Here is a 57,671-nt window from a genome sequence, read left to right on the forward strand (position 1 = left end):
ACGGGCCGGCGGGCGATGGGCGATCAGTGGCTCCGGCCGGTCAGGGCGGAGCGCATGAAATCGGTGCTCTCGGTTGCCGACAGGCCGCGGGCGTAAAGGAAGCCTTGCCCCTGCTGGCAGCCGAGCGCGCGCAGGGTGTCGGCCAGTTCCATGGTCTCGATGCCCTCCGCCACCGTTTCCTTGCCCAGGTTCCGGGCGAGGGCGAGGATGACGTTGACGATCTTGTAGTTGTCCCGCACCGCCAGCATGTCGGTGATGAAGGACCGGTCGATCTTCAGCACGTCGATGGGGAAGCGCTGGAGATAGCTGAGGGACGAGTAGCCGGTGCCGAAGTCGTCCAGCGCCAGGCGGATGTTCAGCGCCTTAAGTTGGCGCAGCACCTGGTTGGCCAGGTCCGGGTTCTCGACGAGGGCGCTCTCGGTGATCTCCAGCTTCAGCCGGTCGCCGGGCAGGCCGGAGCGGGCGAGGGCATCCGTTACCACCTTGGCCAGGTTGTCCCGGGCGAACTGGATGCCCGAGACGTTGACGCCCATGGTCAGGTGGTCGGCGGCCGGGCCGAACTGGGCGCGCCATTCGCTGAGCTGGCGGCAGGCCTCGGCAAGGGCCCAGCGGCCAACGGGAATGATGAGCCCGGTCTCCTCCGCCAGCGGGATGAACTCCGCCGGGGAGACATAGCCGCGCTCGCGGTGGTTCCAGCGGGCCAGCGCCTCGAAGCCCATGAGCGCCCCGGTCTGGAGGTCGATGAGCGGCTGGTAGTGCAGCTCCAGCTCCTCCCGGTCCACCGCCTTGCGGAGGTCGTTCTCCAACTGGAACAGGTTGCGGGCGCGGCGGTGCAGGCCGTCGTGGTACACCTCCGTGTGCGCGCCGCCGCGCGACTTGGCCTGATGCATGGCGAAGTCCGCATCGCGCAGCAGGGTGTCCGCGTCGCAGCCCGAGGCCCGGGTGGTGGCAATGCCGATGCTGATGCTGGTGAACAGCTCCTGATTGGAGACCACGAACATCGTGCTCATTTCGCTCTGGATGCGCGCGGCCACCGCCAGCGCCTCGGAGAGATTGTCGATCTCCCGCATCAGGATGGCGAACTCGTCGCTGGCAAGGCGCGCCACCAGATTGCCCGGCGGCGTGCAGGACATCAGCCGCCGCCCGATGGCGATCAGCAGTTCATCGCCCGACACATGGCCCATGCTCTCGTTGATGAGCTTGAAGCGGTCCACGTTGATGATGAGGAGGGCGGTCTCCTTGCCCGGCGCCTGCCGGATGGCGGTGACGGCACGCTCCACCTCGTCGGCAAAGAGCACGCGGTTGGGCAGGCCGGTGAGGCTGTCGTGAGTCTCCAGATGCTGGCGCTGGCGGTCGGCCGCCTTCTCGCGGGTGCGGTCGGTGAAGGAGGCCACCACCTGCGTGATCCGTCCGTCCTGCGCGGCGATGGGATGAAACTCGATGACGAAATGGCGGTCGTGCGGGGCTTCCCGGTACTGCCAGTCCAGCGTCATGACCTCGCCGGACTCGAAACAGGCGCGCAGCTGCTGCGCCACCAGCGAACCATCGCCGCCCCGGCCCAGAATCGTCTCCGCCTCCAGCCCGAGCACCGCATGGCGGCGCAGGTCGAACATGCGCTCGTAGGTGGCGTTGGTGAGATGGCAGATGATCTGCCCGTCCGCGTTGCGCTGGTAAAGCTGGATGCCAACCGGCAGGGCGTCGAGAAGGGGCTGAACTTCCGTAAAGCACGCACTCAGGGCCTGAGCTGCCGACTCGAACGGTTTACCATTTGCTGGCGTCAACGCTGGTTTAATTGCCGACACGCTGCCTCAGCCCATAACCATTGCACCCAGAGAGAGGGCCACTTTCGCCAAGCGGCAATCTGGCCATTTTCTCTCTCAAGCATGACTATGGCAGAGAGTCCCTTAACAGGGCGTAAAATAAGAAAAAACTTTCGAGGGCCAGGGAAGGCGCGCGATTGCGCCCCAGTCCGCCCGCGCCGCCAGGCGGCCGGCAGGGGAGCCCGCCCGCGCCGCCAGGCGGCCGGCACGGGAGCCCGCCCGCGCCGCCGCAATTGTCCCGCCGGCGCGAACGTGCTTTATCCCCCCGGCCGGAACCGTGGCACGGACCGGCGGCGTCGGGGCCGTGAATTGAGGGGAAGGAGCGGCGGCATGACCGGGACGGCAGGGGAGCATCTTGCCTGGCTGGAGGAGGGGCAGCGCCACCTCTGGCTGCCCTATACCCAGATGAAAACCGCACCCCGGCCGCTGCCGGTGGTCTCCGCCGAAGGCGTGCGCCTGCGCCTCGGCGACGGCCGCGCGGTGGTGGACGGCGTCGCCTCCTGGTGGACCGCCGCGCACGGCTACCGCCACCCCCATATCGAACAGGCGGTGAAGCGCCAGCTCGAGACGCTGCCTCACGTGATGCTGGGCGGGCTGGTGCACGAACAGGCGGCCCGGCTCGCCGCCCGGCTGGCGCGGCTGCTGCCCGGCGACCTCGACCACGTGTTCTTCAGCGAATCGGGCTCGGTGTCGGTGGAGATCGCCCTCAAGATGGCGGTGCAGTACTGGCTGAACCGGGGCGAGCGGCGCACCCGGTTTCTCAGCTTTGCCAAGGGCTACCATGGCGACACCTTCATGACGATGAGCGTGTGCGACCCGGACGAGGGGATGCACGCCCTGTTCCGTGGCGTGGTGCCGGAGCAGGTGATCGCCGACCTGCCGGTGGATGCGGACTCGGAAGCGCGGCTGGCGGCGCTGCTGGCGGCGCACGGCCACGAGATCGCGGCGGTGATCGTGGAGCCGCTGGTGCAGGGCGCGGGCGGCATGAAGTTCCATGACGCCGAAACGCTGCGCCGGCTGCGGACGATGTGCGACCGCCACGGCGCGCTGCTCATCTTCGACGAGATCTTCGTGGGCTTCGCCCGCACCGGCCTCGACCTGTTCGCCTGCGCGGCGGCAGACGTGGTGCCGGATATCCTCACCCTCTCCAAGGCCCTGACCGGCGGTACCCTGCCGCTGGCGGCAACGGTGGCCTCCCGCAAGGTGTTCGAGGCCTTCTGGGACGACGACCCCGCCCGGGCGCTGATGCACGGTCCCACCTACATGGGCAACGCGCTCGCCTGCGCCGCGGCCAACGCCTCGCTCGACCTGTTCGAGAGCGAGGACCGGATCGGCCAGGCGCGGGCCATCGGCGCGCAACTGGCGGCCGACCTGGAGCCCGCCCGCGCCCTGCCGGGCGTCGTCGACGTGCGGGTGCTGGGCGGCATCGGCGTCATCGAACTGACCCGCCTTGGCGACCCCGCCTGGCTGAAACAGCGGTTCCTCGACCTGGGGGTGTGGCTGCGCCCGTTCGGCAACATTCTCTACACCACGCCGCCCCTGACCATCGGCGCGGACGACCTGCGCCAGCTGACCAAGGCGCTGGTCACGGTGGCGGGCGAGTGGTCGGCCCGATTCGGAAAAGGCGAATGATATGAACAGCCTGAACGTAATGGCTGAGACGAAGCTCAAGGCGCTGGAGAAGCTGCATCTGCGCCGCCGCCTGCGCCCCAGCGACCGCCTGCCGGAAGCGGTGGTGGTGCGGGACGGCCGCCGCCTGCTCTCCTTCAGCTGCAACGACTACCTCAACCTCAGCCTCGACCCCCGCGTGATCGAGGCGGCGGTGGAGGCCACCCGGCGCTACGGCGCGGGGGCGGGCGCGTCGCGGCTCGTGACCGGTGACCATCCGCTGTTCGCCGAACTCGAAGCGCGCCTCGCCCGGCTCAAGGGGACGGAGGACTGCATCGTCTTCGGCTCGGGCTACCTCGCCAACGCGGGCATCCTCCCGGCGCTGATGGGCGCGGACGACCTGATCCTCACCGACGCGCTGAGCCACGCCTGCCTGCTCTCCGGCGCGCGCCTCGCCGGCGCCAGAACACTCACCTTCCGCCACAACGACATGGCGCACCTGGCCGAACTGCTGGAGACGCACCGGGCCAGCCACCCCCACTGCCTGGTGGTGACGGACGGCGTCTTCTCCATGGACGGAGACCTGCCGCCGCTGCCCGAAATGGCGGCCCTGTGCGCCCGCCACGACGCCTGGCTGTTCACCGACGACGCCCACGGCATCGGCGTGGTGGGCGGCGGGCGCGGCTCCAGTTTCGCCTTCGGGGACAAGGTGGACGTGCCGCTCCAGATGGGCACCCTCTCCAAGGCCATCGGCGGCTACGGCGGCTACCTGTGCGCCTCCAAACCGGTGGTGGACCTGATGCGCACCCGGGCCCGCACCTTCGTGTTCTCGACCGGCCTGCCGCCCGCCAGCGTGGCAGCGGCCATCGCCGCGCTCGACATCATCGAAAGCGAGCCCGGATACTGCCAGCGCCCGCTGGACCTGGCGCGCCTGTTCGCCTGGCAGATGCAACTGCCCGCACCGCAAAGCCCCATCGTGCCGGTGATCGTGGGCGACGCAAGCCGGGCCCTCGCCCTCAGCGCCGCACTGGAAGCGGAAGGCTTCCTCGTTGCCGCCATCCGCCCGCCCACCGTGCCGCGCGGCACGGCACGGCTGCGCTTCACCTTCACCGCCCGGCACCGGGAGGAGGACGTGGAACGGCTGGCGGAAACGCTGAAGCGGTTGATGGAAGGGTAATTTTTTCAAATGGTTAGGGGGTTTTGTTGCAGGAGGGGCTTGCCCCTCTTGGCAACCTCCCGATTTTTTTCGGGCCACGCCTGTCATCACGCGCGCGTCCCGATAAAAAAGTAAGGGAGGTGCAGGAGGGTCCGAGACCCTCCTGCAAAACCAATAACGTCCCTATAACTATCCAGACTCAAAACGGACGAGGATCCCCATGAGCCGCCTGTTCGTCACTGCGACCGGCACCGACATTGGCAAGACGCACGTCACGGCGCTGATGCTGCGTCAGTTGCGGTTGCGGGGGCTCAATCCGCTGGGGCTCAAGCCGGTGCTGAGCGGCTATGACGCGGCGGCGCTGGCGGAGTCGGACCCGGCCCGGCTGCTGGCGGCCATGGGCGAGGCGGTAACGCCCGAGGCCGTTGCCACCATCAGCCCGTGGCGGTTTGCGGCGCCGCTCTCGCCGGACATGGCGGCGCGGCAGGAGGGGCGGGTGCTGCCCTATGGCGAGATGGTGGCCTTCTGCGAGGAGACCGCCGCCCGCCACGAGGGGCCGGTGCTGGTGGAGGGTGTGGGCGGCGTCATGGTGCCGTTGGATGACACCCACACGGTGCTCGACTGGATGGCGGATCTGGGGTTTCCCGCCGTGCTGGTGGCGGGCACCTATCTGGGCACTCTCAGCCACACGCTGACGGCGCTGCAGGCGCTGGCGGCGCGGGGTGTGCGGGTGCGGGCAGTGGTGCTCAGCGAGAGCGCGGGCGCGGGCGTGCCGACGGCGGAGACGGTGGCGACGCTGCGGCGTTTCACCGGGGTTCCCATCCGGGTGGTGCCGCGCGCCGACGCGGGGGGCGAGGGGGGCGATGGGGAGACGGGCGTTGCCAATGTGCCCGATCTGACCGATCTTCTGGCCGAAGAGTTGCCGCCGGACTGGACAGAGGCGGCAAGATGCCGCTAAAGCCGCCTGCAAGGATTTTGTGAAGTGCCGAGGATGCAATGGGCCTGTTAGCGCGGACTTTCACCTGGTGGAACAACCAGACCTGGGGGACGTGGCTGTTCACGAAGCGCCGGGGCGAACTGGTGGGCCAGGACGACCAGGGCAACCAGTATTATCGCGAGCGGGACGGCCGCCGGCGCTGGGTGATCTACAATGGCGACGTGGAAGCGAGCCGCGTGCCGCCCGAGTGGCATGCCTGGCTGCACTACACCGTGGACGCCCCGCCGACCGAGAAGCCGCCGGTGGTGAAGCCCTGGGAGAAGCCGAAGGAGCCGAATCTCACCGGCACCCCCGCCGCCTATGCGCCTCCGGGTGCGTTGCAGGCCGGCGGCGTGCGTCCGCCCGCCACGGGCGACTACGAAGCCTGGCGGCCTGAATAAACCTGGTCCGGCCCCACGGGGGGCCTGCCTGAACGGGAGCCGAGCCGAATGCAGCTCAAGGAAAGCCTGGTAGAAGCCCTGATCGGCGCGGTGGTGCTGGCCGTCGCCGCCCTGTTTCTGGTTTATGCCTACAGCAACACGGCCATCGGCCGGGCCAGCAGCGGCTATCCGCTGGTGGCGCGCTTCCCGAGCGCGGTGGGCGTCAACGTGGGCACGGACGTGCGGATCTCCGGCATCAAGGTGGGCACCGTGACCCGGCAGGAGCTGGACCCGCAGACCTTCCAGGCCAGGGTGACCTTCACCGTGAAGGACGACGTGAAGCTGCCGGTGGACACCATCGCCAAGATCGCCTCCGAAGGCATTCTGGGCGGCAGCTACATCGAGCTGTCCCCGGGCGGCGACATGGACACGCTGCAGCCGGGCGACGAGATCGAGCAGACGCAGGGCTCGGTGGACCTGATGGGCCTGATCGGCCGCGCGATCTACAGCGCGGGCAGCGGCGGCAACGCGTCGGACGAGTCCGAACCGTCGCCGTCCCCGTCCGCGGAGTAAGGCCCGGTGGCCACCCGGCCCGCCGCTGCCGCCGTCGCGACGGCGTTGTTCGGGCTCGGACTCGCGCTGGCCGCCAGCGGCGCGCTGGCCCAGAGCGGGGCCCAGTCCCAGGGCAGAGCACAGGCCCAGAATTCGGAGACGGCGCAGACGCCGCCTCCCGCCTCCGACCAGCTGCCGACACCGGTGGCCGAGCGGGTGGCAACTCTGGTGGTTCTCGACAAGTTCACCGGCACGACCCAGACCTTCGAGGTCAATCCCGGCGCGGTGATCCGCCATGGGCGGCTGACGATCCATGTGCGCAGCTGCGAGGCGAGCCCGCCGTGGGAGCGCCCCGAGGCGGCGGCCTTCCTGCAGGTGGATGAGCAGACCCTCCAGGGCACGGTGAAGCGGGTCTATTCAGGCTGGATGTTCGCCCGCGCGCCTGCGCTCCATCCGTTCGACCACCCGGCCTACAACGTGCTGTTCAGAAGCTGCAAGATGAGCTTCCCCGAGAGGGGCGACGAGACGGTGGTGCTGACGCCCTCCGCGCCCGCTGCGCCTGCTGCCTCCTCCGGGCCGGAGGGCGGGGCGGAATAGCGCCCGGACGCGGTCTCACCGGCCGCGTGCGCCTCGGCAAGGCTGTCGATAGCGAAGAAATCCCCTTCCGCCTCCAGCGCGGCGCGCAGGCGGTGGCGGTATTCGATGCGGCTGATCTCGATGGTGCCGAACCGGGCCAGATGGGCGGTGAGGAACTGGGTGTCGAGCAGACGGAAGCCGCCCACCTTCAGCCGCGCCACCAGATGCACCAGCGCCACCTTGGAGGCGTCCGTCATGCGGCTGAACATGCTCTCCCCGAAGAAGGCCGCCCCCAGCGAGACGCCATAGAGGCCGCCCGCCAGCCGGCCCTCGCGCCAGCATTCGATGGAATGGGCAAAGCCCTTGTGATGGAGGGCGGTGTAGGCTTCCAGGATGCTGTCGTTGATCCAGGTCTGCTCCCGGCCCGGTCGGGGCTCGGCGCAGGCCAGCATCACGTCGCGGAAGCAGCGGTTGGCGGTGACGGTGAACCGGTCCTGCCGCACCACCTTGGCCAGCGAGCGGGGTACGTGGAGGCCGTCCAGCGGCAGGATGCCCCGCCGCCGCGGCTCGACCCAGAACACCTCGTCGCTGTCCCGCTGCTCGGCCATGGGGAACACCCCCGCCGCATAGGCGCGGATGAGGAGGGCAGGCGTCAGCGTCATGTTCGGAGGCGCGTGCATAGGGCCCAATATAGCACAGGGGGTGCGGATTTCCGCCAGTTCTCCGTTTTTCCGGCCCCAACGGAAAGGGCCGCCGCTCGGGAAGAGCGACGGCCCTGATTTTCCGCAGCGCAGGCAGCCTTACGGCTGCTCGGACAGCCACTTCTCCAGCCACTTGATCGAGTAGTCCCCGTTCAGGAAGTCCGGGTTCTCGATCAGCGCCTGGTGGAGCGGGATCGTGGTCTTGGGACCGATGATCACATACTCCTCGAGCGCCCGCTTCAGACGCATCAGCGCGTCATTGCGGTTCTGGCCGTAGACGATGAGCTTGGCGATCATCGAATCGTAGTACGGCGGGATGCGGTAGCCGTCGTAGAGGGCGCTGTCGACGCGCACATGCAGGCCGCCCGGCGCGTGGTAGTCCGTCACCTCCCCCGGTGCGGGGGTGAAGGTGCGCGGGTCCTCGGCGTTGATGCGGCACTCGATGGCGTGGCCCTCGAGGCGCACGTCCTTCTGGGTGACGGAGAGCGGCAGGCCCGCCGCCACGCGGATCTGCTCCCGCACCAGATCCAGGCCCGAGATCATCTCGGTGACCGGGTGCTCCACCTGAAGACGGGTGTTCATTTCGATGAAATAGAACTTCTCGTCCTCATAGAGGAATTCCATCGTGCCCGCGCCCACATAGCCCATCTTCTCGATGGCCGAGCGGACGATCTCGCCCATTTCCGCCCGCTGGCGGGCGCTGAGCGCGGGCGAGGGGGCCTCCTCCAGCACCTTCTGGTGACGGCGCTGGAGCGAGCAGTCACGCTCGCCCAGGTGAATGGCGTTGCCGTGGGTGTCGCCCAGCACCTGGAACTCGATGTGACGCGGGTTGGAGAGGTACTTCTCCATGTACACCGTGTCGTCACCGAACGCGGCCTTGGCCTCCGCCTTGGCCTGGCTCATCAGGCTTTCCAGCTCGTCCTCGGACTGCACCACCTTCATGCCGCGTCCGCCGCCGCCCGAGGCGGCCTTGATGAGCACGGGGTAGCCGATCTGGGCGGCGATCTCCCGGGCTTCCTCGAAGCTCGACAGCGGCCCCGGCGAGCCCGGCACCAGCGGCAGGCCCAGCTCGGCGGCGGTCTTCTTCGCCATCACCTTGTCGCCCATGAGCTGGATGTGCTCGGGCGACGGGCCGATCCAGGTCAGGCCATGCTCCAGCACGATCTCGGCGAACTTGGCGTTCTCGGAGAGGAAGCCGTAGCCGGGGTGAATGGCGTCGGCGTGGGTGATCTCCGCCGCCGCGATGATCGCCGGAATGTTCAGGTAGGACTGGGCCGGAGAGGGCGGCCCGATGCACACCGCCTCGTCGGCCAGCCGCACGTGCATCGCGTCGGCATCGGCCGTGGAGTGCACCGCGACGGTCTTGATGCCCATTTCCCGGCATGCGCGATGAATGCGGAGGGCGATTTCGCCGCGATTGGCGATGAGTACTTTTTCAAACATGCCTCAAACCTTTCGGGATGGCGGCTTTCCTTCAGGAATCAGCGCAACCGGACGCCGGAGAGCGGGACGCGCTGGCAGAAAGACCAGCCCGCAGGAGCAAAACGGGCCTGCCGCAACCGCGGCCCGCCCGCGTGGGAGCGGGGCGCACGGCCGGACGGCAGGTCCGGGTCACTCTCGGTTCAGTTGTGCTCATTCAATGATCAGCAGCGGCTCGCCGAATTCGACCGGCTGCTCGTTGCTGACCATAATCCGGGTCACGGTGCCGGCGCGCGGCGCGGTGATCGGGTTCATCACCTTCATCGCCTCGATGATGAGCAGGGTCTGGCCCTCCTTCACCTGCGCGCCAACCGTCACGAACGGCGGCTTGCCGGGCTCGGGCGCCATGTAGGCGGTGCCGACCATCGGCGAGGTCACAACGCCCGGGTGCTTGGAGAGGTCCGCCTCGGCGGGCGCAGCCGCAGCAGCCGGCGCCGCAGCCGCAGCGGGCGCCGCCGCAGGCGCCGACACCTGAACCGGCGCAGGCGCGGTCACGACCGCATTCTGGGCGGGGAACTGACGGGCCACGCGCACGCGGCGTTCGCCATCAACCACCTCGATCTCGGTGAGATCGGTTTCCTTCAAGAGTTCCGCGAGCTCGCGAACCAAACCTTTATCAACCTGCATAATCGTTGCAGCTCCCTTTCCGGGCATCCTATTCCCCTGAATTTGTCGCGGACTGAATCAGAATTGCGCGGCCGCTTCAAGCGCCAAGATGTATCCGAGTGGTCCGAATCCCTGGATAACGCCCTTCGCCACCGGTGAGACAAACGACCGGTGACGGAACGGCTCGCGTGCGTGTGGGTTCGACAAATGCACCTCAATGACCGGCAAGGCAATGGCCTTGATGGCGTCGTACAGCGCAACGGAGGTATGCGTGTAGGCACCCGGGTTGAAGATCACACCCGTGCAGGTCTCCCGAGCCTCGTGCAGCCAGTCGATGAGCTGGCCCTCATGGTTCGATTGCCGGAAAATCACCGAAAGGCCCAGTTCTGCGGCACGCTTCTCCACCATCGCCTGGATGTCGGCCAGCGTCGCCGAGCCGTAGACGCCGGGTTCGCGGGTGCCGAGCAGGTTGAGATTGGGACCGTTCAGAACAAGCACCCGCCGGGTGTGGCTCTCGACCATGCAGTCTTGTCTTTCCACTGTTGCCGTCAACCCTCTATAGAGAAGAAGAGCGGGCCCGGCGAGGGCTTCTCTCACGTTGCTCCACAGAGGCGCACTCGCCCCGCGGCCGCGCGGCAAAGTCCGGCACTGGCCGGGCTTCGTTCCGCCGGTCGGCCGCGAAGCGAAGCGGCTCTTATAATGGCCATGTCTTCCTCAGGTAAAGCAGTCGAGTCCAAACAATGATCCAGATCCTGCTGAACGGCGAAACGAAACGGCTGGAGGGCGAGCCCACCGTTGCCGACCTTCTGGGAACGCTGGGGCTGGAGCCCGGCAAGGTCGCGGTGGAACGGAATCTGGAAATCGTGCCCAAATCAGCCTACGACGCCACCCGGCTTGCCGACGGCGACAGGCTGGAAATCGTTCACTTCGTAGGCGGAGGAGACCACAGCGTGACTGCAACCCCTGAGAAAGCCCCCGAGACGGCTGACGATACCTGGACCGTGGCGGGCCGGACCTTCCGCTCCCGCCTCATCGTCGGCACCGGCAAATACAGGGACTTCGAGGAAACCGCCCGGGCCGTCGAGGCCGCCGGCGCGGAAATGGTCACCGTCGCCGTGCGGCGCGTGAACGTCTCCGACCGCAACCAGCCCATGCTCACCGACTTCCTCGACCCGAAGAAGTACACCTACCTGCCCAACACCGCCGGCTGCTACACCGCCGAGGACGCCATCCGCACCCTGCGCCTCGCCCGCGAGGCCGGCGGCTGGAACCTGGTGAAGCTGGAAGTGCTGGGCGAGCAGAAAACCCTCTACCCGGACATGGTGGAAACCCTGCGCGCCACCGAAGTGCTGGCCAGGGACGGCTTCGACGTGATGGTCTACTGCTCGGACGACCCCATCATGGCCAAACGCCTCGCCGACGCCGGCGCCTGCGCCATCATGCCGCTCGGCGCCCCCATCGGCTCCGGCCTCGGCCTCCAGAACCCGGTGATGATCCGCCTGATGATCGAAGGCTCCAAACTGCCGGTGCTCGTCGACGCAGGCGTCGGCACCGCCTCCGACGCCGCCGTCGCCATGGAACTGGGCTGCGACGCCGTGCTCATGAACACCGCCATCGCCGAAGCCAAAAACCCCGTCGCCATGGCCCGCGCCATGAAACTGGCGGTCGAGGCCGGACGCCTCGCCTACCTCGCCGGCCGGATGCCGAAGAAACGCTACGCCGATCCGTCCTCGCCGCTGGCCGGGCTGATCTGACGCCGGGTTTGAGGTTTTGGTTTCAAGATATTGAATTTTATCAGGGTTACGCAGCGTTTGCGGAGGTAAACAAACGAAAAATGCAGGAGGGGCTTACCCCTCCTGCACCTCCCATTCGTTTCAAACGGCCGTGGTTCCGGTGCCCGCTGGAGCCACGGCGTTTTTGTTATGGGGCAAGCTGGACAGGGCCTGAGTCACAGGGGGCATTCCTGGGCCGCGCCTGATGTGACCCGAATACGCTCCTTGAAATCTTTCAGCGGATGAGAGGGATCGGGGGGATTGGGCCGCGCCTGATCCGGGCCGCGCCTGATCCGGGCCGCGCGTGCTCCTTAAAATCATTCAGCGGATGAGAGGGATCGGGAGGATTGGGCCGCGCCTGATCCGGGCCGAGCGTGCTCCTTAAAATCATTCAACATGGCGATGAGGGGGCCGGGCGGGGGATGCCCTGGCTGGTGGTCTCCCCACGGACGCAGGCTTGGTCCCGCTCTTCCCGAGCGATCCTGGCTGTGAGGGGAGGCCGAACGGTATCCGCTCCTCCCATGACCCTGCGCTGTTTCGGCGGGGCTCGGGCCTTTTAGTGTCACTTATGACACTTTGTCGAAGGGGGCGGCCTGTCGTGGGAGGGGCAGGGTGCGAGGGGGCAGGGGAGGCGCTCTTTTCGGGAGATCGGGGAGCGCGGGGCTTTTGCTGCCAGGCGCCGGGGCGCCAGGGGGTGTCCGCCGGTGGGTGTCAACAGGTGTGTCAGCGGTGAGGGTCAGGTTCTGGTGTCAGCCGGTGGGGGGTACGCGGGGAAGTCTGCGAGAGAGCGTCGGGCAGTGGTATCAGCCGATAGGGAGGCAAGGGGTGATGTCAGCAGGTGAGGGTCACGGGTGGGCGTCTGCCAGCGAGCGCCGGACGGTAGTGTCAGCCAAAAGGGGGCAAGCGGTGGGGCGCAGGCGGTAATGTCAGCCAGCGGTGTCGGCTGGTGGTGTTCAGGGGGTGTGTCAGGGGGCGGCGTCTGGCCGTGGTGTCTGTTGGCGGTGCCAGGGGGTGATGTCCGGCAGGCGGCGGCGTTTTCTGGCTTCGGGCAACTAGCGCAAACGCACCTTAAAATCATTCAACGGATAAAGAGGGGCCGCCGGGATGGTGGCCGTGGTCGGGGTGATGCGCTGACGCGCTGGGCCCTGCCAACGCTGACTTCGCCCGATTGGTCCCGCGCCTCTCCGAACCACCGAGAGCTTACCCAACCTTTCCGGGGAGAGCCGAACTGTCCCGGTTTTCGGCTAGTTCTGTGCTGTCTCGGCGGGGCTCGGTCCTTTCAGTGTCACTTATGACACTTTGCCAGAAGGGGGGCGGTTGGTGTGTCTCCGAGGGTGGATGGGGAGAAGGGGGTGCGAACGGGGCTGAGGGGCGGCGCGTGTGGGGGCCTTAGAATGTCTGCCGTGGGGTGGGCGACGGGTTCGGTGTCTGAAGGGTGCGGAGATCCAATGGGTTTTCCGGGGGATGACAGGGTTTTCCGGGGCCGGGTGGTTCAGGTTCGTTTGGCGCGGCGAACCTGGCGTCTGACGGGAAATCACCTGGCAGGGGGACCAATCAAAGGCACGGTGTGGCGTTGCGGGCTGGCAACGACTTCGCTTGCGGATGGGCGAGCGGTTTCTGAAGGGCGCGGCCGGATCAACGTGCAGGCTGAAAGGGCCGGGCGGTGATGAATCGCTTCACGGAAGGCATGTGACGTTTCGGAAGGGCGCGGCCGGATCAATGAACGAACTGGACGTGCCGGACAGCGGTAAATCGGCTTGCGGAGGGTGCGTGACCCTGTTGAAGGGCGCGGCCCGGTAATTCAAGGGAGGTGCAGGAGGGTTAAGACCCTCCTGCATCTTTTGTTTGTTAGCCTCCGCAAACGGGAGGGTCCGCGACCCTTCTGCATCTTTTGTTCGTTTGCCTTCGCAAACGGGAGGGACAAGTCCCTCCTGCATCACTCAACAAATGAAATACCTCACTCCCCGGTCTGGGTGCCGGTGCGGGAGGAGCGGGTTTTGGCGATGGCGTCCCGGAGGTCGTCGATGCTGACGGCGCCGGAGATGATCTGGTCGCCGATGATGTAGGTGGGGGTACCGGAGAGGCCGAGGGTGCCGCCGAGCTGGAGGTTCTTGTTCAGCTCCTGTTCGAGGCTGGGGTCGTTCATGTCGGTGGCGAGGCGTTTCTCGTTGACGCCGGCCTTGCGGGCGGCGGCCACCAGTTTTTCCTGGGTGACGCGGCCTTCGACGCTGAAGATGGCGTCGTGCATCTCGAGGTAGCGGCCCTGGCGGGCGGCGGCGAGGGCCATGAGGGCGGCGCGGCGGGACAGGGGCTCGCTGCCCTGCTGGTCGAGGATGGGCAGGTCGCGGTAGACCACCTTGAGGTTGGGGTCGCTGGCGATGAGTTCCTTCATGACCGCGTGGGAGCGGCGGCAGTAGGGGCAGCGGAAGTCGAAGAACTCGACGAGCGTCACGTCACCCTTGGGGTTGCCTGCCACCGCGCCGGGGAAGGGGGTTTCGATCTGGTCGCGGTAGCTGTTCAGCACCTTGACCACCTCGCGGCGCTGCAGCTCGGTGACCGCTTCCGGGATGATTTCCGGGTGGTCGAGGATGTACTGGCGGACCAGCGCCTCGATCTGCTTCTCCTGCGCGGGCGTGAAGTCGGTCTTGACCCGTCCGCCGGATTCGGCGCGGGGCGCGGGGGTGAGGGCGAACAGCCCGGCGCCCGCCGCGACGAGCAGGACGAGGGAGACACCAATTCGCTTCATGCTGATCACCAGTTCGAACAAATGTTGCTGAATGCGGGCGCGGGTGCGAGCGTTTAGCCCCGACGGCGGCCCTTGCCCCGCCCGTTTCTGGCCGCTTCTTGCGCGATGAGCAAGATGTCTTGCGCCCGTAACCATTCCGGCGTGTTCTTCGGCAGACCGGAGACGGCGCGGTGGGCGTGGTAGGCCACCTCGGCCGGGTTGGCATTGTATTGCAGGCTCAGCCGCTCGGCGGAGGCGAGGGCGGCGCGGGCCTCGTCGCCCAGCTGGGTGTAGGCCATGCCCAGCTGGAACCAGGCGAAGGGATTTTCCGGGTCCTGGGTGACGACACGGCGCAGGATGGTGACCGCCTCGCGCGCGAGATCCGGGTTTTCCATGGCGACGAGGGCGTGGCCGAGCGAGGTGGCGATCAGCGGCTCGTTGGGCTGGATCTGGACCGAGCGGCGCAGGGGGACGATGGCTTCCTCCACCTTGCCGGATTCCAGCAGGATCTGGCCCTTCATTTCGAGGAAATAGGGATCGTCCGGCTTCTGGGCGAGCAGGGCGTCCACTTCCGCCTCCGCCTCCTCGCGGTGGGCCAGCTTGTGCCAGGCGTAGGCCCGGGCCAGCCGGGCGGGCATGGAGGTGTCCGTCTCCGGGTAGAGCTGGAAGGTGCGGGGCGGCTCGTTGATGTAGCCCGCCAGCTTGGCCTTGATGCGCAGGAAGCGGGTCTGGTCCTCGGCCTTGGGCGGCTTGGCGTAGTGGGGCGAGGCGGACACCCGCTCCTGAAGCTTCTCGATACGGTCGCCGGTGAGCGGGTGGGTGCGGATGTAGGCATCCTGCGTGTAGCCGTAGCGGAACTCCATTTCCTGGAGCTTGCGGAAGAAGCTGATGAGCCCCTCGCCGGAAATGCCGGACTTCTCAAGGAACTCCGCGCCCGCCTGGTCGGTGACGGCTTCCACCGAGCGGGAGTAGGCGAGGTAGTTGCCCTGCGCCAGCGACTGGCCCGCCATCATCGCCGCCATGCCCGCGTCGCCGCCGCCCGCCGCCATGGCCGCCACGCCCACCAGCAGGCTGAGGATGCTGATGTTGCCCGCCTTGGCGGCGGCATCGTCGTGGCGGATCAGGTGGCCGCCGGCGATATGGCCGGTTTCGTGGGCGATGACGCCGATCAGCTCGTTCACGTTGTCCGCCTGGAGGATCAGGCCGGTGTTGATGAAGATGTTCTGTCCGCCCGCCACGAAGGCGTTAATCGAGGGATCGCCCACCAGGTAGAAGCTGATGGCCCGGGGATCGAGCCCGGCGGCCTCGAAGATGGGGCGGCTGATATCGTGGAGGAAGCGCTCGGTTTCCGCGTCGCGCAGCAGGGACTGCGCCCGCGCCGGGCTGGCCAGAACCAGAAACGCCACCATTCCCAACGCCACGAGGCGCCAAAGCCGGGTCCAGACAAGAGACAGGTTCATCATGGCCGCAAGAGTGGCAATCCGCCGGGAGCGCGTCAATCGAGCAGACGGTCAGGCGCATCTTGGCCGCGCCGGAAACAAAGGGGCAGGGCGCAAAACGGAACGGCCCCGCGCCTCGGTGTGGAGACGCGGGGCCGGAGCTACAGGCCGCCGGGGGTCAGCGCCGCCCGGGCGGGCTTGCCTTAGCTGCCGCTGAAGGTGCGCTGCCACCAGCCGCGGCGGGCCGGGCGGGGCTGCGCCGGTTCCGCGGGCGCGGCGGCCTCGGTCGCCTCATTGGCGGCCGGTGCGCCTTCATTGGCGGCGGCGGGAGCCGGTGCGGGAGCCTCTGCCGCTATGGCAGGCTCCGGGGACGGCTCGGACCCGGACTCGTCACCGGACGGAGCGGCCTCCGGCGCGGCGGGAGCGGCAGGCGCTGCCGCCTTGGCGGTCTTGCGCGTGCGGGTGCGGGTGGCCCGTGCCGGCTTTTCCTCGGCGCTTGCCTCCGCTTCGGGCGCCTTGGCCTCGGCGGTCTTGGCCTTGGTGGTGCGGCGGCGCTTCGGCTTGGGCGCCTCCTCGGCCGGGGCTTCCGCAGCCGGGGCTTCCGCAGCCGGGGTTTCAGCAACCGGGGCCTCGGCAACCGGAGCCGGTTCAGCCGCCGCAACCGGAGCTTCAGCCGGGGTTTCGGCCGGGGTTTCGGCCGGAGCCTCGGTCTCGGCCGCCTTGGCCTTGGTGGTCCGGCGGGTGCGGCGCTTGGGCTTGGGCGCTTCCGCCGGGGCCTCGGCCTCGGCCGGAGCCTCGGCTTCAACCGGCGCGGCGGTCTCGCCCGCGGTGTCGGCGACGGCCTCGGAGACCGCTTCGGTCACGGCCTCGGACACGGCAGCGGCTTCGCCGACGGCCGGAGCCTCGGCGCCTTCGCCAGCCACGGCCTGCGGACGCTCGCCCCGGTCACCGCGACGGCGGCGACGGCGGCGGCGACGGCGTTCGCCCTCGCCATTGGTCTCGCCGCCCGCTTCGGCGGCAGCGGCCTCGCCGCCCTCGGCGGTGAGGGCCTCGCCATTGGTCTCGCCGTTCTCGGCCGCGCCTTGTGCCTCGGCCCCGTTCTCGCCGTTCTCGCCATGGCGGCGGCGACGGCGGCGACGGCGGCGACGGCGGCCCTGACGGTCCTCGTCACCCTCGGCCTGGGTCTCGCGGGCCTCGCGGGCCTCGCGGGTCTGACCGCCCGCCTTGGCGGTGGTCTCCTCGACGGTATCCTCGGCCTCTTCCTCGTCGGCGACGTTGTCCTCTTCCTCCGGCTCCTCGGCGGGGACGGGCTGGGCCGTCAGCTCCACCGGCGCGATGGCCGGCGGCGGGCCGGAGCGCTCGATCTCATAGTTCGGCACGATGAGGTCGGCCTTGGGCTCCACCTCGATGGTGATGCCGTAGCGGCTCTCGATCTCGGTGAGTTCGGCGCGCTTGCGGTTGAGGATGTAGATGGCGATTTCCGACGGCACGTACAGCAGCAGGTGCGACGCGCGGGCCTTGATCGCCTCCTCCTCCAGCGCGCGCAGCACATGGAGCGACGAGGACTGGACCGTCCGCAGGAAGCCCGCGCCGTTGCAGTGCGGGCAGACGTGGGTGGATGCCTCCAGCACGCCGGTGCGCAGGCGCTGGCGCGACATCTCCAGCAGGCCGAAGTTGGAGATGCGGCCCACCTGGATGCGGGCGCGGTCGTTCTTCAGCGCCTCCTTCAGGCGACGCTCGACATTTCGGATGTTGTTCTTGTCCTCCATGTCGATGAAGTCGATGACGACGAGGCCTGCCATGTCGCGCAGGCGCAGCTGGCGGGCGATCTCCTCGGCGGCCTCCAGGTTGGTCTTGTAGGCCGTCTCCTCGATGTTGTGCTCCTTCGTCGCCCGGCCGGAGTTGATGTCGATGGACACCAGCGCCTCGGTCGGGTTGATGACGATGTAGCCGCCGGAGCGCAGCTGCACGACCGGCCGGTACATGGCCTCAAGCTGCGCCTCCACCTGGTAGCGGTGGAAGAGGGGCACGCGGTCGCGGTAGAGATGCACCTTCTTGGCGTGGCTCGGCATGAGCAGGCGCATGTAGTCCTTGGCGGCGCGGTAGCCCGCTTCGCCTTCCACCCACACCTCGTCCACGTCGCGCGAGTAGATGTCGCGGATGGCGCGCTTGATGAGGCTGCTGTCCTCGTAGATCAGCGCCGGGGCCACCGACTTGAGCGTCTGCTCGCGGATCTCGTCCCACAGGCGGGTGAGATAGTCGAAGTCGCGCTTGATCTCGGTCTTGGTGCGCTTGAGGCCCGCCGTGCGGATGATGCAGCCCATGCCCTTCGGCAGCTTCAGCTCCGACATGATGGACTTGAGGCGGCGACGGTCGGCCTGGCTGGAGATCTTGCGCGAGATGCCCCCGCCGTGGGTGGTGTTGGGCATCAGCACCGAGTAGCGGCCCGCCAGCGACAGGTAGGTGGTGAGCGCCGCGCCCTTGCCGCCGCGCTCTTCCTTCACGACCTGGACCAGAAGGATCTGGCGGCGCTTGATCACTTCCTGGATCTTGTAACGGCGGCGCAGGGCCGTGCGCCGGCGGCGCATGGCTTCCTCGGCCTCGTCCTCGTGATCGTCGTCGCCGCTGTCGTTGACCTCGGAAACCTCGCCGCCCTCGCGGGCCACGACCTCGCCGGTCTCGTCGGCGGCTTCGTCGTCGCCGCCGTCGCGGGAGGTCTGGTCCGCGTCGTCCATGCGGGACGCGGCGGCTTCCTCCGCAAGCAGGGCCTCCCGGTCCTCATGCGGGATCTGGTAGTAATCGGGGTGAATTTCGCTGAAGGCCAGAAAACCGTGACGATTGCCGCCGTATTCCACGAAAGCGGCCTGAAGCGACGGTTCTACCCGGGTTACCTTGGCGAGATAGATATTGCCTTTGAGCTGCTTCTTCGTTGCTGCTTCAAAATCAAATTCTTCAATACGTGTGCCGCGCACCACCGCAACCCGGGTCTCCTCCGGGTGGCGGGCGTCGATTAACATGCGAGTTGACATTCAAATTTCTCCATGCGCGCAGCCGGGCGGGCGCGCAAAGGCGCCTGGCGCGAACGGCTGCGTGTGTCTGAGACCACTGCCGGCCGTCGTGACGGCTCGGCACAAATCGTTCCAGGGGCCGGATGTTCAACGGCCTTGCGTTCGGGAGCGCGGCGCAAGGGAGGCGGTATTTCATCCTCTCCTCAGCTCTTTCGCCCGAAACTCGGCCCATCGATTGCTATCCTTGTCGTCAAAGCGTCTCGTCAGCCTGGCGATACGCGCGGCCCAAACACGAAAAAGGGGCCGGGTGCAGGAAGGACGACGCTGACCGCGTTGAACACCGAAACTGTAACATCTGGACAGCTAACACCAATTCAGGCAATCCACAACCCAACTCCGCGCATGGATGCGCTCAAGATATGCGGTTTGTCGCCTGGGCGCTTGTTCAGCGCGGCCCGGCCGATTAATGTGCGGAGCAAATCCAGACACGCGATGAATAATTTCGGCAGCGACATTCCTTTATTCGGCGGCGGCGAGCGGGCGTGAGAGCAGGACAGGATGCAATGATCGGCCTCCGGGCGAACGAGAGGCGCGCGACCCGGCGGGCCGCCCGCTGGCCGCGGGCTGCTCTCTGGCGGCAGACCGTAATCCGGGCGGCCTGGGCGCTGCTGGCGGCGATGGTCCTTCTGGTGCTGGCCGGAGGCGGTACGCAGGCCGAGGCCGCGCGGGTGACGGGCCTGTCCTCCACCATGCAAGGGGCGGACGCGATCGTGACGGTGGACCTCGACGGGCCGTTCGAGGCGCCGCGCCTGTTCTATCTGGACGGGCCCCAGCGCGTCGTCATCGACTTTCCGGGCGTTCTCGTGCCCTCGGCACAGCGGGCGGCGGGCAGTGGGCCGGTCCAGGCCGTGCGCCTCGCCCAGAACAGCCCGCAGCTGGCCCGCCTCGTCATCGATCTCGGCGCCAACGCCGTTGCCGCGCTTGATCCGTCGGTCGAGCCGGGCCGCAACGCCCTGCGCGTGCGGGTGACGGGCACCGACCGCAACGCATTCCTCGCCGCGCTGCGCCGGGGTGCGACCCGCCTCGCGGTGGCGTCCGCCGCCGCACCCGCTTCGACGCAGGTTGCCGCATCCCAGCCCGCCAGCGCGGCTGCAACCGCTCCGGCGCCCGCACCGGCCCCGGTCCAGACCGCTGCTGTTGCGCCCGCGCCCGCTCCGGCGCCGGCGCCGGCCGCGCCCGTGTCTCCGGCGGCGCTGCCGGTGGTGGTGATCGACGCGGGCCACGGCGGGCAGGACCCGGGCGCGCCCAGCGTCATCAAGGGCAAGTGGGAAAAGGAAGTGACGCTCGCCATCGCCAAGGCGATCAAGGCGGAGCTGGACCGCTCGGGCAAGGTCAAGGCGGTGCTCACCCGCTCCACCGACATCTTCATCCCGCTGGGCCGCCGCGTGGAAATCGCCCGCGAGGCCGGGGCCAACCTGTTCATCTCGATCCACGCCGACTCCATCGCCCGGCCGGACGTGCACGGCGCGACCGTCTACACCCTCTCCGAGACCGCGTCGGACAAGGAAGCCGAGCGGCTGGCCGCCAAGGAAAACAAGGCGGACATCATCGCCGGCATCAATCTGGGCGCGGAAAGCCCGGATGTGACCAACATCCTGATCGATCTGGTGCAGCGCGAGACCATGAACCTCTCCGCCGAATTCGCCGGGATCGTGGTGCGCGAGGTGGGCAAGCACCGCTACTTCCGCTCCAACAACCACCGCTTCGCCGGCTTCCGGGTGCTGAAGGCGCCGGACGTGCCCTCGGTGCTGCTGGAGACCGGCTACATGTCCAACGAGGCGGACTCCCGCTACCTGTTCTCGCAGGCGGGCCAGGCCGCCATTGCCAAGGGCGTGCGCGCCGCCGTCGAGGCCTACTTCCAGCGCTACATGGTGCAGACGGCCGTGGCGGCGGGTGCGTCCTGATCGCGGTGCCGTGCCGGGCCCCAGCACCTTGATCCGCGCCCGCGCGTTTTCAGCTCACGGCGCTGGCGGGCCGTGGCGCGCCGGTTGCGTCGGCCCGCAAACCGCCGTAAACGCTCTCGCCGCGAGCAAGCCTTTTGGGAGGTCGCAGTTTCCCGGACGCAGGGCGGCCAGCCCTGACCGAAAGCTGCCGTTAGCGCAAGGAGCCCACCGTGGCTGAACCGGGCCAGAACGATCACGAAAGCCGGAACGGCGACAGCAACCGCGAGGCCGGCACCCGCAAGGGGTGGAGCGAGGGCCTCCGTCGCATGGGGGAGCGCCTCGGCGGCGTTGCGCACCTGTCGCGGCGGCGCAAGTGGCTGCTGGGCGGCGCGGCTCTCGTCGGGCTGGGCGTGGTGGCCGCCGGGGGAGGCTATGTCAGCCTCTCGCAGGACCTGCCCTCGGTCGAGGCGCTGCGCGCCTACGAGCCGGACCTGCCGACCACCGTGGTGGCGGGGGATGGCTCCATCCTCGCCGTGTTCCAGCGCGAGCGGCGCGTCTACACCGCGTATGACGAAATCCCCGAGCTGGTGCGCCACGCCTTCATCTCGGCGGAAGACAAGACCTTCTACTCCCACAAGGGGCTGGACTATCCGGGCATCGTCCGGGCCGTGCTCACCAACATCCGCAACATCGGCAAGAACAAGCGGCTGGTTGGCGCGTCCACCATCACCCAGCAGCTGGCCCAGGCCATGCTGCTCGGCCGCGAGGTGAGCTACACCCGCAAGCTGCGCGAGGCCATCCTCGCCAAGCGGCTGGAGGAGGCGATGCCCAAGCAGCGCATCCTCGAGCTTTACCTGAACCAGATCTTCCTCGGCCGGAACTCCTACGGCGTGGGCGCGGCCTCGCTCGCCTACTTCAACAAGCCGCTGGAGGCGCTGACGGTGGAGGAGGCGGCGTTCCTTGCCTCCCTGCCCAAGGGGCCGAGCCTCTACGGCCGCCCCAAGTATCGCGCCATGGCGCTGGAGCGGCGCAACTACGTGCTCGGCCAGATGCTGGAGAACGGCTACATCACCCGGGCGCAGTACGACGCGGCGGTGTCCAAGGACATCGTGCTGGCGCAGGTGCGCTCCCGCCCCACGTCCCGGCTGGGCGAGTATTTCGTCGAAGAGGTGCGCCGCACGCTCATCGACGTCTACGGCGAGGACAAGGTCTACGGCGGCGGCCTCTGGGTCTACACCACCATCGACCCCGACATGCAGCGCGCCGCCGAGAAGGCCATGCGCGACGGCTTCGTGCGCTACGAGCGCGGCAAGGCCTGGCGCGGGCCGGTCGAGACCATCGCGCTGGGGGAGGGGTGGCAGAAGCGTCTCTCCGCCCTCAACGTGCCGGTGGGCTATGACGACTGGCGCGCGGCCGTGGTGCTGGAGAAGCAGGGCGGCACCGCCACCCTCGGCTTCGAGGACGGCTCGACCGGCCGCCTGCCCGCCGCCAACGCCACCCGCCGCCGCGACGGGCGGCCCGCCTTCGACCTGCTGAAGCCGGGCGACGTGATCCCCGTCTCCCGGGTGAAGGACACGAAGGACACCTACACGCTCCAGCAGATCCCGCTGGTCTCGGGCGGGTTCGTTGCCGTGGACACGCTGACGGGCCGCGTGCTCGCGCTGGTGGGCGGGTTCGACGCCCGCCGCAGCCAGTTCAACCGGGCGACCCAGGCCAAGCGCCAGCCGGGCTCCGCGTTCAAGCCGTTCGTCTACGCCGCGGCGCTGGACAACGGCTTCACCCCGGCCTCGGTGGTGCTGGACGAGGATTTCTGCGTCAATCAGGGCGGCCGGCTCGGCGTCAAGTGCTTCCGCAACTTCTCCGGGCGCGGCACCGGCCCGCAGACGCTGCGCACCGGCCTCGAGCAGTCCCGCAACCTGATGACGGTGCGGCTTGCCAACAGCGTCGGCATGCCCAAGGTGGCGGACATGGCCGTGCGCCTCGGCATTACCGACCAGATGAGCCCCATGCTCGCCATGGCGCTGGGCGCGGGCGAGACCACGGTGATGCGGCTGGTGACCGCCTATGGCATTCTCGCCAACGGCGGCAAGCAGATGCAGCCCATCCTCATCGACCGGGTGCAGGACCGCCACGGCAAGACCATCTACCGCAGCGACACCCGCAAATGCCCCAGCTGCGCCGCCAACGACTGGCAGGGCGAGGGCATGCCGCAGGTGGCGGACACGCGCAAGCAGGTGATCGACCCGCGCACCGCCTATCAGGTGGTGCACATGCTGGAGGGCGTGATCGAGCGGGGCACCGCCCGCCGCCTGCGCGTGCTGGAGCGGCCGCTCGCGGGCAAGACCGGCACCACCAACAACTCGCAGGACGTGTGGTTTGTCGGCATGACGCCGGATCTGGCGGCGGGCCTCTACGTGGGCTACGACACCCCGAGCAGCCTCGGCGGCTGGGCGCAGGGCGGCACGGTCGCCGCGCCGATCTGGCTGGACTTCGCCCGGGAGGCGCTGAAGGACGCGCCCAAGCCGCAGTTCACCGCCCCGCCGGGCCTGCGCTTCGTCCGGGTCAACCGCAAGACCGGCCAGCTCGCCAACTACGACGGGCCGGACGTGATCTGGGAGGCCTTCAAGCCGGGCCTGGAGCCGCGCCGCTTCGTCGCGCTCGGCGAGCCGCAGGTGGTCAAGTCCGACACCGACTTCGTCGAGACCATGGGCGGGATTTACTGAGGCCGGAATGGCGGAACCGGGGCGGGGGTCTCCCCCGCCGCGCCGGGAATGTCTATATGGAAGCCCGTATTCAGACATTGACATTGCAAGCCGGGTCTGGCTTTTCCAACGGCTCTGCCCCGGCAGGGGTGTTTCCTGTCATTTACGGAAAGCAAGGAAGACATGCGCGCGGAAGCGGAAGCCCATGTGGCACAAATCAAGCAGGCGCTCGACCTGCTGAGGAGGTTTCTTTGACTGGGATCGGGCGCTAAGGCGGCTCGATGAGCTGAACGCGGCGGCGGAAGATCCGGCGCTGTGGAACGATCCCAAGAAGGCTCAGGCGCTGATGCGGGAGCGTCAGCGGCTCGACGTGGCCATCAACGCCACCCGCAGCATCGAGCGGGAGCTGGAGGACACCGTTGGCCTGATCGAGCTGGCGGAAGCCGAGGGCGATGAGGGCATGGTGGACGATGCCGTCGCCGCGCTGGCGGATCTGGCGAAGCGCGCCGAGCGCGACAAGGTGGCGGCGCTGCTCTCGGGCGAGGCGGACGCCTCCGACTGCTACCTCGAAATCAACGCGGGCGCGGGCGGCACCGAGTCCAACGACTGGGCCGAGATGCTCCAGCGCATGTACACGCGCTGGGCGGAGCGTCGCGGCTTCAAGGTGGAGCTGATCGACCGGCACCCGGGCGAGCAGGCGGGCATCAAGTCCTGCACCCTGCTCATCAAGGGCGAAAACGCCTACGGCTGGGCCAAGACGGAAAGCGGCGTGCACCGCCTGGTGCGCATCTCGCCGTATGACGCCAACGCCCGCCGGCACACCAGCTTCACCAGCGTGTGGGTGTATCCGGCCATCGACGACGACATCGAGATCGAGATCAACGAGAAGGATCTCAAGATCGATACCTACCGGTCGTCGGGCGCGGGCGGTCAGCACGTCAACACCACGGACTCGGCGGTGCGCATCACGCACATCCCGACCGGCATCGTGGTGGCGTGCCAGAACGAGCGCTCCCAGCACAAGAACCGCGCCACCGCCATGAAGATGCTGAAGGCGCGGCTCTACGAGGCCGAACTCCAGAAGCGCGAGGCCGAGGCGGCCGCCACCAACGCGGCCAAGACGGACATCGGCTGGGGCCACCAGATCCGCTCCTACGTCCTGCAACCGTACCAGATGGTGAAGGATCTGCGGACGGGCGTGGTCAACACCCAGCCGCAGCTGGTGCTGGACGGCGACCTGGACGAATACATGGCCGCCGCGCTGTCGCAGCGCGTCACCGGCGAGAAGGTGGCGGTCGAGGATATCGACTGAGCCTTCGGCGCCGCCTGTCCTCCCGGGCGGGAGGGGCCCCGGACGGGCCCTCCCGCGCCGGGGGTGGCGGCGGGCGGAGGGGCGCGTTAAGGATCCCTTACCCCTTGATGTGGCAAGGATGAGTCCATGCGCCGGAGAGACAGGTTCAACGGAGTCCCCATGCACCGCTCCCGCCCGCTGTGGCTGGCAGGCGCGGCGCTGATGCTTGCGCTCGCCGTGCAGGCGGGGGCAGGGGCGGCCCCGGCCCAGGCCGCCGGGAAGCGGCGCGGCGAGCTGACGCTCGACGCGGGCACCTCGCTCAGCCTCGGCAAACGCCTCGAGGCGCGGGGGGACAATGAAGGGGCGCTCGGCCTATACCAGAAGGCGCTGACCGAAAACCCGAACGATCTGGAAGCGCTGCGGGCGCTGGTGGGCCTGGCCGTGCGCACCGGACGGGCAGGGCTCGTCCCCGACGAGGCGGCGCGGCTGGCGGCGCGGCAGCCGGACGACATGGCGGCGCAGGTGTGGCTGGCCGCCAGCCTCAACGAGCGGCGGCAGCCGCAGGAGGCGCTGGCAGTGCTGGCCCGGGCCGAGACGGCAACGGCCAATCCGGTGCCCGGCCTGCTGTGGACCCAGCGCGGCATCGCCCATGATCTTCTCGGCGCCCATCTGGAGGCCCAGCGTGCCTTCAGCCAGGCCGTCACCCTCGCGCCGGGCGAGCGGGCGCTGCCCATGCGGGTGGCGCTGTCGCTGGCGTTGCAGGAGGACTATCCGGCGGCGCTGCGCATCCTCCAGACGCAGGTGAACGACCCGGTGATGGAGCAGCCGGTGCGCGAGACGCTGGCGATCATCTACGCCCTCTCCGGGCAGACCGACACCGCGCTCGAGATTGCCCGCACCGCCGTGCCCGGCGTGCTCGCCGAGACGCAGCGGGCCTATTTCGCCGCCCTGCCGGGCCTGCCGCCCGCCGCCAAGGCCTTTGCCGCCCACTTCCGCCGCATTCCGCAGGACGCGCTGGGCGCCCGCGCCGTGCCGGTCCCCGATACCGAGCGCCAGGCCGAGCGTCAGCCGGAACACCGGCCGGGCCCGGAGGCAGGCATCGACGTGTTCGAGGTGGCGCCGACCAGCGTTGCGGACCCGGCAGCGGAGCCCCAACCGGCGCCGGTGCCGGTGCCGCCTGCCGAGGGGGCGGGCGCGCTGCCGGAGCCCAAGCTGGTGCGGGTGGCGGAGAGCATGGTCCCGGCGCAGAGGGTGTCAGCGCAAGGAACCCCGGAACAGGCGGCCCCGGAACAGGCGGCCCCGGAGAAAGCCGTTCCGGCAAACAGCTACTGGCTGCAACTGGCCAGCCTCCATGAACCGGGGCGGCTCGACCCCGCCTGGCGGGAGACGACGGCCCGGGCCCCGGACCTGCTGGCGGGGCGGACGCCCTATTTCGAGGCGCAGACGGTGAAGGGCAGCCCGGTCTACCGGCTGATGCTCGGGCCTTTCGCCAGCTTCGCCGAGGCGCGCGACATGGCCGGGAAACTGGGCGCCAGCGGGATAAAATCCGTGATCCGGCGGAACGTTGCGGATATAGAGCCGCTCAAGCGCCAGTAGTCCGATCCGTTGATGCCAGAAGGAGGGGCGTCTTGTCCGTCTACGCACCCCGCGAACGCCTCGCGCCCTATGCCGCCGATCCGTCCCGCTCGCGCGGGCGGCTGCACCCGCAGGAGGAAAGCCCGGGGCGCACGGCCTTCCAGCGCGACCGCGACCGCATCATCCATTCGACCGCCTTTCGCCGGATGAAGCACAAGACGCAGGTGTTCGTCTCGGTGGACGGGGACCATTACCGCACCCGCCTGACCCACAGCCTGGAGGTTGCCCAGATCGCCCGCTCCATCGCCCGGCGGCTGGGGCTGGACGAGGACCTGACCGAGGCGCTCGCGCTTGCCCACGATCTCGGCCACACCGCCTTCGGCCACGCGGGCGAGGAGGCACTGGCGGACAAGATGGCGGCGTGGGGCGGGTTCGACCACAACGCCAACACCATCCGCATCGTCACCCGGCTCGAACACCGCTACGTGGCGTTCGACGGGCTAAACCTCACGTGGGAGACACTGGAGGGGCTGGCCAAGCACAACGGGCCGGTCGCCAACCCGCCGTGGGCACTGGCGGAGTATGTGGCGGAGCATGATCTGGAGCTGGACACCTACGCCAGCCTCGAGGCGCAGGTGGCGTCCCTCTCCGACGACATCGCCTACAACACCCACGACGTGGACGACGGCCTGCGTGCCGGTCTGTTCACCATCGACGACCTGATGGGCGTGCCGCTGGTGGCGGAGACGTGGGCGCGGCTGACCCGCCGCTATCCGGGCGCACCGCACGACCGGCTGCGGGCCGAGCTGATCCGCTCCATGGTCAGCCACCTGGTGCTCGACCTGCTCGCCGAGACCCAGGCCCGGCTGGACGCGCTGCAACCGCAGTCGGCCGACGACATCCGGCGCGCAGGCCATCCCGTCGCCGCCTTCAGCGAGGCCGCCCGCCTGCAGGAGCGGGAGCTGAAACACTTCTTGCGTGCGCGCATGTACCGCCACTACAAGGTCGAGCACATAACCGACCTGGCGAAGGGGGTCATCGCCGACCTGTTCGACCTCTATCTGGACGATCCCATGCGGATGCCGCCAGAATGGTCGAGCCGCGCAGCCCGCGCGGCCATGCCGGACAGGGTGCGGACGGTGGCGGACTTCATCGCCGGGATGACGGACAATTTCGCGTTGCGGGAGCTGGCCCGGCTGACGGGACGGAAGCCGATCGAAATATAGAACGGGTTTTTGATGAACGTCTTTCATGTGTTTGAGGAGCGGTTGAAATCTGCGCTGGCCGCGCTGGCGGAGAGCGGAGACCTGCCGCAGGGTCTGGACTTCAAGGCGGTGACCGTGGAGCCGCCCCGCGACCCCTCCCATGGCGACCTCGCCACCAACGCGGCGCTGGTGCTGGCCAAGCCCGCCGGCAAGCCGCCGCGCGCCATCGCCGAGGCGCTGGCCGCCCGCGTGCGGCAGGACCCGGACGTGGAGACGGTGGAGGTGGCCGGCCCCGGCTTCCTCAACCTGCGTCTCAAGGCCTCGTTCTGGACCGCGCAGGTGGCGGAGATCCTGAAGGCGGGCGAGGCCTATGGCCGCTCCGCCATCGGTCAGGGCCAGCCGATCAACGTGGAATATGTCTCCGCCAACCCGACGGGGCCGATGCACGTGGGCCACTGCCGCGGCGCGGTGGTGGGCGACGCGCTCGCCAACCTGCTGCAGTGGGCGGGCTACAAGGTCACCAAGGAATATTACATCAACGACGCGGGCGGTCAGGTGGACACGCTGGCCCGCTCGGCGCACCTGCGCTACCAGCAGGCCGCCGGCCGCGACATCGGCGAGATCCCCGAGGGCTTCTACCCCGGCGACTATCTGGTGCCGGTGGGCCAGAAGCTGTTCGAGACGTATGGCGAGCAGTACCTGGACGCGCCGGAGAGCGAATGGCTCCAGCTGTTCAAGAAGGAAGCCACCGACCAGATGATGGCCATGATCCGGGAGGATCTGGCGCTGCTCGGCATCCATCACGACGTGTTCTACTCCGAGCGGTCGCTGCACGAGGACGGCTCCATCGCCCGGACCCTCGCCGACATGGAGGCAGCGGGCCTCGTCTATGTGGGCACGCTGGAGAAGCCGAAGGGCGAGGCCGCCGAGGACTGGGAGCCCCGGCCGCAGACCCTGTTCCGCGCCAGCGCGTTCGGCGATGATTCCGACCGGGCGCTCAAGAAGTCGAACGGCGCGTGGACCTACTTCGCCGCCGATATCGCCTACCACAAGACCAAGGTGGAACGCGGCTTCACCCAGCTCATCGACATCTGGGGCGCGGACCACGGCGGCTACGTCAAGCGCATGCAGGCGGCGGTCAAGGCCATCTCCGGCGGCAAGGTGCCGCTGGACGTGAAGCTGTGCCAGATGGTGCGCCTGTTCAAGAACGGCGAGCCCTACAAGATGTCCAAGCGCGCGGGCAGCTTCGTGACGCTGGCGGACGTGGTGCGCGAGGTGGGCCGCGACGTGGTGCGCTTCATGATGCTCACCCGCCGCGCCGACGCCCAGCTGGACTTCGACTTCGCCAAGGTGCTGGAGCAGAGCCGCGAGAACCCGGTGTTCTACGTGCAGTACGCCCATGCCCGCATCTGCTCGGTGATGCGCAAGGCGCAGGACGCCGGCCTGCCGGTGACGGGCCTCGAGGCCGTGCCCGCCGCGCAGCTGGCGCGGCTCACCGCCCCCGAGGAAGCGGCGCTGATCCAGCTGGCCTGCCAGTGGCCGCGTCAGGTGGAAGCGGCCGCGCAGGCCCACGAGCCGCACCGCATCGCCTTCTACCTCTATGACCTTGCCGCCGCCTTCCACGGCCTGTGGAACCGGGGCAACGATGATCCGTCGCTGCGGTTCATCGTGGACGACGCCGAACTGAGCCGCGCGCGGCTTGCCCTCATCCAGGCGGTGGCGCAAGTTATCCGCAACGGTCTGGCAATCATGGGCGTCGAGCCCGTGGAGGAGATGCACTGATGGTCCGCGCCCGCGGTTCAGGCGCCAGCGACACCGGGGAGGACGACAGCCCGCCCTGGCTCGAACCCGCCGCCCTCTCAGAGGACGGGGAGAGCTTCCTGTCGCGCAAATGGATCGTGGGCGGCGCGGCGGTGTTCCTCGTGGCGCTGGTGGGGACGGTGATCGCCGTCTCCTCCGGCGAGAAGGAAGACCCCTATGGCATGTCGATCGTGGCGGGCGCCAATGGCGAGCCGCCGCTGATCCTGGCACCCAAGGAGCCGTTCCGCGTGAAGCCCGACGATCCGGGCGGCATGAAGGTGGACGGCGAGGGGCTGCTGATCGGCCAGGTGGCCTCCGGCGGCGAGCTGGATTCCGAGGTGAAGCTGGCCACCGGCCCCGAGCAGCCGGTGGAGCGGCCCGCGCCGCCGCCCGAGCCCGAACCGGCACCCGCGCCCGCCCAGCCGGCGCAAGCGGCAGGCCCGCAGGCCAGACAGCAGGGGACGGGCCAGCAGGTGGCAGGGGCGCAGGCTGGGGCGCAGGGCCCGACGGCGCTGACGCCGCCGCAGGCCGAAGCCAAACCGGCACCGGCGGAGCAGGCCGGGGCGAAGGCGGACGCGGGCAAGCCCGCCGCCAAGGCCGAGGAGGCCAAGCCCGAGGTGCCGAAGAAGCCGGCCTATTTCCTCCAGCTTGGCGCGTTCTCGTCCGTCGAGCGGGCGAATGCGGGCTGGCAGCAGTTCTCCGCCACCTACGAGAAGGAGCTGGAGAATCTGGGGCCGGACATCCAGCCGGTGAAAACCGGCGACAAGACCATGTATCGCCTCCGGGCCGGACCGATCAGCCTCAAGGCGCGGGCGGACAGCCTGTGCAACCGGCTGAAGAAGGCGGGTCAGGCCTGTCTGGTGGCGGAAAAATAGGCTGATCGAGAGGCTGAACGCCGTGATTCCCGTTTTTTTCGGCCTCGAGGGGCCTGTGCTGACGGACGCGGAGCGCGCGCTGTTCCGCGCCGTCGATCCCGCCGGTTATATCCTGTTCCAGCGCAACTGCGTGGACCCGGAACAGGTGAGGGCGCTCACCGATTCGCTGAAGGCGCTGTCGGGCCGGGGCGAGAGCCTGCCGATCCTCATCGATCAGGAGGGCGGACGCGTTGCCCGCCTGCGCCCGCCGCACTGGCCGGAATTCCCGGCGGCCCGGCGGTTCGCCGAACTCTATGAGGTCTCGCCGGTCGCGGCCATGGACGCCGCCCGGCTCAACGCCCGCGCCATCGCGGCGGTGGTGCGGAGCGTGGGCGTGACGGTCGATTGCCTGCCGGTGCTCGACGTGCCGGTCGAGGGCGCGCACGATGTGATCGGCGACCGCGCCTACGGCTTCGAGGCGCGGCAGGTGGCGGCGCTCGGCCGGGCGACGCTCGACGGCCTGCGGGACGGCGGGGTGGTGGGTGTCATCAAGCACATCCCCGGCCACGGCCGCGCCCGCAGCGACAGCCATCTGGAGCTGCCGGTGGTGGACGATCCGCTGGAGAGCCTCGAACAGGACTTCGCGCCCTTTGCAAAGCTGGCCGACGCGCCCATGGCGATGACCGCCCACGTGGTCTACACCGCGCTCGACCCCGAACGCTGCGCCACGCTCTCGCCGACGGTGATCGGCGAGGTGATCCGGGGGCGGATCGGCTTCAACGGCCTCCTCATGTCCGACGACATCAACATGAAGGCGCTCTCCGGCACCTATGCGGAGAAGGCGCGCGGGTGCCTCGCGGCCGGGTGCGACATCGTCCTGCACTGCTCGGGCGTGCTGGCCGAGATGGAGGAGGTGGCCGCCTGCCTGCCGGAGATCACGGCGGACGCAAAGGCGCGGCTGGAGGCTGCCATGGCCTCGGTGCAGGCGGGCGCGGACGCGAGCGCCGAACGGGTGGCAGACCTTTCGGCCCGGCGCGACGCATTACTGGCGCTTGCCTGAAACCGCCTTCCCCGGTAGCCCTTGTGCATGAGCGAGACTGAGGCCAACGACGCAGTGCCGAACCCCGGGGCAGAGACCCCGGCGCCGGGCAATGACGAGACGCTGTTCCTCAGGCTGGAAGCCTACGAGGGGCCGCTCGATCTGTTGCTGCAAATGGCCCGGTTCCAGAAGGTGGACCTGGCCAGGATTTCCATTCTCGCGCTGGTCGAGCAGTATCTCGCCTTCATCAACGAGGCCCGGCGGCTGCGGCTGGAGCTGGCCGCCGACTACCTCGTCATGGCCGCCTGGCTCGCCTACCTCAAGAGCCGCCTGCTGCTGCCGCCCGAGAAGGACGAGGAGGAGCCCTCCGCCGAGGAGCTGGCCGCCCGCCTGCAATTGCAGCTGCAACGGCTGGAGGCGATCCGCGACGTGGCGGCGCGCCTCATGGCCCGCGACCGGCTGGGGCGGGATGTGTTCCCGCGCGGCGCGCCCGAGGGGCTGGCGGTCGTCAAGCGGGCGGCCTTCGACTGCACCCTCTATGAGCTGCTCAAGGCCTACGCCGACATCCGCGCCAAGGGCATTCGCCAGACCTATCAGCCGAAACGCCGCCCGGTGTGGCCGCTGGAGGCGGCGATGAGCCGGCTGGAGCGCATGATCGGCCATACGGTGCAGTGGACGGATATCGCCCAGTTCCTCCCCGAGGGAGGCGATCTGGACTTCCGCCGCTCGGCGCTGGCCAGCACCTTCCTTGCCACGCTCGAGATGGCGCGCCTCGGCAAGGCCGAGGTGCAGCAGCTGGAGCCGTTCGGCCCGCTCTACGTGAAGAAACGGGACAGCGCATGACGCACAATCCTGAGCATCTGCGAATGGTGGAAGCCATTCTGTTCGCCGCCACCGAACCCCTGCGCGAGGCGGACATCGCCGAGCGCATGCCCGAGGACGCCCGGGTGCCCGAGCTGCTCCAGGCGCTGGCGGCGCAGTACGAGGGGCGGGGCGTCAACCTGGTGAAGCGCGGCGGCGCCTGGTTGTTCCAGACCGCGTCCGACCTCGCCTTCCTGATGCGCAAGGAGGTGGACGAAAGCAAGCGCCTCTCCCGCGCGGCGGTGGAGACGCTGGCGATCGTCGCCTACCACCAGCCGGTGAGCCGCGCCGACATCGAGGACATTCGCGGCGTCTCCCTCTCCAAGGGCACGCTCGACCTCCTGATGGAGGCAGGCTGGGTGAAGCCGGTGGGGCGGCGCGAGGCGCCGGGCCGCCCGGTGGTCTATGGCACCACGCCCGAGTTCCTCGCCCACTTCGGCCTGGAGTCGATCCGGGATCTGCCGGGCCTGGAGGAACTGAAGGCGGCGGGCCTGCTCGAGCCCATCGACGTGCAGCTGGCCCAGCAGCTCGCCAATGCCCAGTCGTCCGCCCAGTCGTCCGCCCAGTCCGCCCCGTCTGCCCCGTCGCAGGAAGGGGAGGACGGGGAGGCCGCCGGTGACGCTGCCGAGGCCGGTGACGCTGTCGAGGCCGTCGAAGCTGTCGAGGATGGCGCCGAACCGGCTGAATCGGGGGAGACGCACGCCGCTCCGAACCCGGAGCCGATGGACGGGGAAGACGCCGCTCCCTATGATCCGGCGCAGGCTGTGCCGGAGGACCATGAGGCGTGACGCCGCGTCTCGCGGTTGCACTGTGGCAAGTTGCCGGGTAACGCCTTACATACCCGCAGATTACGAGGGCTCCCCGCACGGCGCGGGAGCCGAACGAGGAGTTAGCAAATGGGCTTGGGAAGCATCTGGCACTGGTTGGTGCTGATCCTGGTCGTTATCCTGCTGTTTGGCCGCGGCCGGATTTCCGACATCATGGGCGATGTCGCCAAGGGCATTAAAAGCTTCAAGAAGGGTCTGGCCGACGAGCCCGAGACCCCCGCTCAGCAGCCGGCCGCCCAGCCGCAGCCGCGCATCGCCGGCGATCAGGTGGAAACCTCGGGCGGCGCCAAGGAAGAAGCCAAGCACTGATCCGCGCCCTGAACGGCCTGTCCCATGTTTGATATTGCCTCGTCCGAGCTGCTGATCGTGGCGATCGTCGCGCTGCTCGTGGTGGGTCCGAAGGACCTGCCCAAGCTGATGCGCACGGTCGGCCAGTGGATCCGCCGCGCCCGGATGATGACCGCCCAGTTCCGTGCCGGCTTCGAGCAGATGATGCAGGAAGCCGAGTTCCAGGAGGAGCGGGAGCGGATCATGAGGGAATACCCGAACGCCGCGCCGCCGCCGCCCGCACCAACGACGGCACCGGCGCCAGCACCGGCTGCGGCACCGGCTGAGGCTGGGGGCGTGCAGACCTTCGCCGCCACGGACGGGCCGCTGCCGCAGGACGCGCCGGCCGCCGCCACCGCAGGCGCGCAGGAGACCAGCGAAGCCGCTGCGCCGGCCGCCGCCGGGGATGGGCCGGCCGCCGCCGGGGATGGGCCGGCCGGGGACGCGCCGCGCGCCGCTTCGGAGCAACGTTTGTGATCCGGGACATCGACGAAACCAAGGCGCCGCTGCTCGACCACCTGATCGAGCTGCGCCGCCGCCTGCTCTACGCCGTCATGGCGCTGGTGGTGGCGTGCATCATCGGCTTCTGCTTCGCCGACCAGATCTTCGACTTCCTCGCCCGGCCGCTGGCGGACGCCTTTGGCGGGCGGGAGGGGGCAAAGCTGGTCTACACCAAGCTCTACGAGGCCTTCTTCGTGAAGCTGAAGGTGGCGATGTTCGCCGGGTTCTTCGTGTCGTTCCCGTTCATCGCCAACCAGATCTGGCTGTTCATCGCCCCGGGCCTCTACCGGCACGAGAAGAAGGCGCTGCTGCCGTTCCTGTTCGCAACGCCCGTGCTGTTCCTCTTGGGCGCGGCGCTCGCCTACTACTTCGTGATGCCGGCCGCGTTCCGCTTCTTCCTCAGCTTCGAGCACCACGACACGCTGGGCGGCATCTCCCAGGAGGCTCTGCCCGCCATGGGGGATTACCTGTCGCTGGTGATGCACATGGTCTTCGCCTTCGGCTTCTCGTTCCTGCTGCCGGTGCTGCTGGTGCTGCTGGCGCGGGTGGGCATCGTCTCGCTGGAGACGCTGGTGAAGGGGCGGCGCTATGCCATCGTCATCGCCTTCGCCATCGCCGCCGTGGTGACGCCGCCGGACGTGATCTCCCAGCTCATGCTGGCGATCCCGCTGTGCCTGCTCTACGAAATCTCCATCCTTTGCATCCGGGTGATGAACCGGCGCGCCGCCGCGTCCGCCAGCGGCCAGACGGACGTGGTCCGGACGGACTGATCCGCGCGGAACTGCGGCGGCCGGGCGCTCAGTCGTCGCGGGCCATGGCGCTGGCAACGCGGGCCATGCTGACGCTGAGGCGCACGCCAAGGCCCGGCTCGATGCCGCTCTGACGCACCGCCGTGCTCATGGCCTCCACCCACTGCTGGGCGGTGGTCTTCGTGATCCTGACGCCGGAGTGGACCGACATGATGCACCGGCCGGGGTTCTGCTCGAACCAGTGGCGCGGCCCGCCAAACCAGCCTGTCAGGTATCCTTCCAGCGATTCCCGGGTTTTGGTCAGATCCGGGGCGTGCAGCGCCCGCAGCTCTGCGTAGCGGGGATCGGAGTCCATCAGGTCGTAGAAGTGGGTGACGATCTTGCGGACGGTCTCCTGTCCGCCGATGGCCTCGTAGAGGGATCGGGAGTCCTGATCGGTTGTGGCTGCGGTCATGACCTTCCTTTCCGTTCCAGTTCCAGTGGCCAAATCCGTGTGATGCCGCGCCCGGACGCAAAGACGGAACGCGGACTTCTAGCAGCCTACGGGCGGCCCGGGGAGGCGTCCTTGATCGGGATCAAACCGGTGGAGCGGCGCCTTACGGTGCGCGGCCGCGCCACTCGGCGAGCAGGTCCTCGACCTCGCGCTCCACGATCTGGCGGGCTTCCTCGCGGGTGAGGGTGTGCTTGAACAGCAGGGCGTCGTAATCCGTCAGCTGGTGGCGGATGACGGACCGCACCATCTCCTCCACCGCCTGCCGCTCCAGCCCGGCCGGCACCGTGCGCGCCGCCAGCCGCTCGGCCACCTCGTCGCGGAAATAGCCGGGGCAGGCGGGAAACAGTGCCCGCACCCGCTCCGCCCATGCCCGTCTGGCGCCTGCCGCCATGGGGATCTCCTTGTCATGCCCGGGCCCCAGCGTAGTCGCCCGGCGCTGCCCGGAAAACGCCCAATCGTTGCGGCAGGGGCGGCGCAACGGTTGGCGGGCCGTCTCCGATCCGATAGGGTGCGCAGGGCCAGACGGCGGTGACGGGGCGCAGGCGCGCCGCGCCGGTGTTCCAGGCGCATGGTGACGCCCGAGAGCATGATGCCGAGGGTTTGGTGAAGAAGGAGGTTGTGTTGTGCTGATCCGCTTTTCCCTGATTGGCGCGGTGGCGATGCTGGCGGCGGCGGCCCCGGCCGCTGCGGAAGGCGACCCGGTCGCCGGTGCGAAGGTGTTCAAGCGCTGCTCCAGCTGCCACTCGCTGGAGGCGGGCGACAACATGATGGGCCCGAGCCTCGCGGGCGTGTTCGGCCGCAAGGCCGGCCAGGCGGACTTCAAGTACACCAAGGCCATGGCCGAGTCCGGCCTCACCTGGGACGAGGAGACGCTGGACGCCTACCTCGCCAATCCCATGCAGGTGGTGAAGGGCACGAGCATGATGTTCCGCCTGCCCAAGGCGGAAGACCGCGCCAACCTGATCGCCTACCTCAAGACCAACCCCACCGGGGAGTGACCGCGCCCCGGCGACGCCCGCCCCCGGCGGGAGGATCTGCGAAAGCCCCGGTGCGACCCGCCGGGGCTTTTGTCGTCAGGGGGATATTCGACCATAAGGCCCTGTCATTTGGATTAGTACAGGAGTAATCTTCTGACAGGTTGAAGACTGATTGGGTGTATAAAAATGGACAACAAACCCGATCTCTACGAATCTCCCTCGCAGCGGGATACGGCTCGGAGACACTCGTTTCAGATCCAGCAGGATACGACTGGTCGGGATACGACTGGTCGGGATACGACTGGTCGGGATATGGCCGGTCGGGATACGGCAGGCACAGCAGGCCATGCAGCCGGGGCGGGCTGCACCCATGGCTGAGGCGGGCAGCGCACTGTTCGGGCCGGGGCTCGCCGGGCCCTCGGGGCTCGCCGGACCTTCCGGTTTTCCCGAAACCTCGGCAGATCCCGGAAGCGCCGGGCGGCTTCGGCCCATAAAACTGGTGATCGGCAGGGCTCTTGGGGTCGGGGCCGGTGCCGGTGCCGGGACCGGTGCCTCCCGCTCACGGGAAGCAGCCTCCGGAGAAGCCGCCGCCGGAGAAGCAGCTGTCCCAGAGGCAGCCGCCGGAGAACCTGCTGCTGGAGCAGCAAGCCCAAGAGGAGCAAACATGGTCTCCGAGAAGGATTATGTCGACGCGAAGATCGACGGCGTCCACTCCGAACTGCGCGCCGATATCGCCGAGATGCGCGCGGACCTGCGGGCATTGGGGGCGAAGATCGAGGCGCTGCCCACCACCTGGACGCTCATCGGCACGGTGGCAGGCGGATTTGCCGTCTCGCTCAGCCTGCTGTTCACCTTCCTCAGCTATTCGGGGGATTATGCGGATAGCGCGCGGGCGCAGCAGATGCAGCTGGACAAGGTCACCACCCTCTCCGAACAGAACGCCCGCATGATCGACCGCAGCGCCCGCCTGATCGAGCGTAACTCCCGTCAGGTCGCCGACCTGTCCAGCCGGATGGACCGCTTTCTGGCCCGTGAGGAACGCCGCTCGTCTGCCCGGGAGTGAGGCGCTGGCGTTTGCACGGCCTCGGTCAAGAGGGCGCCGGGGAACAACGGCGGTCAGGAGGATTGCAACACGCCCGGTGAAGGGATGGAGTCGGCAGCGTGCGACGCCGGCTCCTGAGAGCCCACATCTTGTGAAAGCCCACAGCTTGTGAGAGCCCATTACTCCTGAGAGCCCTTTGCCAGCCTTCGATCTGGTTCGTCACCGGGCGATACAGCGCGGTCCGGCCCGGCGCGGTTCAGTTGGATGTGGTCCTGCCGGGGGGGCGGCTCAGCGCGGTTCAGCCCGGAGCGGTTCAGTTGAGTGTGGTTCTGCCGGGTGGGGTCCGGCTCAACGCGGTCCAGCCCGGAGCGGTCCGGCCCAGACGGTCCGTTCCTTCCCGGTTCAGTTGGATGTGGTTCTGCCGGGTGGGATCCAGTCCGGCGCGGTTTGGTCCTCGGCCGTTCAGGCCGTCGCCACCCGGTCTTTCGCTGCCCGTTTCCCCGCGATCCGGTCCGCACCGGCCCGAGCCTGCAGGGCCAGGCCGATGCGGGGCTGGATCGCTGGAGGTTGATCGCTGGAGGTGGAACTCTGGAGGCCCGGCAAGCCGCCGGGCTCGCCGCTGAGCCTCCGAAGCGGAACCTGAACCTGAACCGCTATACCTGACCTAGCCACTGAACCGGTTGTTCTTGGGGAAGCCCATCGGCGGCAGGCGGCCCGCCTGAGCGCGGTTGCCGATCCAGTCGCTCAGGTTGGTCTCGGTGCGGGTGCGCCCCGTCGAGCCGCCCATGGGCCAGGACAGGCCCTCGGCCAGCGTGAACAGGGTCACGTCCGACAGGCCGCCGTCCTTGTACTTCTGGAGGGTGACGCCCTGGCCGGAGGACAGCTCCGGCACCTGCTCCAGCGGGAAGATCAGCAGCTTGCGGTTCTCGCCGATGACCGCCACGTGGTCGCCCTGCACCGGGAGGAAGGCCACCAGCCGGGCGTTGCCCTTGGGGCGCATGACCTGACGGCCCGCCTTGGTCTGGGCGAGCACGTTCTCCGCCGCCACAACGAATCCGCGCCCGTCACTGGAGGCGAGGAGATATCTGGCATCCGCCCGCCAGGGGCACATGGCGACCACGCGGGCGTCCGACTCCAGATCGATCATGAGGCGAATCGGGTCGCCGAACCCGCGCCCGCCGGGCAGCCTGTCCGCGCCCAGCGAGAAGACGCGGCCCGTGTCCGCCACCACCAGGATCTTGTCCGTGGTGTAGGCGTGGAAGGCAAAGGCAGGGCCGTCGCCATCCTTGAACTTCTGCTCCTCCTCGAGGCTGATGTGGCCCTTCATCGCCCGCACCCAGCCCTTCTCGGAGCAGATGACGGTGATGGGCTCCTTCTCGATCATCGCCTCGAGCGGAATGGAGGGCATTTCCTTGGCCGTCTCGAAGGTGGTGCGGCGCTTGCCCAGCTCCGTCTCCGGCCCGTAGCGCTTCTTCAGCTCGGCCAGATCCTTCTTGATCCGCCGGGACTGCTTGGCCGGAGAGGCCAGCAGCTCCTGAAGTTCCGCCTGCTCCTTGCGCAGCTCGGCGTCCTCCTTGCGGATCTCCATCTCCTCCAGCTTGCGCAGGGAGCGCAGACGCATGTTGAGGATCGCCTCGGCCTGCCGGTCGGTGAGACTGAAGGCCTTGATGAGTTCCGCCTTGGGATCATCCTCCTCACGGATGATGCGGATGACCTCATCCAGGTTGAGGTAGGCGATGAGATAGCCGCCCAGCAGCTCGAGCCGGTCGGCGATCTTGCCGAGCCGGTACTCGGTGCGCTTGCGCAGCACGTCGAACAGGTGATCAAGGAAGGCTTCCAGCGCCTCCTTGAGGCTCATGACGCGCGGGACGCGGTTCTTGTCCAGCACGTTGAGGTTGAGCGGGAAGCGAATCTCCAGATCCGACAGCTTGAACAGGCTCTCGATGAGCACGGTCGGATCGACGGTGCGGGACTTGGGCTCCAGCACCAGCCGGATCTCCTCCGCCGACTCGTCGCGCACGTCCTCAAGGATCGGCAGCTTCTTGTCGTTGATGAGCCCGGCGATCTGCTCGATCAGCTTGGACTTCTGCACCTGATAGGGGATCTCGGTGACAACGATCGCCCAGGTGCCGCGGCCCTGATCCTCGATGTGGTAGCGGGCGCGCAGGCGGAAGCTGCCGCGGCCGGTCTTGTAGGACTCGATGATCGACTCCCGGCTCTCGACAATGATGCCGCCCGTCGGGAAGTCCGGCCCGGGGATCAGGTCGACGAGGGCTTCGGTCGAGGCGTCCGGGTTGTCGAGCAGCAGGGTCAGGCCGTCCACCAGCTCGGCCACGTTGTGCGGCGGAATGGAGGTGGCCATGCCCACCGCAATGCCCGCCGCGCCGTTGGCCAGCAGGTTGGGGAAGGTGCCGGGGAAGATCTCCGGCTCCTCCTCCTCGCCGTCATAGGTGGGGCGGAAGGGCACGCACTCCTCGTCCAGCCCCTGCATCATCTCGCTGGCAACGGTGGTGAGGCGCGCCTCGGTGTAGCGCATGGCCGCCGCGTTATCGCCGTCGATGTTGCCGAAGTTGCCCTGACCGTCGATCAGCGGGTACCGCACCGCAAAGGTCTGGGCGAGGCGCACGAGGGCGTCATAGACCGACTGGTCGCCGTGAGGGTGATACTTACCGATCACGTCGCCGACGACGCGGGCGCACTTCTTGTACCCCGTGTTGGGGTCCAGTTTCAGCAGACGCATCGCCCACAGGAGGCGGCGGTGCACCGGCTTCAGGCCGTCCCGCACGTCCGGCAGCGAGCGCGCCATGATCGTGGAGAGGGCATAGGTGAGATAGCGGGTGGAAAGCGCCTCCGAGAACGGCTCGTCTTGAATGCGCTCTGCTTCGGGAACTTGCGGTGTCTTTGCCATGGCGATGCTTATAACGGGTTGCCGGAAGGTCGGCTACTGTTGTTCTCGTTGTGTTCGCGATAAACAATGGATTCAATGCGGTGGCGCGCTTCCCACAGGCTCTGCACCCGCCCGACCAGAATGTCGCGATCCAGGAAATGGCCGGTGAGCTTCAGCCCGTCGGCAATGGCGGACCACGCCGGCCACTGGCCAGCCGGCAGGCCGCCCGGCAGCAGAAAGGCGGGCAGGGGCAGAAGACGCGCCGCATAGGGCAGCCCCGCCTCCCGGCACACCGCCTGCGAGGACTTGGGGCTGACAAACGCCAGATCCTCCGTGGCGCCGGTGGCAACGCAGTGGGTGAGATCGAGCCCAAACCCCAGCTCGCTGAGCAGGATCAGCTCATAGCGCACCAGCGTCGCCGCCCAGGCGCGCGGCTCCGCGCTCGCCTCCATCACCGTCAGCAGGCCCGAAAGCGCCTCGTGAATCGTCGGATAAGGCTGGCGCTCCGGCAAGGCCGCAGCCGTCAGCGCCGTCGCCCAGTCCAGGATCGCCGTGCCAAGACGCGGCCCCCACACGATCGGCGCGGCCGAATGGTCCAGCTCCACCGTCATGTGCCCCAACTGGGACTCAACCCGCGTGCGCCACTCCGCCTTCACCCGGTTGCCCGGAACCAGAACAGGACGCAGCCGCCGCCCGGACCCGCCGCGCACATACCCCGCAATCAACCCCGCATCCGAGGTGAGCACACGCACAATCGCCCCGCTCTCGCCGTGAGCGGTCATGGACAGAATGATGGCAGACCCGGACCAGTGCATGGGGTGGTTGTAGAGGGTTTTTCCAGATTTTGCAGGAGGGTCTTGGACCCTCCTGCACCTCCCTTGAGTTTGTCCGGCCGCGTTTCAGGCGCGCACTTGGAAACGCGGCCCGGTCCAGCCCGATGTCCTTCGGGTATTTCAAGCGGACGTGCGGGGTGAAGCGGAGGCGATTTCTGGAGGAGGAGGTCGTTAAATAGCGGTGTTTCAGGCGCGCACTGGAAACACGGCCGTGTTTCCTCCTGACAAAACAAGGGCCGTGCCCTTCCTGAAGCGCACGGCCCTTTAAATCGAACGGGAGGTGCAGGAGGGACGAGTCCCTCCTGCAAAACATTCCTGGAAAGAGGACATCACTCCACCCAGTCGAGGCCGATGTCCTTGTAGACGGAGCGGTCGTCGGCCCAGTCGGGTTTGACCTTGACGAACAGGAACAGGTGGACGCGGCGGCCGAAGTTGGCTTCCATTTCGGTGCGGGCGGCGGCGCCCAGTTGTTTGATGCGCGCGCCTTTGGCGCCGAGCACGATGGCCTTCTGGCTTTCGCGCTCGACGTAGATGACCTGGTGGATGGCGGCGGAGCCGTCGCGGCGTTCCTCCCACTTTTCGGTCTCGACGGTGGCCGAGTAGGGCAGTTCGTCGTGAAGCTGGTGGTAGATCTGCTCGCGGGTGATTTCGGCCGCCATGAGGCGCTGGGTGACGTCCGCCACCTGATCCTCGGGGTAGTGCCACGGGCTCTCCGGCATACGCCGGGCGAGGGCCTTCTTCACGTCGGCGACGCCGTCGCCGTGCTGGGCGGAGATCATGAAGGTTTCGTCGAAGGTCACGCGCTCGTGCAGCTTCACCGTCAGGGCGAGCAGCTTTTCCTTGGGCGTGATGTCCACCTTGTTGAGGACGAGGAACCGGGGCGCGCCGGACTGATCCTGCGCCAGGTTGGTGAGGATGCTGTCCACCTCCTCGGTGATGCCGCGCTTGGCATCGACGATGAGGCAGATCACGTCCGCGCCCTGCGCGCCGTCCCACGCGGCCTTGACCATGGCGCGGTCCAGCCGGCGGCGGGGGCGGAAGATGCCCGGCGTATCCACCAGCAGCAGCTGGGCGTTGCCTTCGATGGCGATGCCGATGAGGCGGGTGCGGGTGGTTTGCACCTTGGCGCTGACGATGGCGACCTTGCTGCCGACCAGCGCGTTGACCAGGGTGGACTTGCCGGCGTTGGGGGCGCCGATGATGGCGACTTCACCGCAGAACGTGGCGCCCTCGGACGGGCCTTCGCCGGGGCGAGGGGCCGGGGACGTGGGGGAGGTAATCTCAGTCATTCTTCTCTTCTCTGACCTTGGCGAGCAGGGCGGCCGCCGCCTGCTTTTCGGCTTCCTGGCGGGACTTGCCGGTCGCCTGGACGGGGTCCAGCGTGCGGACCGTCACCTCGACCGTGAACTGCGGCGCATGGTGCGGGCCGCTGCGGCCGACGATGGCGTAGGCGGGCAGCGGCAGGCCGCGTCCCTGCGCCCATTCCTGAAGGGCGGACTTGGGGTCTTTCTCCACCGTTGCCGCGCCGGTGAGCAGGGGCTCCCAGGCGGAACGCACGAACTTGCGGGCCGCTGCCATGCCGCCGTCGAGGTAGAGCGCGCCGATCAGCGCCTCGCACACGTCGCCGAGCACGTTGACGGTTTCGTTGACGCCCTGCTCGCGGGCGGTGCGCTCCAGCCGGATGTGGCGGGCAACGCCGAGGTCACGGGCGATGCGGGCGCAGGTCTGCCCGCGCACCAGCTCGACGAAGCGGCGGTTCAGCTTGCCTTCGCTCTCGTTCGGATGGCGTTCGTAGAGCCAGGTGGCGATGATGAGGCCCAGCACCCGGTCACCCAGAAACTCGAGCCGCTGGTAGTTGCGGCCCGGCAGCGAGGTGTGGGTGAGTGCCTCGACCAGCAGTTCGGCATTCCGGAAGCGGCGGCCGAGCTTCTGCTCGGCCCAGTCCTGCACGACCTCGGTGCTCATTCAACGGCCTGGAAAAGGCGGTTCCAGCGAACGGTCTTGTGCCACTTCCACGGCGTCCACAGCCGGGCCTCGCCGTTGGTGGAGAAGAACAGGAATTCGGCGCGGCCGACGATGTTCTCCGCCGGCAGGAAGCCGACGCCGTTCTCGGCGGCGGACATGCGGCTGTCCGCAGAGTCATCGCGGTTGTCGCCCATCACGAAGTAGTGACCGGCGGGCACGAAGTAGGGCCGGGTGGTGTCGCGCGGGCCATCGGGGATGAGGTCGAGCGTCAGGTAGCTGCGGCCGCCCGGCAGCGTCTCGCGGAACTGCGGGTAGCGGCAGGTGACGGTACCGTTGCCGTCGCTGACCCGGTAGAAGGGATACTTGGCCGCGCAGTCGGTGTTCGGGGAGACCTTCACCTCGAAGTCCTCCACCCGCTCGCGCCGGACCGGCTGGCCGTTGATGTGGAGCACGCCCTGGCGCATCTCGATCACGTCGCCCGGCAGGCCGATGACGCGCTTGATGTAGTCGGTGGAGTTGTCCGCCGGCAGCTTGAACACGATCACGTCGCCGCGCTTCACCTCGCCGCCGAACAGGCGCCCGTCGATCGGGGCCAGCCCGAGCGGGAAGGAGTAGCGGCTGTAGCCGTAGGGAAACTTGGAGACGAACAGGTAGTCGCCGACCAGTAGCCCCGGCAGCATGGACTCGGAGGGAATGTTGAACGGCTCGTAGGCAACCGAGCGGAAGCCGAGCGCGATCAGCACCGCGTAGACGATGGTTTTGACGAGTTCCTTGCTTTCATCAAACCAGCCGGTCTTGGCTTCGACAGGTTTGGAGGCGTTGGCGGATGCGGTGGCCTCCGTGGGGGTGTCTGGATCAGCCATTCTTCATAACCAAATATCGGGACGCCTGCTCTTGGCCCGCACGGGCAAAGCTGTCAAGTCGCACGGGACCAGCACGCGCTCAGGCCGGACGAGCCGTAATGAGAACAATTGCCTGCGCCCAGGGGTGGTCATCGGTCAAGGTGAGATGGATCTCCGCCGTCATTCCGGGAGGGGTGATCGCGGCGAGCCGTGCCGCCGCTCCGCCGGTGAGTGCCAGGGTCGGCTTGCCGGAGGGCAGGTTGACGACGCCGATGTCCTTGAGGAACACGCCCGCGCGAAAGCCGGTGCCCAGCGCCTTGGCGCAGGCCTCCTTCGCCGCGAAGCGCTTGGCATAGCTGGCGGCGCGGGTCAGCTCCCGCTTCTCCGACCGGGCGATCTCGATGTCGGTGAACACGCGGTTGATGAACCGCGCGCCGAACCGGTCCAGCGAGTTCTGAATCCGCTCGATGTTGCAGAGGTCGTTGCCGAGGCCGATGATGGTCATGGGGCGTATATATATCTTTTTCCGGGCGTTTTGCAGGCGGGGCCGGGCCCCTTCCGCAAAAGAGAAGGCCTCTCCCGACAATCCGCCTCAGAGCGCCGCCTTGCGGGCCTCGTCCATGGCGGTGCGCATCTGGCGGATGGCCTCCGCCAGGCCGACAAACACCGCCTCGCCGATGAGGAAGTGGCCGATGTTCAGCTCCACCACCTGCGGGATGGCGGCGATGGGGCCCACATTGTCGGTGCGCAGGCCGTGCCCGGCGTGGATTTCAAGGCCCAGCGAGGCGCCGAGCAGGGCCGCCTCGCGCAGACGGGTCAGCTCGGCCTGTTCGGCGGTGCCGGTGAGGTGGCAGTAGCGCCCGGTGTGCAGCTCGACCACCGGCGCGCCCAGCCGGGCGGCGGCCTCGATCTGGGCGGCCTCGGGCTCGATGAACAGGGAGACGCGGATGCCCGCGTCCTTCAGGCGGGCAACGATGGGGCGCAGGTGCTCGAACTGGCCGGCAGCGTCCAGCCCGCCCTCGGTGGTGCGCTCCTGCCGCCGCTCGGGCACGATGCAGGCGGCGTGGGGGCGGTGGCGCAGCGCGATCTCCACCATCTCCTCGGTGGCCGCCATCTCCAGGTTGAGGGGACGGCGCACCTCCGCCACCAGACGGGCGATGTCGTCGTCGGAGATGTGGCGGCGATCCTCCCGCAAGTGGGCGGTGATGCCGTCCGCCCCGGCCTCGACGGCGAGCAGCGCCGCCTTCACCGGGTCAGGATGCGCGCCGCCCCGGGCGTTGCGGATGGTGGCCACATGGTCGATGTTGACGCCGAGACGCTGATAAACTGCCGTCATGATGCACTCCCATCCGGTGAACGGTAGCACGTTCATTCTGCAGAGGAACCCCGTTCGCGGAGGCGAACATTCACCCGTTCGCGGAGGCGAACATTCACCCGTTCGCGGAGGCGAACATTCACCCGTTCGCGGAGGCGAACATTCAATAGCATCCTCCGCATTCCCATTCGTTTTATCGGACGCGTTTCCGGCGCTTGCCTCTGGGCGGTTTTACCGGCTTCTCCGGGTATCCGGAAGGCACCGCTGCAACTGCCAGACACGGCCAGACGCGGCCCGATAAATCGAACGGGAGGTTGCCAGGAGGGTCCGAGACCCTCCTGCAGAAAAAAATACCCCGGCTTACGCCTTCAGCCCGCGGCTGCCCGGCTTGATGGCCGGGATGGCGGCCAGTTCGGGCGGCAGCTGGTCGGGCTGGTAGGTCGGCACATCGAGGCGGATCAGCGGGAAGAAGGGCACGCCCAGATCCACCTTGCCGTTGGAGCGGTCAACCAGCGCACCGGCAGCGACGACGCGCCCGCCGTTGGCCTCGATGGTGGCGATGCACTCGCGGGAGGAGAGGCCGGTCGTGACCACGTCCTCCATCATGAACACGCGCGCGCCCGCCGGGATCTCGAAGCCGCGGCGCAGCTGGAACTGGCCCTCGACCCGTTCGGTGAAGATGCCCTCGACGCCCAGCGCCCGGGCCATTTCGTAGCCGACGACAACGCCGCCCATGGCGGGGGAGACGACGAGGTCGATCTGGTCGCGGATCTCGGCGGGGATCGCCGCGGCCAGCGCCTTGCACAGCTTCTCGGCGCGCCGCGGGTTCTTCAGCACCAGGGCGCATTGCAGGTACATGGGAGACCGCAGGCCCGAGGACAGGATGAAGTGGCCCTCAAGCAGGGCGCCCGCTGCGCGGAATTCGGCAAGAACCTCGTCGTTCGTCATGGTCTCTACAATCCTTACAACCTGATGCGCTCAACCGAGCTGACAACCTGCGCTGCCCTAAGCGCCGCCTGCACCCTTGTCAAATGGCGCAGGTCGATCACCTCCACGTCCAGCTCGAAGGTGAAGAACTGGCGGTCGCGGTGGGTGAGCTTGAGATTGGCGATATTGGCGTCGCTCTGGCCGAGAATGGTGGCCACCGTCGCCAGCGCGCCGGGCTCGTTCCGCATCACCACCGCCAGGCGGGTGACGAAACGCTCGGCCCGCTCCGCGTCGCCATGCCAGCGCAGGTCGATCCACAGCTCCGGCTGGTCGGAGAAGGACTCCAGCGTCTTGCAGTCGATGGCGTGCACATTGACGCCCTGACCGGTCTCGCGAATGCCGACAATGCGGTCGCCGGGGATGGGGTGGCAGCACTCCGCCAGATGCACGATCGCGCCGGGGGTGAGCCCCTGGATGGACAGCGCCAGCGGCGCGTTGCCGGACTCGGGCTCGGGGGCGGCCTTGCGGCGGCGCGGCTGCCCGCCGGTCGAGCCGGGCAGGATCGCCTCCATCACCACCTCGTCGGCGAGCTGGTGGCGGGCGAGGGCCAGATACAGCGCCTCCTCGTCCGGCAGCTTCAGCCGCTCCACCGCGTCGCGGATCGCCCCGTCGGCCAGCGGCACCTTGATGCGCTCGATGAGCGCATCGAGCAGGCGGCGGCCGAGCGCAATGCCGTCTTCCCGTTCCTTCTGGCGCACATAGCGGCGGATGGCAGAGCGGGCCTTGCCGGTGATGGCGAAGGTCTCCCACGCCGGGTCCGGCTGCTGGGCGGAGGAGCGCAGGATCTCCACCTGGTCGCCGTTGTTCAGCACCGTGCGCAGCGGCACGACGCGGCCGTTCACCTTGGCGCCGACGGCGGTGTCGCCGAGGCGGGAGTGGACGGCATAGGCGAAGTCAACCGGCGTCGAGCCTTTCGGCAGCTGGATCAGCTCGCCCTTCGGGGTGAAGCAGAACACCTGGTCCTGGTACATCGCCATCTTGGTGTGTTCCAGGAACTCCTCCGGGCTGGAGGCGTGTTCGAGGATTTCGAGCAGGTCCTGAATCCAGGGGGATTGCTGGCCGCTTTCCGGGTGGATGTGCTGCTTGTAGGCCCAGTGGGCGGCAAGGCCCAGTTCCGCCTGGGCGTGCATCTCGCGGGTGCGGATCTGGATCTCGATGCGCATGCGGCCCGGCCCCATGACCGTGGTGTGGACCGAGCGGTAGCCGTTGCGCTTGGGCGTCGAGATGTAGTCCTTGAAGCGGCCGGGCACGGTCGGCCAGCGGCCGTGGATGATGCCGAGCGCGCGGTAGACCTCGGGCACCGTCTCGACGATGACGCGGAAGGCGACGATGTCGGAGAGCTGCTCGAAGCTGATGTCCCGCTCCTGCATCTTCTTCCAGATGGAGTGGGGGCGCTTCTCCCGCCCCAGCACCTCGGCTTCGAGGCCGTGCTGGTGGAGCAGGTATTCGATGTCCTCGATGACGCGGGGCACCAGGTCGCCTGCCGTCTCGCGCAGCTGGGTCAGGCGCTTGGTGATGGACTCATAGGCCTGAGGCTCGAGCTCGCGGAACGCGATCTCGGTCATCTCGTCCTTGAATTCGTACATGCCGATGCGCTCGGCCAGCGGCGCGTAGATCTCCAGCGTCTCGCGGGCGATGCGGCGGCGCTTCTCCTCCTTGGGGATGAAGTGGAGGGTACGCATGTTGTGCAGCCGGTCCGCCAGCTTGACCAGCAGCACGCGGATGTCGTCCGACATGGCCAGCAGGAACTTGCGGAAGTTCTCGGCCGCGCGCTCGGACTCGGTCTGCGCCTCGATGCGGGAGAGCTTGGTGACGCCGTCCACCAGCCGGGCCACGTCGGGGCCGAACAGCTGCTCGATCTGCTCGTAGGTGGCGACCGTGTCCTCGATGGTGTCGTGCAGGATGGCGGTGGTGATGGTCTCGCAATCCAGCTTCAGGTCGGTGAGGATGCCGGCAACCTCGATGGGGTGGGAGAAGTAGGGGTCGCCGCTGGCGCGTTTCTGGGTGCCGTGCGCCTTCATCGAGAAGACGTAGGCGCGGTTCAGCATATCCTCGTCTGCGTCGGGATCGTAGGATTTTACCTTTTCGACCAGTTCATACTGTCTCAGCACGGGGGAACCCAAACCTCACTCGTTACGTCAGACCCGAGGATGCGGATCCCTCGCCAAATCCCGCCTCTCCGGCCTGCTTATCAGGCGTTAGGTAGCGAATATAAGAGGTCATTTCGAGGGGAACCAGCCGGGGCAGGCGTATTTTGCGCATTTCTGCAACAGGTGTGGCATGGCCTCTGCGGCCGGACCGATGCCGGGCAGAAAGAAAAGAGCCGCCCCGGCAGGTCCGGGACGGCTCTTTCGCATCGGTTCTGGCGGGCGGAATCAGTCCTCGCCGCCGTCGTCTTCCTCCACGGCCGGGCGCGGCGGCTGGGACGCGGTGAGGCGCAGCGCGGCGGCGGAGGCGGCCAGCGAGACCTCCTCGTCCGGGATCTCGTCCTTCACCTCGACGACCTTCTGCATCGACTGGATGAGAGCCTCGCGCAGTTGCTCCGGCTGGACGGTTTCCTCTGCGATCTCGCGCAGGGCGACAACCGGGTTCTTGTCGCGATCGCGGTCAACCGTCAGCTCGGCACCGCTCGAAATCTGGCGGGCGCGCTGGGCTGCATAGAGCACCAGGTCGAAGCGGTTGGGAACCTTTTCGACGCAATCCTCAACGGTGACGCGTGCCATGATAGAGCCTCATCTGAAAACCTTTGGAGAACGGCGGGCGCTAACAGCTTACGGGAGCGGTGTCAAGTCGCAGCCCTTCGGAGTCGGCGCACCATCGCCCAATCTAGTCGGCGTGCCGGGGCGTGCAAGGGGAAGAATGGCTAGCTGACCGGACTGGGCGGCAGATGCTTGAGCGGATCGACCGCCCGACGCCCGCGCCGGATCTCGAAATGCAGCTGCGGCCGGTCCACCGAGCCGGTCGCCCCGGCCCGGGCGATGGGCTCGCCCGCGCGCACCGTGTCGCCGCGCTTGACCAGCACCGCCTCGTTGTGGGCGTAGGCCGTCACCCAGCCGTCGCCGTGCTTGATGAGAACGAGCCAGCCGAAACCCTTGAGGCCGTTGTCCGCGTAGGCGACCACGCCCGGCGCGGCGGCGCGCACGGTCGCGCCTTGCGTGGCGGCGATGTTGATGCCGTCGTTGTGCAGGCCCCCCTGCTTGGGGCCGAAGGTGGAGAGCAGCCGCCCCGTCAGCGGCCAGGTGAAGGTGCCGGAGAACGCCGCCGGCTCAGGCAGCGGCTTCGGGGCCGCCGCGGCGGTCTGGGTCCCGGGCTTTGCCTGGGCGGCTTGCGGCGTCTGGGCGGAGGGGGCGGCCGGGGCGGCGGAGGCGGTGCTGCCTGCCGGGCGGGCCGCCAGCTGGCGGGGCGCCTCGCCCGTGCCGAGGGCGGGCGAGGCGGGCAGGCGCAGGCGCTGGCCCACCCGCACGGCATAGGGCTTTTCCAGATTGTTGAGCCGGGCCAGCGTCGTCAGATCCGTGCCGTAGGCGCGGGAGATGCTGTAGCCAGTCTCGCCCGGGCGCACCACGTGATAGCGCGCCGCCGGGATGGTGAGGGTCTGGCCCGCCTGCAAGGTGTAGGGCGGCTCCAGATTGTTGGCGACGATCAGATCGCGCAGCTCGACCCCGGTGCGGCGGGAAATGGCGAACAGCGTCTCGCCCCGCTGCACCGTGACGGTGCCGCCGCCGACGGTGTGCACGTTGGTCTGGGCGACGGGAGGCGCGGCGCTTGCCGACGCCGCGCGTGCCGTGCCGGATGCGCCAGACGTGGCGGACCCGGTAGACGTGGTGGACCCGGTCTTCGCGGCACTGGCGGACTTCGCGGCGGTGGCGGACGTTCCGGTCTTCTTGGCAGAAGTTCCGGTTTTGGCGGACGTTCCCGTCCTGGCAGAGTTGGCCGGTTCGGCGGGCCGGGTCTGGCTCGCCGCGCGGGCAGGCGGCTGGGTCTTCTGCGCCTGCTCGGCCGCCTGGCGCTGGCGGATCTCGTCATAGCCCGAGACGTAGCCGGACGTGCAGGCGGACAAGGTCACGAGCGCGGTTGCCGCGAGGATATGTCGGGTGCCTTTCGTCACGGGCGGAAGTCTAGGGGCAATGCGCCGCCAGAGAAAGACTTAACCGTTCCGCTGGGCAAAGGCGTTGGTGAGCGCGGCCATGGAGCCACGGTGCGTCAGGTCCAGATGCAGCGGCGTGACCGAAACAAAACGCTCCCGCACCGCCTTCAGGTCGGTCTCGTGGCCGGGCTCGGAGATCTCGCGGCCAAGGCCGAACCAGTAGTAGGTGAAGCCGCGCACATCGACCCGCTCCTCGATGAGCGGCTGGCCGTAGTCGCGGAATCCCTGCTCGGTGACGCGCACGCCGCGCACCTCTTCGGCCGGGCAGGGCGGGAAGTTGATGTTGATGAGCACGTTCTCCGGCCAGCCCGCCGCCAGCAAAGTCTTCAGCACCGGCACCGCATGGGCGCGGGCGGCGGCGAACGCCTCCGTGCCCACGGGCCGCTCGATGGTCGCCTGCGACAGGGCGACGGAGCGGACGCCCGCCAGCGTGCCTTCCATGGCGGCGGAGACGGTGCCGGAGTAGGTCACGTCCTCCGCCAGGTTCGCGCCCCGGTTGACGCCGGAGAGGATGAGATCGGGCTTCGGGCCCTCGATCAGCCGGCCAATGGCCATCATCACGCAATCGGTCGGCGTGCCGCGCACGCCGAAACGCCGCTCCCCGAACCGCTGCACCCGCACCGGATGGGACAGGGAGAGGGAGTGGCCCGCGCCCGACTGCTCCTCGAGCGGGGCCACCACCCAGACATCGTCGCTCAACTGGCGGGCGATTTCCTCCAGCACCTGAAAGCCGGGCGCGTGGATGCCGTCATCGTTGGTCAGGAGAATGCGCATGGATCAACTCAACCTCGACTGGAGCGAAATCATGCGAGGGGCTCGCCCCTCGCGCTCCCTTTCATTTTCAGGGCCGCACCCTTCATGGCGGACACGACCCTTTCTGATCGAATGGGAGGTGCAGGAGGGTTGAGACCCTCCTGCATGTTGACAACCAACCACCCTACGCCTGCGGCTCCAGCCGCTCGATGCCGCCAAGGTACGGCCGCAGGGCTGCTGGAATGACCACGCTGCCGTCCGCCTGCTGGTGGTTTTCGAGGATGGCGACCAGGGTGCGGCCGACGGCCAGCCCCGAGCCGTTGAGCGTGTGCACGAAGCGGGTGTTCTTCTCGTTCTTCGCGCGGGTGCGGGCGTTCATGCGCCGGGCCTGGAAGTCGCCGCAGTTGGAGCAGGAGGAAATCTCGCGGTAGGTGTTCTGGGCGGGCAGCCACACCTCGATGTCGTAGGTCTTGCGGGCGGAGAAGCCCATGTCTCCCGAGCAGAGCAGCACGGTGCGGTAGGGCAGCTCCAGCTTTTCCAGAATGGTCTCGGCGCAGCGGGTCATGCGCTCGTGCTCGGCCTCCGACTCCTCCGGCGTGGTGATGGAGACCAGCTCCACCTTGGTGAACTGGTGCTGGCGGATCATGCCGCGGGTGTCGCGCCCGGCCGCGCCCGCCTCGGCGCGGAAGCAGGGGGTGGCGGCGGTGAGGCGCAGCGGCAGGGCCTCGGTCGGCACGATCTCCTCGCGCACCAGGTTGGTCAGCGACACCTCGGCGGTCGGGATCAGGTAATAGGGGGTCTCGCCGGTGGTCTTGAACAGATCCTCCTCGAACTTGGGCAGCTGGCCCGTGCCCATCATGGTCTCTGGGCGCACCAGGTAGGGGACGCTGGCCTCGGTGTAGCCATGCTCCCCGGTCTGCACGTCCAGCATGAACTGGGTGAGGGCCCGCTCCAGCCGGGCGATCTGGCCCTTCAGCACCACAAAGCGCGCACCCGAGAGCCGGGCCCCGGCCTCGAAGTCGAGCCCGAGCCCCGCGCCCACGTCCACATGGTCCTTCGGCTCGAAATCGAACGCGCGCGGCGTGCCCCAGCGGCGGATCTCCACGTTGGCGGTCTCGTCCGGTCCTTCCGGCACGTCGGCGGCGGGCAGGTTGGGGATCTCGGCGAGGCGGGCGTTGAGGCGCGCCTGCACCTGCCGCTCCTTCTCCTCCAGCGCAGGCAGCTTCTCCTTGAGCGCCGCCACCTCGGCCATCAGCTCTTGCGCCCGAGCCTCATCCTTCTGCGCCTTGGCCTGGCCAATCAGCTTGGAGGCCTCGTTGCGGCGGGCCTGAGCCTGCTGCATCTCGGTGAGGACAGCGCGCAGCTCCTGATCGAGCGCGAGAATCTCGCCGCTCAGCGGGGCGAGACCCCGGCGGGCAAGCCCGGCGTCAAAGCCCTCGGGATTTTCACGGATGAAGCGGATGTCGTGCATGGCGCGCGCCTCTCGACAGCAAAACTGTTGGACCGGCGCTTCGTGTGGCCTTTCATCCGCCAAAACTCAAGACCGCAATGTGCGGACACGCCCGGATCGGGGGGATCGGCCGGGCCGGGCGCGGCGGCGGGGCAGGCGCCGGAAGTAAGCTGAATGTTCTGAATTGATACGTGATAACAATGACTTGCGGGAAATTTTTTTCACCCTTGTGTCTGGAAAGGACGGGCGGTCACCCTATAAGTGAACCTGTGCGTGAGCACTGGTAAGCGCACCCCCTGTTTCCGCTGCGCGCTGCGTTCCCGGGTCTTTTCCTGTTCCCCCGTCTTTTATCCGTTCCGCGTCTTTCGTTCGTTCCGCAGCCTTCGTTCGTATCGCCACGTTTTCCGCCGTTCTGACGTGTCCGCCGTTTTCACTGCGGCTCCGGCCGGCGCCTCTGGCGCCGTCAGGCCGGGGCGCGGCGGGGAGAAGCCATGCTGTTCAACAGCTACGAATTCATCCTTGCGTTCCTGCCGATCACGCTCGGCGTGTTTCTCTGGCTGAAGCGGAACGCCGCCGGCGCGCTGGCGGTGCCGTGGCTCGCGGCGGCCTCGCTGTTTTTCTACGGCTGGTGGAAACCGGTCTACCTGTTGCTGATCGGCACCTCCATCGCGGTCAACTACATGGCGGGGCTGGCGCTGGGCGGCGTCTGGCCCGGAGGCGGGCGGCGGCCGGGGCCGGGGGCACGGCGGTGGATCGCCATCGGCGGCGTTGCCTTCAACCTCGGCCTCATCGGCTATTTCAAATACGCCGGATTTCTGGTGGAGACGGTCAACGCCGCCACGGGGGCAGGGCTGTCGCTGGGGCCGGTGGTGCTGCCGCTGGCGATCTCCTTCTTCACCTTCCAGCAGATCGCCTACGTGGTCGATACCTACAAGGGCGAGCCGTGCGAGACGAGCCTCGGGCGCTATGCGCTGTTCGTCTCCTTCTTTCCGCAGCTGATCGCCGGGCCGGTGGTGCGCGCCCAGCTGGTGCTGCCCCAGTTCCGCCGCCTCTCCGGCCGCCACTGGGATGAGCGCCATCTGGCGGTGGGCCTGGCCATGTTCGGCATCGGCCTCGTCAAGAAGGCGGTGATCGCGGACAGCGTGGCCGCCTGTGCCAACCCGGTGTTCGCCGCCGCCGACGCCGGGGCGTCGCCCGACCTGCTCACCGCCTGGAGCGGGGCGCTGGCCTACACCTTCCAGCTCTACTTCGACTTCTCCGGCTATTCGGACATGGCCATCGGCGCCGCGCTCATGTTCGGCGTGCGCCTGCCGCTCAACTTCAATTCGCCCTACAAGGCGCGCAGCATCAGCGACTTCTGGCGGCGCTGGCACATGACGCTCTCCGCCTTCCTGCGGGAGTATCTCTACATCGCGCTCGGGGGCAACCGGCGGGGCCGGGTGCGCCGCTACGCCAACCTCATGACCACCATGGCGCTGGGCGGCCTGTGGCACGGGGCGGGGTGGACGTTCGTCGCCTGGGGCGTGCTCCACGGTGCCTACCTGTGCGTGAACCACGGCTGGAACGTCCTCGCGCCCCGGTGGCTCGTCCGCCTGCGCGCCTACCACCTTGCCTGCTGGCTGGCGACCTTCCTCGCCGTGGTGGCGGGGTGGGTGCTGTTCCGCGCCACCAGCCTCGCGGGCGCGGGGCGGATGCTGGAGGGGATGCTCGGCCTGAACGGCTTTGCCCTGCCAGCCGGGCTGGCAGCGCAACTGGGGCCGCTCGGTGCGTGGCTCGCCGCCCACGGCCACAGCGACCCCGGCCTCAGCGGCCAGCAGTTCGTGCTCGCCTGGAGCTGGATCGCGGTGCTGCTGGGCGTCACCACCCTCTGCCCCAACAGCCAGCAGATCCTGTCGCGCTACCGCCCGGCGCTGCACATCGGCCAGCCGCCGCTGCGCCGCCCGCTCGCCTGGCGGCTGAGCATGGGCTGGGCGGTGGCCTCGGGCGTTGCCTTCGCCGTGGGTCTGTTCGCGTTGCCGCGCGTCTCCGAATTCCTCTACTTCCAGTTCTAGCCGGCGGGGAGGCACCATCATGTCGGCCAAGCGGTTCCTGCGCACCAGCCTGCTCTCGACCGGGGTGACGATCGGCGGCTTCCTCGCCGCGACGGTCATCATCGACCCCTACGACTACTGGGGCACGCCCCGGCGGGAGGGCATCAACCTCTACAAGCCCAAGGTGCACAGCCACCTGAAGATCGCCAAGACCGGGCAGTACCTGCGCCAGAAGCCGCGCACGGTGCTGGCGGGCAACAGCCGGGTGGACGTGGGGCTCGATCCGCAGGACGCGGCCTGGCCAGCGGCGTTCCAGCCCGTCTACAACTTCGGGCTGCCGGGCGAAGGCATGGCCAGCGTCATCGAGACGCTGACGGCCGCCATGGCCCGGCACCGGCCGGAGCGGGTGTATCTGGGCGTTGATTTCTTCGACTTCCTCGTGCCGGAGGACCAGTGGTCCGGGTTCGACGGCGCGGCGCTGCCCCCGCGCCAGGCCCGGCTCCCGGCGCGGCTCAAGGGGCTGGCCGGCACCACCGTGTCGCTCGACGCGCTGGTGGATTCCGTGCTCACCCTCGTGGAGCAGGGCGAGGTCCATCCCGCCGACACGCGGGCCAACGGCTTCACGCCGCTGGAGAACTATCACGGGCACGTGGCGCGGGAAGGGCACGCCGCCCTGTTCGAGCAGCGGACGCGGGAGACGGTGGAGCGGCTGCTGACCCGGCCCCGGCGCATGGCGTGGCCGGGGCCCGGCCGCAATCCCGCCTGGGCGCGGCTGGAGCAGTTCCTCGCCTTTGCCCGCGCGCAAGGGGTGACGGTGGTGCTGTTCACCTATCCCTACCATGCGGAGCTGCTGGAGACGCTGCGGCAGACCGGCCGGATGGAGGACCTGAAGCAGTGGCATGTGCGGCTGGCGGCGCTTGCCGCGCGGGAGGGTGTGCCGCTGTGGTCCTTCCTCGGCTACAACCGGCAGACGATGGAGGCGGTGCCCCGGCCTGGCGACTACACCACCCGGATGCGCTGGTATTGGGAGGCCGGTCATTTCAAGCCGGCGCTGGGCGGGCTGATGGTGGCGCGCATGACCGGCGCCAGCACCCTGGAAGACTTTGGCCGCCTGCTGACCCCCGGAACCGTCGGCGCCGCGCTCGCTGATCTGGAGGCGGACGGGGAAGCCTACCGGGCCCGGCCGGATGCCGCCAGCGCGCGCGTTGCCGCCTATGTGCGCGCCCTCGGCAGGGTGCCCCGCGCCGGAGGCGAGGACGTGCAGCAGTCCGCCGAACTGCCTGCCGCGATGGCCGCCAGTAACAAACTTTAAAAACGCAAGTAACGACAGAGCCGGCCGCGCTGACGTGCGCCCGTGCCTCCACGCTTGGCCGGGGGCGTGGGGCCGGTGTGACTGTGCGCGGGTAGTTTACTCACGAAAACAGAGGGTTGATGGCGAAGCAGGTGCTTCCGTCCGGGGTTCGATTATGTCGTGAGGGAAGCGAAAATGATGGAATAATGTTATCTATATGTAACCATTTTTCTTGTTTCGATCAAATAAAGACTCTATGTTTCGTTAATGGGAGGGAATGAATGCCGAAGAACGGGTCGTTCGGCATTCTTGATTAACGAGACATTCATGCGTCTTCTGAAGTTATCCGTGCTTTTCCTGGCGAAATCGCTGGGGGGGTTCTGGCTCGCACAGCGGCTGACGGCCCGACAGCTGCGTATTCTCTGTTATCACGGCATCTGGATCGGCGACCGGCCCCGCATGGGCGACAAGCTCTTCATGGAACCGGAGACCTTCCGCCAGCGCCTGTTGCTGCTGAAAAAGGGCGGTTACCGGGTGGTCGCGCTGAGCCAGGCGGTGGAGGAGCTGGCCAATGGCCGCCTGCCGCCCAAGACGGTGGTCATCACCATCGACGACGGGTGGGCCACCACCCGGTCGCACATGGTGCCGGCCCTGCGGGAGGTGGGCTTCCCCTCGACCCTCTATCTGACCAGCTATTACGTCGAGAAGGCCACGCCCGTTCTCAACATTCTGGTGCAATTCCTGTGGACGCGCGCCACCAAGAGCGGGCTGAGCCCGATGGATGCCCTGCGCGCGGTCATCGCCGAGGCGCAGGCCGACGGGCACGGCGCGGAGATCGACATCGAGGCGATGGACAGCATGGCGCTTGAGGACGGCAAGGCGGTGTTCGCCGGGCTGCTCGAAAGCCTGCCGACCGTGTCGCAGCGGCTGGAGCAGGTGCAGCGCCTCGCGGAGCTGCTGGACGTGGATATCCGCGCCGCCGTGCGCGGGCGCTGGTTCGACCTGATGACGCCCGAGGAATTGCGGGAAGCCCAGCGGGCGGGCATGGAGATCCAGCTGCACACGCACCGCCACCGGTTCCGCACCGCCAGCCCGGCGGAGAGCCATCAGGAGATCACCGAGAACCGGACCCTGATCGCCGGTCTGCTGGGCGTGCCGGAGACGTCGCTGGTGCATTTCTGCTATCCGAGCGGGGGCTACAACGCGGGGCAGTGGCCGGTGCTGGCGGCGCTCGGCATCCAGACCGCCACCACCATCGAGGAAGGGCTGAACACCTCCCGCACGTCCCGCTACGGGCTGAGGCGGTTCCTCGACGGCGAGAATGTCACCCCGCTGGAGTTCGAGAGCTACCTGAGCGGCTTCTCCGAGCTGGTCGCCGGGCTCAAGGGCCTGCTGCACGGCCGGCGGGGCGACCGGCCCGAGGCCGGGTCGTCCGACGAATGGGCCATCGGCAGCGGCGCGCTGGCCAAGGCGCCCCAGCCGGGCTCCCACACGCAGACGGCGTAACAGCCGCTGGCGCAGGACAACAAAAAGGGGCAACAAAAAAGGGCTGCGGTGGTGCCGCAGCCCTTTCTGTTTGGATCTTGGGACTCCGCTGCCGGATTAATTGCCGGAGGCGGTGTTCGGCGCGTCCGCCACCCGGGCCTGGCGATAGTCACCGTCCAGTTCCGCCGCCAGATAGGCGAACACGGTGTAGGCCGCCGCCGTCTGGTTGAGGCGCTTGCGCTCGATCCGGTCGATGGTGTCGTCGGGCGTGTGGTGGGTGTCGAAATAGTCGCTGCCCTCCAGCGCCAGATTCACCACCGGCACGCCGTGCTGCATCATCGGTCCGATGTCCGGCCCGCCGTGGGCGGCGTTGTCGCCCCGGTAGATGCCGAGCGGCGTCAGCGCGTTCTGGATGCGCACGATCGACGGGTGCTTGGGATCGGCCACGCGGGTGTTGAAGGCGTAGACCGGCCCCTGGCCGAAGTCGGCTTCGGTGGCGAGAATGTGCTTGCCCATCTCCGCCTTGTGGGCCTCGGCATAGGCCTTCGCGCCGAGAAGGCCGTATTCCTCCGCGCCGAACAGCACCACGCGGATGGTGCGCTTCGGCCGCTGCGGCAGATCGCGGATCAGCTTGGCGGCGGTGGTGACCACCGCAACGCCCGCGCCGTCGTCAATCGCGCCGGTGCCCTGATCCCAGCTGTCCAG

At 68.3% G+C, this 57,671-nt stretch carries 47 protein-coding genes and 2 pseudogenes (1 of these 49 running past the window's edge); 25 read left to right on the plus strand and 24 right to left on the minus strand.

The annotated features are described in order from the left end of the window. Nucleotides 1–23: 23 nt before the first annotated feature. Nucleotides 24–1,781 (minus strand): putative bifunctional diguanylate cyclase/phosphodiesterase, encoded by a 1,758-nt coding sequence (locus tag ACSJJU_RS06850; RefSeq protein WP_435914567.1) that lies wholly within the window; start codon nt 1,779–1,781, stop codon nt 24–26. Nucleotides 1,782–2,150: 369 nt separating this feature from the next. Between ACSJJU_RS06850 and ACSJJU_RS06855 the strand changes: the two genes are divergently transcribed. From ACSJJU_RS06855 to ACSJJU_RS06880, 6 genes and pseudogenes are all read left to right on the plus strand, one after another. Then, a complete protein-coding gene (locus tag ACSJJU_RS06855) occupies nt 2,151–3,452 on the plus strand; it encodes an adenosylmethionine--8-amino-7-oxononanoate transaminase (RefSeq protein WP_435914568.1) in 1,302 nt (433 codons plus the stop codon). A 19-nt stretch (nt 3,453–3,471) separates the two neighbouring features. Further along, nucleotides 3,472–4,605 carry an 8-amino-7-oxononanoate synthase gene (gene bioF / locus ACSJJU_RS06860; protein WP_435914570.1) on the plus strand — a complete coding sequence of 378 codons (1,134 nt, stop codon included), beginning with the start codon at nt 3,472–3,474 and terminating at the stop codon, nt 4,603–4,605. Nucleotides 4,606–4,804: 199 nt separating this feature from the next. After that, nucleotides 4,805–5,542, plus strand: coding sequence for a dethiobiotin synthase (gene bioD / locus ACSJJU_RS06865; protein WP_435914572.1), 738 nt, complete (start codon nt 4,805–4,807; stop codon nt 5,540–5,542). A gap of 38 nt (nt 5,543–5,580) precedes the next feature. Then, on the plus strand, nt 5,581–5,961 hold the full coding sequence (locus ACSJJU_RS06870; RefSeq protein WP_435914574.1) for an NADH:ubiquinone oxidoreductase subunit NDUFA12: 381 nt from the start codon (nt 5,581–5,583) through the stop codon (nt 5,959–5,961). 48 nt (nt 5,962–6,009) lie between these two features. Further along, nucleotides 6,010–6,513, plus strand: a complete 504-nt coding sequence (gene mlaD, locus ACSJJU_RS06875) for an outer membrane lipid asymmetry maintenance protein MlaD (RefSeq protein WP_435914575.1) — start codon at nt 6,010–6,012, stop codon at nt 6,511–6,513. Between the two features lie 207 nt (nt 6,514–6,720). Next, nucleotides 6,721–6,927, plus strand: a pseudogene (locus tag ACSJJU_RS06880) (DUF2155 domain-containing protein); the annotation flags it as partial. Nucleotides 6,928–6,962: 35 nt separating this feature from the next. On the opposite strand, the gene aat reads toward ACSJJU_RS06880, so the two are convergent. The 4 genes from aat to aroQ all read right to left on the minus strand — a co-directional run bounded on the left by aat (nt 6,963) and on the right by aroQ (nt 10,376). Next, nucleotides 6,963–7,730, minus strand: coding sequence for a leucyl/phenylalanyl-tRNA--protein transferase (gene aat / locus ACSJJU_RS06885; protein ID WP_435914577.1), 768 nt, complete (start codon nt 7,728–7,730; stop codon nt 6,963–6,965). A gap of 138 nt (nt 7,731–7,868) precedes the next feature. Next, a complete protein-coding gene (gene accC, locus ACSJJU_RS06890; RefSeq protein ID WP_435914578.1) occupies nt 7,869–9,212 on the minus strand; it encodes an acetyl-CoA carboxylase biotin carboxylase subunit in 1,344 nt (447 codons plus the stop codon). A gap of 189 nt (nt 9,213–9,401) precedes the next feature. Next, a complete protein-coding gene (accB, locus tag ACSJJU_RS06895) occupies nt 9,402–9,875 on the minus strand; it encodes an acetyl-CoA carboxylase biotin carboxyl carrier protein (RefSeq protein WP_435914579.1) in 474 nt (157 codons plus the stop codon). Between the two features lie 57 nt (nt 9,876–9,932). Further along, nucleotides 9,933–10,376: a type II 3-dehydroquinate dehydratase gene (gene aroQ, locus ACSJJU_RS06900; RefSeq protein ID WP_435914581.1), complete on the minus strand. Its 444-nt coding sequence runs from the start codon at nt 10,374–10,376 to the stop codon at nt 9,933–9,935. 218 nt (nt 10,377–10,594) lie between these two features. Here aroQ and thiS point away from each other — a divergent pair, with 218 nt between their 5' ends. Next, the gene (gene thiS / locus ACSJJU_RS06905; protein WP_435914582.1) at nt 10,595–11,608 is read left to right on the plus strand and encodes a sulfur carrier protein ThiS; all 1,014 of its coding nucleotides are present in this window, start codon (nt 10,595–10,597) and stop codon (nt 11,606–11,608) included. A gap of 1,975 nt (nt 11,609–13,583) precedes the next feature. On the opposite strand, the gene ACSJJU_RS06910 is transcribed toward thiS, so the two are convergent. From ACSJJU_RS06910 to ACSJJU_RS06920, 3 genes are all read right to left on the minus strand, one after another. Continuing rightward, nucleotides 13,584–14,372: a DsbA family protein gene (locus tag ACSJJU_RS06910; RefSeq protein WP_435914583.1), complete on the minus strand. Its 789-nt coding sequence runs from the start codon at nt 14,370–14,372 to the stop codon at nt 13,584–13,586. Nucleotides 14,373–14,425: 53 nt separating this feature from the next. After that, nucleotides 14,426–15,760: a M48 family metalloprotease gene (locus tag ACSJJU_RS06915; protein WP_435914584.1), complete on the minus strand. Its 1,335-nt coding sequence runs from the start codon at nt 15,758–15,760 to the stop codon at nt 14,426–14,428. 233 nt (nt 15,761–15,993) lie between these two features. Continuing rightward, nucleotides 15,994–18,819, minus strand: a complete 2,826-nt coding sequence (locus ACSJJU_RS06920) for an Rne/Rng family ribonuclease (protein ID WP_435914585.1) — start codon at nt 18,817–18,819, stop codon at nt 15,994–15,996. A gap of 542 nt (nt 18,820–19,361) precedes the next feature. On the opposite strand from ACSJJU_RS06920, the gene ACSJJU_RS06925 reads away from it, so the two are divergent. From ACSJJU_RS06925 to tatC, 13 genes and pseudogenes are all read left to right on the plus strand, one after another. Next, nucleotides 19,362–20,762 carry an N-acetylmuramoyl-L-alanine amidase gene (locus ACSJJU_RS06925; protein WP_435914586.1) on the plus strand — a complete coding sequence of 467 codons (1,401 nt, stop codon included), beginning with the start codon at nt 19,362–19,364 and terminating at the stop codon, nt 20,760–20,762. Between the two features lie 209 nt (nt 20,763–20,971). Further along, entirely contained in the window at nt 20,972–23,464 is a 2,493-nt protein-coding gene (locus tag ACSJJU_RS06930) for a penicillin-binding protein 1A (protein ID WP_435914587.1), read from the plus strand. Nucleotides 23,465–23,626: 162 nt separating this feature from the next. Then, nucleotides 23,627–24,755 (plus strand): peptide chain release factor 2 gene (prfB, locus tag ACSJJU_RS06935; protein ID WP_435914589.1). Its coding sequence is split into 2 segments (ribosomal slippage): nt 23,627–23,695 and nt 23,697–24,755, totalling 1,128 coding nucleotides; the frame shifts between segments, so codons are not numbered across the junction. A 159-nt stretch (nt 24,756–24,914) separates the two neighbouring features. Then, nucleotides 24,915–26,330, plus strand: a complete 1,416-nt coding sequence (locus ACSJJU_RS06940; protein WP_435914591.1) for an SPOR domain-containing protein — start codon at nt 24,915–24,917, stop codon at nt 26,328–26,330. A gap of 32 nt (nt 26,331–26,362) precedes the next feature. Further along, nucleotides 26,363–27,535 (plus strand): deoxyguanosinetriphosphate triphosphohydrolase, encoded by a 1,173-nt coding sequence (locus tag ACSJJU_RS06945; protein WP_435914592.1) that lies wholly within the window; start codon nt 26,363–26,365, stop codon nt 27,533–27,535. Between the two features lie 12 nt (nt 27,536–27,547). Further along, a complete protein-coding gene (gene argS, locus ACSJJU_RS06950; RefSeq protein ID WP_435914593.1) occupies nt 27,548–29,296 on the plus strand; it encodes an arginine--tRNA ligase in 1,749 nt (582 codons plus the stop codon). Then, nucleotides 29,296–30,189 carry an SPOR domain-containing protein gene (locus ACSJJU_RS06955; RefSeq protein ID WP_435914595.1) on the plus strand — a complete coding sequence of 298 codons (894 nt, stop codon included), beginning with the start codon at nt 29,296–29,298 and terminating at the stop codon, nt 30,187–30,189. The genes argS and ACSJJU_RS06955 overlap by 1 nt, the downstream gene beginning before the upstream one ends. A gap of 22 nt (nt 30,190–30,211) precedes the next feature. Continuing rightward, nucleotides 30,212–31,228 carry a beta-N-acetylhexosaminidase gene (nagZ, locus tag ACSJJU_RS06960; protein WP_435914596.1) on the plus strand — a complete coding sequence of 339 codons (1,017 nt, stop codon included), beginning with the start codon at nt 30,212–30,214 and terminating at the stop codon, nt 31,226–31,228. 27 nt (nt 31,229–31,255) lie between these two features. Continuing rightward, nucleotides 31,256–32,050: a segregation and condensation protein A gene (locus tag ACSJJU_RS06965; RefSeq protein ID WP_435914597.1), complete on the plus strand. Its 795-nt coding sequence runs from the start codon at nt 31,256–31,258 to the stop codon at nt 32,048–32,050. Next, nucleotides 32,047–32,586, plus strand: a pseudogene (gene scpB / locus ACSJJU_RS06970) (SMC-Scp complex subunit ScpB); the annotation flags it as partial. The gene ACSJJU_RS06965 and the pseudogene scpB, both read left to right, overlap by 4 nt. A gap of 378 nt (nt 32,587–32,964) precedes the next feature. After that, nucleotides 32,965–33,204 (plus strand): twin-arginine translocase TatA/TatE family subunit, encoded by a 240-nt coding sequence (locus tag ACSJJU_RS06975; RefSeq protein WP_435914598.1) that lies wholly within the window; start codon nt 32,965–32,967, stop codon nt 33,202–33,204. Between the two features lie 24 nt (nt 33,205–33,228). Continuing rightward, the gene (gene tatB / locus ACSJJU_RS06980) at nt 33,229–33,699 is read left to right on the plus strand and encodes a Sec-independent protein translocase protein TatB (protein ID WP_435914599.1); all 471 of its coding nucleotides are present in this window, start codon (nt 33,229–33,231) and stop codon (nt 33,697–33,699) included. Continuing rightward, the gene (tatC, locus tag ACSJJU_RS06985; RefSeq protein WP_435914600.1) at nt 33,696–34,493 is read left to right on the plus strand and encodes a twin-arginine translocase subunit TatC; all 798 of its coding nucleotides are present in this window, start codon (nt 33,696–33,698) and stop codon (nt 34,491–34,493) included. Before tatB ends, tatC begins: the two co-directional genes overlap by 4 nt. A 28-nt stretch (nt 34,494–34,521) precedes the next feature. Here tatC and ACSJJU_RS06990 read toward each other — a convergent pair whose 3' ends face one another. After that, nucleotides 34,522–34,926: a group II truncated hemoglobin gene (locus ACSJJU_RS06990; RefSeq protein WP_435914601.1), complete on the minus strand. Its 405-nt coding sequence runs from the start codon at nt 34,924–34,926 to the stop codon at nt 34,522–34,524. Between the two features lie 142 nt (nt 34,927–35,068). After that, nucleotides 35,069–35,356 carry a DUF2293 domain-containing protein gene (locus ACSJJU_RS06995; RefSeq protein WP_435914602.1) on the minus strand — a complete coding sequence of 96 codons (288 nt, stop codon included), beginning with the start codon at nt 35,354–35,356 and terminating at the stop codon, nt 35,069–35,071. 232 nt (nt 35,357–35,588) lie between these two features. Between ACSJJU_RS06995 and ACSJJU_RS07000 the strand changes: the two genes are divergently transcribed. Next, nucleotides 35,589–35,963 (plus strand): c-type cytochrome, encoded by a 375-nt coding sequence (locus ACSJJU_RS07000; RefSeq protein ID WP_435914603.1) that lies wholly within the window; start codon nt 35,589–35,591, stop codon nt 35,961–35,963. Between the two features lie 643 nt (nt 35,964–36,606). Then, complete coding sequence (locus ACSJJU_RS07005) at nt 36,607–37,005, plus strand: hypothetical protein (protein ID WP_435914604.1); 399 nt, start codon at nt 36,607–36,609, stop codon at nt 37,003–37,005. A 643-nt stretch (nt 37,006–37,648) separates the two neighbouring features. On the opposite strand, the gene parC is transcribed toward ACSJJU_RS07005, so the two are convergent. The 13 genes from parC to serS all read right to left on the minus strand — a co-directional run bounded on the left by parC (nt 37,649) and on the right by serS (nt 52,181). After that, nucleotides 37,649–39,892, minus strand: a complete 2,244-nt coding sequence (gene parC / locus ACSJJU_RS07010) for a DNA topoisomerase IV subunit A (protein WP_435914605.1) — start codon at nt 39,890–39,892, stop codon at nt 37,649–37,651. Nucleotides 39,893–39,900: 8 nt separating this feature from the next. After that, nucleotides 39,901–40,686, minus strand: a complete 786-nt coding sequence (recO, locus tag ACSJJU_RS07015) for a DNA repair protein RecO (protein WP_435914607.1) — start codon at nt 40,684–40,686, stop codon at nt 39,901–39,903. Between the two features lie 347 nt (nt 40,687–41,033). After that, entirely contained in the window at nt 41,034–41,993 is a 960-nt protein-coding gene (era, locus tag ACSJJU_RS07020) for a GTPase Era (RefSeq protein WP_435914608.1), read from the minus strand. Further along, the gene (gene rnc, locus ACSJJU_RS07025; RefSeq protein WP_435914609.1) at nt 41,986–42,669 is read right to left on the minus strand and encodes a ribonuclease III; all 684 of its coding nucleotides are present in this window, start codon (nt 42,667–42,669) and stop codon (nt 41,986–41,988) included. Before rnc ends, era begins: the two co-directional genes overlap by 8 nt. Next, on the minus strand, nt 42,666–43,532 hold the full coding sequence (gene lepB, locus ACSJJU_RS07030) for a signal peptidase I (protein ID WP_435914610.1): 867 nt from the start codon (nt 43,530–43,532) through the stop codon (nt 42,666–42,668). Before lepB ends, rnc begins: the two co-directional genes overlap by 4 nt. Before the next feature lie 79 nt (nt 43,533–43,611). Next, nucleotides 43,612–44,016, minus strand: coding sequence for a holo-ACP synthase (gene acpS / locus ACSJJU_RS07035; protein WP_435914611.1), 405 nt, complete (start codon nt 44,014–44,016; stop codon nt 43,612–43,614). 87 nt (nt 44,017–44,103) lie between these two features. Next, a complete protein-coding gene (locus tag ACSJJU_RS07040) occupies nt 44,104–44,847 on the minus strand; it encodes a pyridoxine 5'-phosphate synthase (RefSeq protein WP_435914612.1) in 744 nt (247 codons plus the stop codon). A 339-nt stretch (nt 44,848–45,186) separates the two neighbouring features. Then, complete coding sequence (pyrE, locus tag ACSJJU_RS07045) at nt 45,187–45,774, minus strand: orotate phosphoribosyltransferase (protein WP_435914613.1); 588 nt, start codon at nt 45,772–45,774, stop codon at nt 45,187–45,189. A gap of 14 nt (nt 45,775–45,788) precedes the next feature. After that, nucleotides 45,789–47,924: a RelA/SpoT family protein gene (locus ACSJJU_RS07050; protein WP_435914614.1), complete on the minus strand. Its 2,136-nt coding sequence runs from the start codon at nt 47,922–47,924 to the stop codon at nt 45,789–45,791. Nucleotides 47,925–48,188: 264 nt separating this feature from the next. Then, nucleotides 48,189–48,536: a DNA-directed RNA polymerase subunit omega gene (gene rpoZ, locus ACSJJU_RS07055; RefSeq protein WP_435914615.1), complete on the minus strand. Its 348-nt coding sequence runs from the start codon at nt 48,534–48,536 to the stop codon at nt 48,189–48,191. A 140-nt stretch (nt 48,537–48,676) separates the two neighbouring features. Next, the gene (locus tag ACSJJU_RS07060; RefSeq protein WP_435914616.1) at nt 48,677–49,918 is read right to left on the minus strand and encodes a peptidoglycan DD-metalloendopeptidase family protein; all 1,242 of its coding nucleotides are present in this window, start codon (nt 49,916–49,918) and stop codon (nt 48,677–48,679) included. Between the two features lie 39 nt (nt 49,919–49,957). After that, entirely contained in the window at nt 49,958–50,731 is a 774-nt protein-coding gene (gene surE, locus ACSJJU_RS07065) for a 5'/3'-nucleotidase SurE (protein WP_435914617.1), read from the minus strand. A 163-nt stretch (nt 50,732–50,894) separates the two neighbouring features. Then, nucleotides 50,895–52,181 carry a serine--tRNA ligase gene (gene serS / locus ACSJJU_RS07070; protein WP_435914618.1) on the minus strand — a complete coding sequence of 429 codons (1,287 nt, stop codon included), beginning with the start codon at nt 52,179–52,181 and terminating at the stop codon, nt 50,895–50,897. A 470-nt stretch (nt 52,182–52,651) separates the two neighbouring features. On the opposite strand from serS, the gene ACSJJU_RS07075 reads away from it, so the two are divergent. The 3 genes from ACSJJU_RS07075 (at nt 52,652) to ACSJJU_RS07085 (ending at nt 56,987) form a co-directional block, all read left to right on the plus strand. Beyond that, the gene (locus ACSJJU_RS07075) at nt 52,652–54,211 is read left to right on the plus strand and encodes an MBOAT family O-acyltransferase (protein WP_435914619.1); all 1,560 of its coding nucleotides are present in this window, start codon (nt 52,652–52,654) and stop codon (nt 54,209–54,211) included. 19 nt (nt 54,212–54,230) lie between these two features. After that, nucleotides 54,231–55,502, plus strand: coding sequence for a hypothetical protein (locus ACSJJU_RS07080; RefSeq protein WP_435914620.1), 1,272 nt, complete (start codon nt 54,231–54,233; stop codon nt 55,500–55,502). Between the two features lie 306 nt (nt 55,503–55,808). Beyond that, a complete protein-coding gene (locus tag ACSJJU_RS07085; protein ID WP_435914622.1) occupies nt 55,809–56,987 on the plus strand; it encodes a polysaccharide deacetylase family protein in 1,179 nt (392 codons plus the stop codon). A 96-nt stretch (nt 56,988–57,083) separates the two neighbouring features. On the opposite strand, the gene ACSJJU_RS07090 is transcribed toward ACSJJU_RS07085, so the two are convergent. Further along, a protein-coding gene (locus ACSJJU_RS07090; RefSeq protein ID WP_435914623.1) for a M20/M25/M40 family metallo-hydrolase crosses the window boundary here: on the minus strand, nt 57,084–57,671 show its 3' portion. The gene runs 864 nt beyond the window's last position; only the last 588 of its 1,452 coding nucleotides appear in the window; the start codon falls outside the window, past its right edge; it ends in the stop codon at nt 57,084–57,086.

It is taken from the genome of Pedomonas sp. V897 (genome assembly GCF_051304405.1).
Taxonomy (GTDB): domain Bacteria; phylum Pseudomonadota; class Alphaproteobacteria; order Sphingomonadales; family Sphingomonadaceae; genus Pedomonas.

Bases quoted from the DNA above. Each gene is read 5' to 3' on its own strand.
- ACSJJU_RS06855 (WP_435914568.1), top strand. From the start codon at position 2,151: ATGACCGGGACGGCAGGGGAGCATCTTGCCTGGCTGGAGGAGGGGCAG.
- bioF (WP_435914570.1), top strand. From the start codon at position 3,472: ATGGCTGAGACGAAGCTCAAGGCGCTGGAGAAGCTGCATCTGCGCCGC.
- bioD (WP_435914572.1), top strand. From the start codon at position 4,805: ATGAGCCGCCTGTTCGTCACTGCGACCGGCACCGACATTGGCAAGACG.
- ACSJJU_RS06870 (WP_435914574.1), top strand. From the start codon at position 5,581: ATGGGCCTGTTAGCGCGGACTTTCACCTGGTGGAACAACCAGACCTGG.
- mlaD (WP_435914575.1), top strand. From the start codon at position 6,010: ATGCAGCTCAAGGAAAGCCTGGTAGAAGCCCTGATCGGCGCGGTGGTG.
- aat (WP_435914577.1), bottom strand. From the start codon at position 7,730: ATGACGCTGACGCCTGCCCTCCTCATCCGCGCCTATGCGGCGGGGGTG.
- accC (WP_435914578.1), bottom strand. From the start codon at position 9,212: ATGTTTGAAAAAGTACTCATCGCCAATCGCGGCGAAATCGCCCTCCGC.
- accB (WP_435914579.1), bottom strand. From the start codon at position 9,875: ATGCAGGTTGATAAAGGTTTGGTTCGCGAGCTCGCGGAACTCTTGAAG.
- aroQ (WP_435914581.1), bottom strand. From the start codon at position 10,376: ATGGTCGAGAGCCACACCCGGCGGGTGCTTGTTCTGAACGGTCCCAAT.
- thiS (WP_435914582.1), top strand. From the start codon at position 10,595: ATGATCCAGATCCTGCTGAACGGCGAAACGAAACGGCTGGAGGGCGAG.
- ACSJJU_RS06910 (WP_435914583.1), bottom strand. From the start codon at position 14,372: ATGAAGCGAATTGGTGTCTCCCTCGTCCTGCTCGTCGCGGCGGGCGCC.
- ACSJJU_RS06915 (WP_435914584.1), bottom strand. From the start codon at position 15,760: ATGGTGGCGTTTCTGGTTCTGGCCAGCCCGGCGCGGGCGCAGTCCCTG.
- ACSJJU_RS06920 (WP_435914585.1), bottom strand. From the start codon at position 18,819: ATGTCAACTCGCATGTTAATCGACGCCCGCCACCCGGAGGAGACCCGG.
- ACSJJU_RS06925 (WP_435914586.1), top strand. From the start codon at position 19,362: ATGATCGGCCTCCGGGCGAACGAGAGGCGCGCGACCCGGCGGGCCGCC.
- ACSJJU_RS06940 (WP_435914591.1), top strand. From the start codon at position 24,915: ATGCACCGCTCCCGCCCGCTGTGGCTGGCAGGCGCGGCGCTGATGCTT.
- argS (WP_435914593.1), top strand. From the start codon at position 27,548: ATGAACGTCTTTCATGTGTTTGAGGAGCGGTTGAAATCTGCGCTGGCC.
- ACSJJU_RS06955 (WP_435914595.1), top strand. From the start codon at position 29,296: ATGGTCCGCGCCCGCGGTTCAGGCGCCAGCGACACCGGGGAGGACGAC.
- ACSJJU_RS06965 (WP_435914597.1), top strand. From the start codon at position 31,256: ATGAGCGAGACTGAGGCCAACGACGCAGTGCCGAACCCCGGGGCAGAG.
- ACSJJU_RS06975 (WP_435914598.1), top strand. From the start codon at position 32,965: ATGGGCTTGGGAAGCATCTGGCACTGGTTGGTGCTGATCCTGGTCGTT.
- tatB (WP_435914599.1), top strand. From the start codon at position 33,229: ATGTTTGATATTGCCTCGTCCGAGCTGCTGATCGTGGCGATCGTCGCG.
- ACSJJU_RS06990 (WP_435914601.1), bottom strand. From the start codon at position 34,926: ATGACCGCAGCCACAACCGATCAGGACTCCCGATCCCTCTACGAGGCC.
- ACSJJU_RS06995 (WP_435914602.1), bottom strand. From the start codon at position 35,356: ATGGCGGCAGGCGCCAGACGGGCATGGGCGGAGCGGGTGCGGGCACTG.
- ACSJJU_RS07005 (WP_435914604.1), top strand. From the start codon at position 36,607: ATGGTCTCCGAGAAGGATTATGTCGACGCGAAGATCGACGGCGTCCAC.
- parC (WP_435914605.1), bottom strand. From the start codon at position 39,892: ATGGCAAAGACACCGCAAGTTCCCGAAGCAGAGCGCATTCAAGACGAG.
- recO (WP_435914607.1), bottom strand. From the start codon at position 40,686: ATGCACTGGTCCGGGTCTGCCATCATTCTGTCCATGACCGCTCACGGC.
- era (WP_435914608.1), bottom strand. From the start codon at position 41,993: ATGACTGAGATTACCTCCCCCACGTCCCCGGCCCCTCGCCCCGGCGAA.
- rnc (WP_435914609.1), bottom strand. From the start codon at position 42,669: ATGAGCACCGAGGTCGTGCAGGACTGGGCCGAGCAGAAGCTCGGCCGC.
- lepB (WP_435914610.1), bottom strand. From the start codon at position 43,532: ATGGCTGATCCAGACACCCCCACGGAGGCCACCGCATCCGCCAACGCC.
- acpS (WP_435914611.1), bottom strand. From the start codon at position 44,016: ATGACCATCATCGGCCTCGGCAACGACCTCTGCAACATCGAGCGGATT.
- ACSJJU_RS07040 (WP_435914612.1), bottom strand. From the start codon at position 44,847: ATGACGGCAGTTTATCAGCGTCTCGGCGTCAACATCGACCATGTGGCC.
- pyrE (WP_435914613.1), bottom strand. From the start codon at position 45,774: ATGACGAACGACGAGGTTCTTGCCGAATTCCGCGCAGCGGGCGCCCTG.
- rpoZ (WP_435914615.1), bottom strand. From the start codon at position 48,536: ATGGCACGCGTCACCGTTGAGGATTGCGTCGAAAAGGTTCCCAACCGC.
- surE (WP_435914617.1), bottom strand. From the start codon at position 50,731: ATGCGCATTCTCCTGACCAACGATGACGGCATCCACGCGCCCGGCTTT.
- serS (WP_435914618.1), bottom strand. From the start codon at position 52,181: ATGCACGACATCCGCTTCATCCGTGAAAATCCCGAGGGCTTTGACGCC.
- ACSJJU_RS07075 (WP_435914619.1), top strand. From the start codon at position 52,652: ATGCTGTTCAACAGCTACGAATTCATCCTTGCGTTCCTGCCGATCACG.
- ACSJJU_RS07080 (WP_435914620.1), top strand. From the start codon at position 54,231: ATGTCGGCCAAGCGGTTCCTGCGCACCAGCCTGCTCTCGACCGGGGTG.
- ACSJJU_RS07085 (WP_435914622.1), top strand. From the start codon at position 55,809: ATGCGTCTTCTGAAGTTATCCGTGCTTTTCCTGGCGAAATCGCTGGGG.